Annotated in this window: 50 protein-coding genes and 2 pseudogenes (1 of these 52 running past the window's edge); 26 read left to right on the top strand and 26 right to left on the bottom strand. The window is 44.8% G+C overall.

Going from position 1 to position 57,671, the window contains the following annotated elements:
- From QUB33_RS15865 to QUB33_RS15840, 6 genes are all read right to left on the bottom strand, one after another.
- A protein-coding gene (locus tag QUB33_RS15865; RefSeq protein ID WP_333351543.1) for a restriction endonuclease crosses the window boundary here: on the bottom strand, positions 1–308 show its beginning. Its footprint begins 736 nt before the window's first position; the window shows 308 of its 1,044 coding nt (coding positions 1–308); its start codon is at positions 306–308; the stop codon falls past the left edge of the window.
- Between the two features lie 255 nt (positions 309–563).
- Positions 564–971: a type II toxin-antitoxin system VapC family toxin gene (gene vapC / locus QUB33_RS15860; protein ID WP_333351542.1), complete on the bottom strand. Its 408-nt coding sequence runs from the start codon at positions 969–971 to the stop codon at positions 564–566.
- Positions 958–1,170: a type II toxin-antitoxin system VapB family antitoxin gene (locus tag QUB33_RS15855; RefSeq protein WP_006633402.1), complete on the bottom strand. Its 213-nt coding sequence runs from the start codon at positions 1,168–1,170 to the stop codon at positions 958–960. The genes vapC and QUB33_RS15855 overlap by 14 nt, the downstream gene beginning before the upstream one ends.
- Positions 1,171–1,399: 229 nt before the next feature.
- Positions 1,400–3,187, bottom strand: a complete 1,788-nt coding sequence (gene aspS / locus QUB33_RS15850; RefSeq protein WP_333351541.1) for an aspartate--tRNA ligase — start codon at positions 3,185–3,187, stop codon at positions 1,400–1,402.
- 163 nt (positions 3,188–3,350) lie between these two features.
- Positions 3,351–3,956 (bottom strand): hypothetical protein, encoded by a 606-nt coding sequence (locus QUB33_RS15845; protein ID WP_333351540.1) that lies wholly within the window; start codon positions 3,954–3,956, stop codon positions 3,351–3,353.
- A gap of 381 nt (positions 3,957–4,337) precedes the next feature.
- Positions 4,338–4,967 carry a macro domain-containing protein gene (locus QUB33_RS15840; RefSeq protein ID WP_333351539.1) on the bottom strand — a complete coding sequence of 210 codons (630 nt, stop codon included), beginning with the start codon at positions 4,965–4,967 and terminating at the stop codon, positions 4,338–4,340.
- A gap of 125 nt (positions 4,968–5,092) precedes the next feature.
- Here QUB33_RS15840 and crcB point away from each other — a divergent pair, with 125 nt between their 5' ends.
- Positions 5,093–5,491 carry a fluoride efflux transporter CrcB gene (gene crcB, locus QUB33_RS15835; protein ID WP_333351538.1) on the top strand — a complete coding sequence of 133 codons (399 nt, stop codon included), beginning with the start codon at positions 5,093–5,095 and terminating at the stop codon, positions 5,489–5,491.
- A gap of 335 nt (positions 5,492–5,826) precedes the next feature.
- Here the strand turns inward: crcB and QUB33_RS15830 are convergent, their stop codons facing one another.
- The 3 genes from QUB33_RS15830 to QUB33_RS15820 form a co-directional block, all read right to left on the bottom strand.
- Positions 5,827–6,801, bottom strand: a complete 975-nt coding sequence (locus QUB33_RS15830; protein WP_333351537.1) for a diguanylate cyclase — start codon at positions 6,799–6,801, stop codon at positions 5,827–5,829.
- A 10-nt stretch (positions 6,802–6,811) separates the two neighbouring features.
- Positions 6,812–9,907 (bottom strand): response regulator, encoded by a 3,096-nt coding sequence (locus QUB33_RS15825; RefSeq protein WP_333351536.1) that lies wholly within the window; start codon positions 9,905–9,907, stop codon positions 6,812–6,814.
- A 126-nt stretch (positions 9,908–10,033) separates the two neighbouring features.
- Positions 10,034–15,520, bottom strand: coding sequence for a PAS domain S-box protein (locus QUB33_RS15820; protein WP_333351535.1), 5,487 nt, complete (start codon positions 15,518–15,520; stop codon positions 10,034–10,036).
- A 569-nt stretch (positions 15,521–16,089) separates the two neighbouring features.
- On the opposite strand from QUB33_RS15820, the gene QUB33_RS15815 reads away from it, so the two are divergent.
- From QUB33_RS15815 to QUB33_RS15805, 3 genes are all read left to right on the top strand, one after another.
- Positions 16,090–16,440, top strand: coding sequence for a hypothetical protein (locus QUB33_RS15815; RefSeq protein ID WP_333351534.1), 351 nt, complete (start codon positions 16,090–16,092; stop codon positions 16,438–16,440).
- A 280-nt stretch (positions 16,441–16,720) separates the two neighbouring features.
- The gene (mgtE, locus tag QUB33_RS15810; RefSeq protein ID WP_333351533.1) at positions 16,721–18,121 is read left to right on the top strand and encodes a magnesium transporter; all 1,401 of its coding nucleotides are present in this window, start codon (positions 16,721–16,723) and stop codon (positions 18,119–18,121) included.
- Between the two features lie 239 nt (positions 18,122–18,360).
- On the top strand, positions 18,361–19,284 hold the full coding sequence (locus QUB33_RS15805; protein ID WP_333351532.1) for a hypothetical protein: 924 nt from the start codon (positions 18,361–18,363) through the stop codon (positions 19,282–19,284).
- Between the two features lie 203 nt (positions 19,285–19,487).
- Here QUB33_RS15805 and QUB33_RS15800 read toward each other — a convergent pair whose 3' ends face one another.
- Both QUB33_RS15800 and QUB33_RS15795 read right to left on the bottom strand, forming a co-directional pair.
- On the bottom strand, positions 19,488–20,006 hold the full coding sequence (locus QUB33_RS15800; protein ID WP_333351531.1) for a hypothetical protein: 519 nt from the start codon (positions 20,004–20,006) through the stop codon (positions 19,488–19,490).
- A 20-nt stretch (positions 20,007–20,026) separates the two neighbouring features.
- Positions 20,027–21,109 (bottom strand): ParM/StbA family protein, encoded by a 1,083-nt coding sequence (locus QUB33_RS15795; protein ID WP_333041971.1) that lies wholly within the window; start codon positions 21,107–21,109, stop codon positions 20,027–20,029.
- A 322-nt stretch (positions 21,110–21,431) separates the two neighbouring features.
- On the opposite strand from QUB33_RS15795, the gene ftsH2 reads away from it, so the two are divergent.
- The 5 genes from ftsH2 to QUB33_RS15770 all read left to right on the top strand — a co-directional run bounded on the left by ftsH2 (position 21,432) and on the right by QUB33_RS15770 (position 29,565).
- Positions 21,432–23,318 (top strand): ATP-dependent zinc metalloprotease FtsH2, encoded by a 1,887-nt coding sequence (ftsH2, locus tag QUB33_RS15790; protein ID WP_333078184.1) that lies wholly within the window; start codon positions 21,432–21,434, stop codon positions 23,316–23,318.
- A gap of 133 nt (positions 23,319–23,451) precedes the next feature.
- Positions 23,452–23,853: a hypothetical protein gene (locus QUB33_RS15785; protein ID WP_333351530.1), complete on the top strand. Its 402-nt coding sequence runs from the start codon at positions 23,452–23,454 to the stop codon at positions 23,851–23,853.
- A gap of 147 nt (positions 23,854–24,000) precedes the next feature.
- Positions 24,001–25,290, top strand: a complete 1,290-nt coding sequence (locus QUB33_RS15780; protein ID WP_333351529.1) for an aminopeptidase P N-terminal domain-containing protein — start codon at positions 24,001–24,003, stop codon at positions 25,288–25,290.
- Between the two features lie 111 nt (positions 25,291–25,401).
- A complete protein-coding gene (locus QUB33_RS15775) occupies positions 25,402–28,329 on the top strand; it encodes a PAS domain S-box protein (protein ID WP_333351528.1) in 2,928 nt (975 codons plus the stop codon).
- A gap of 6 nt (positions 28,330–28,335) precedes the next feature.
- Positions 28,336–29,565, top strand: coding sequence for an ATP-binding protein (locus QUB33_RS15770; protein WP_333351527.1), 1,230 nt, complete (start codon positions 28,336–28,338; stop codon positions 29,563–29,565).
- A gap of 15 nt (positions 29,566–29,580) precedes the next feature.
- Here QUB33_RS15770 and QUB33_RS15765 read toward each other — a convergent pair whose 3' ends face one another.
- The 8 genes and pseudogenes from QUB33_RS15765 to QUB33_RS15735 form a co-directional block, all read right to left on the bottom strand.
- Positions 29,581–30,162 (bottom strand): HAD family hydrolase, encoded by a 582-nt coding sequence (locus QUB33_RS15765; protein ID WP_333351526.1) that lies wholly within the window; start codon positions 30,160–30,162, stop codon positions 29,581–29,583.
- 273 nt (positions 30,163–30,435) lie between these two features.
- Complete coding sequence (locus tag QUB33_RS15760; RefSeq protein WP_333351525.1) at positions 30,436–31,029, bottom strand: hypothetical protein; 594 nt, start codon at positions 31,027–31,029, stop codon at positions 30,436–30,438.
- A gap of 73 nt (positions 31,030–31,102) precedes the next feature.
- A pseudogene (locus QUB33_RS15755) lies at positions 31,103–32,182 on the bottom strand (ISKra4 family transposase).
- 36 nt (positions 32,183–32,218) lie between these two features.
- Positions 32,219–32,800: an ATP-binding protein gene (locus QUB33_RS15750; protein ID WP_445299527.1), complete on the bottom strand. Its 582-nt coding sequence runs from the start codon at positions 32,798–32,800 to the stop codon at positions 32,219–32,221.
- Between the two features lie 72 nt (positions 32,801–32,872).
- Positions 32,873–32,989 (bottom strand): annotated as a pseudogene (locus QUB33_RS29680) (WD40 repeat domain-containing protein); the annotation flags it as partial.
- 20 nt (positions 32,990–33,009) lie between these two features.
- Positions 33,010–34,284, bottom strand: coding sequence for an RNA-guided endonuclease TnpB family protein (locus tag QUB33_RS15745; protein WP_333351523.1), 1,275 nt, complete (start codon positions 34,282–34,284; stop codon positions 33,010–33,012).
- A 174-nt stretch (positions 34,285–34,458) separates the two neighbouring features.
- Positions 34,459–35,811: an AAA family ATPase gene (locus QUB33_RS15740; RefSeq protein ID WP_333351522.1), complete on the bottom strand. Its 1,353-nt coding sequence runs from the start codon at positions 35,809–35,811 to the stop codon at positions 34,459–34,461.
- A 61-nt stretch (positions 35,812–35,872) separates the two neighbouring features.
- Positions 35,873–37,339: an ATP-binding protein gene (locus QUB33_RS15735; RefSeq protein WP_333351521.1), complete on the bottom strand. Its 1,467-nt coding sequence runs from the start codon at positions 37,337–37,339 to the stop codon at positions 35,873–35,875.
- 253 nt (positions 37,340–37,592) lie between these two features.
- Here QUB33_RS15735 and QUB33_RS15730 point away from each other — a divergent pair, with 253 nt between their 5' ends.
- Complete coding sequence (locus QUB33_RS15730; RefSeq protein ID WP_333351520.1) at positions 37,593–37,955, top strand: TRADD-N-associated membrane domain-containing protein; 363 nt, start codon at positions 37,593–37,595, stop codon at positions 37,953–37,955.
- 79 nt (positions 37,956–38,034) lie between these two features.
- On the opposite strand, the gene QUB33_RS15725 is transcribed toward QUB33_RS15730, so the two are convergent.
- The gene (locus tag QUB33_RS15725) at positions 38,035–38,997 is read right to left on the bottom strand and encodes a glycosyltransferase family 9 protein (protein WP_333274889.1); all 963 of its coding nucleotides are present in this window, start codon (positions 38,995–38,997) and stop codon (positions 38,035–38,037) included.
- A gap of 172 nt (positions 38,998–39,169) precedes the next feature.
- On the opposite strand from QUB33_RS15725, the gene ispD reads away from it, so the two are divergent.
- The 3 genes from ispD to QUB33_RS15710 all read left to right on the top strand — a co-directional run bounded on the left by ispD (position 39,170) and on the right by QUB33_RS15710 (position 41,111).
- Positions 39,170–39,862, top strand: coding sequence for a 2-C-methyl-D-erythritol 4-phosphate cytidylyltransferase (ispD, locus tag QUB33_RS15720; RefSeq protein WP_333351519.1), 693 nt, complete (start codon positions 39,170–39,172; stop codon positions 39,860–39,862).
- Between the two features lie 251 nt (positions 39,863–40,113).
- Complete coding sequence (locus tag QUB33_RS15715; RefSeq protein WP_333351518.1) at positions 40,114–40,776, top strand: Uma2 family endonuclease; 663 nt, start codon at positions 40,114–40,116, stop codon at positions 40,774–40,776.
- 5 nt (positions 40,777–40,781) lie between these two features.
- On the top strand, positions 40,782–41,111 hold the full coding sequence (locus QUB33_RS15710) for a hypothetical protein (protein WP_333351517.1): 330 nt from the start codon (positions 40,782–40,784) through the stop codon (positions 41,109–41,111).
- A gap of 138 nt (positions 41,112–41,249) precedes the next feature.
- Here the strand turns inward: QUB33_RS15710 and QUB33_RS15705 are convergent, their stop codons facing one another.
- Positions 41,250–42,182: a LysR family transcriptional regulator gene (locus QUB33_RS15705; protein WP_333351516.1), complete on the bottom strand. Its 933-nt coding sequence runs from the start codon at positions 42,180–42,182 to the stop codon at positions 41,250–41,252.
- Between the two features lie 262 nt (positions 42,183–42,444).
- Here QUB33_RS15705 and QUB33_RS15700 point away from each other — a divergent pair, with 262 nt between their 5' ends.
- From QUB33_RS15700 to QUB33_RS15685, 4 genes are all read left to right on the top strand, one after another.
- Complete coding sequence (locus tag QUB33_RS15700) at positions 42,445–42,738, top strand: hypothetical protein (protein WP_333351515.1); 294 nt, start codon at positions 42,445–42,447, stop codon at positions 42,736–42,738.
- Between the two features lie 91 nt (positions 42,739–42,829).
- On the top strand, positions 42,830–43,114 hold the full coding sequence (locus tag QUB33_RS15695; RefSeq protein WP_333351514.1) for a hypothetical protein: 285 nt from the start codon (positions 42,830–42,832) through the stop codon (positions 43,112–43,114).
- Positions 43,115–43,195: 81 nt separating this feature from the next.
- Positions 43,196–44,260 (top strand): tetratricopeptide repeat protein, encoded by a 1,065-nt coding sequence (locus QUB33_RS15690; protein ID WP_333351513.1) that lies wholly within the window; start codon positions 43,196–43,198, stop codon positions 44,258–44,260.
- 38 nt (positions 44,261–44,298) lie between these two features.
- Positions 44,299–44,808 carry an N-acetyltransferase gene (locus QUB33_RS15685; RefSeq protein WP_333351512.1) on the top strand — a complete coding sequence of 170 codons (510 nt, stop codon included), beginning with the start codon at positions 44,299–44,301 and terminating at the stop codon, positions 44,806–44,808.
- Between the two features lie 243 nt (positions 44,809–45,051).
- Here the strand turns inward: QUB33_RS15685 and QUB33_RS15680 are convergent, their stop codons facing one another.
- Complete coding sequence (locus QUB33_RS15680; protein ID WP_333351511.1) at positions 45,052–46,629, bottom strand: adenylate/guanylate cyclase domain-containing protein; 1,578 nt, start codon at positions 46,627–46,629, stop codon at positions 45,052–45,054.
- Positions 46,630–46,717: 88 nt separating this feature from the next.
- Between QUB33_RS15680 and QUB33_RS15675 the strand changes: the two genes are divergently transcribed.
- The 9 genes from QUB33_RS15675 to QUB33_RS15635 all read left to right on the top strand — a co-directional run bounded on the left by QUB33_RS15675 (position 46,718) and on the right by QUB33_RS15635 (position 53,194).
- Complete coding sequence (locus QUB33_RS15675) at positions 46,718–46,978, top strand: hypothetical protein (protein WP_333351510.1); 261 nt, start codon at positions 46,718–46,720, stop codon at positions 46,976–46,978.
- 269 nt (positions 46,979–47,247) lie between these two features.
- Positions 47,248–48,078: a prepilin peptidase gene (locus QUB33_RS15670; protein WP_333351509.1), complete on the top strand. Its 831-nt coding sequence runs from the start codon at positions 47,248–47,250 to the stop codon at positions 48,076–48,078.
- A gap of 61 nt (positions 48,079–48,139) precedes the next feature.
- Positions 48,140–48,355: a hypothetical protein gene (locus QUB33_RS15665; RefSeq protein WP_333102041.1), complete on the top strand. Its 216-nt coding sequence runs from the start codon at positions 48,140–48,142 to the stop codon at positions 48,353–48,355.
- Positions 48,356–48,543: 188 nt separating this feature from the next.
- Complete coding sequence (accD, locus tag QUB33_RS15660) at positions 48,544–49,494, top strand: acetyl-CoA carboxylase, carboxyltransferase subunit beta (RefSeq protein WP_333351508.1); 951 nt, start codon at positions 48,544–48,546, stop codon at positions 49,492–49,494.
- 385 nt (positions 49,495–49,879) lie between these two features.
- The gene (locus tag QUB33_RS15655) at positions 49,880–50,071 is read left to right on the top strand and encodes a hypothetical protein (RefSeq protein WP_006633443.1); all 192 of its coding nucleotides are present in this window, start codon (positions 49,880–49,882) and stop codon (positions 50,069–50,071) included.
- 145 nt (positions 50,072–50,216) lie between these two features.
- Positions 50,217–50,705: a photosystem II cytochrome c-550 gene (gene psbV, locus QUB33_RS15650; RefSeq protein ID WP_333035576.1), complete on the top strand. Its 489-nt coding sequence runs from the start codon at positions 50,217–50,219 to the stop codon at positions 50,703–50,705.
- Between the two features lie 154 nt (positions 50,706–50,859).
- Positions 50,860–51,360, top strand: coding sequence for a photosystem II cytochrome PsbV2 (gene psbV2 / locus QUB33_RS15645; protein ID WP_333351507.1), 501 nt, complete (start codon positions 50,860–50,862; stop codon positions 51,358–51,360).
- Between the two features lie 125 nt (positions 51,361–51,485).
- Positions 51,486–51,824 (top strand): cytochrome c6 PetJ, encoded by a 339-nt coding sequence (gene petJ, locus QUB33_RS15640; RefSeq protein ID WP_190663567.1) that lies wholly within the window; start codon positions 51,486–51,488, stop codon positions 51,822–51,824.
- A gap of 365 nt (positions 51,825–52,189) precedes the next feature.
- Complete coding sequence (locus QUB33_RS15635; protein ID WP_333351545.1) at positions 52,190–53,194, top strand: CHAD domain-containing protein; 1,005 nt, start codon at positions 52,190–52,192, stop codon at positions 53,192–53,194.
- Between the two features lie 140 nt (positions 53,195–53,334).
- Here QUB33_RS15635 and QUB33_RS15630 read toward each other — a convergent pair whose 3' ends face one another.
- From QUB33_RS15630 to QUB33_RS15615, 4 genes are all read right to left on the bottom strand, one after another.
- A complete protein-coding gene (locus QUB33_RS15630; RefSeq protein WP_333351506.1) occupies positions 53,335–53,832 on the bottom strand; it encodes a 2TM domain-containing protein in 498 nt (165 codons plus the stop codon).
- Between the two features lie 169 nt (positions 53,833–54,001).
- Positions 54,002–54,838, bottom strand: coding sequence for a cyanoexosortase A (gene crtA / locus QUB33_RS15625; protein ID WP_333351505.1), 837 nt, complete (start codon positions 54,836–54,838; stop codon positions 54,002–54,004).
- A 1,017-nt stretch (positions 54,839–55,855) separates the two neighbouring features.
- On the bottom strand, positions 55,856–56,539 hold the full coding sequence (locus QUB33_RS15620; protein ID WP_333351504.1) for a PEP-CTERM sorting domain-containing protein: 684 nt from the start codon (positions 56,537–56,539) through the stop codon (positions 55,856–55,858).
- A 368-nt stretch (positions 56,540–56,907) separates the two neighbouring features.
- A complete protein-coding gene (locus QUB33_RS15615; protein WP_333351503.1) occupies positions 56,908–57,108 on the bottom strand; it encodes a hypothetical protein in 201 nt (66 codons plus the stop codon).
- Positions 57,109–57,671: the final 563 nt, after the last annotated feature.

The raw sequence follows: 57,671 nt of genomic DNA, 5'->3' as shown, positions 1-57,671 counted from the left end.
TTTTTAGCCTCATCCCAGTTAATTTGGTCAATATCTTTTGGCTTTGTTAGCTGAATGTTTTTGTAAGCCTGACCTAAAGCTTTTAGAAAATGACCCTCATAGTAGTTATACTCCACTTTACCCGCTCTAGTAATTGGCACGAGTTTGCCCATGAAGTCACCATAGGTGTACTCTGGATGAAATACTGTTTTAATGATATTCTCTGGACTTGTTATTCCCAAGTCATTTGGAATGATTACCTTATCGATTGTGTGGCTTTTACCGGTTCCGGGGCTACCAAAGAGGATTTTCTGAATGGGAGTTTTCACTTTGTTGGTCTACTTAAGTTACAAAATGCTGGTGAAAAGATATCAAGCTACAGATGTAAGTGCCAAGACCTACTCTGAGTCGTGAGCAGCCAGAGGAAAAATAGCTGAGGTAATATGCCTCCTATTGGTATAATGAACTACTTATGGATCTCTGTCAATCTTTTTTCGGTGAGTGAGGAGGCAGTATTACCGCAAAAAAACGCGGTTTTTGACCACCCGAAAACCAAAGAAACCAGGTTTTTAACTTTTTAATTTTTAATTATTGTCAGGCCGGAAGCGCAAACAATTGAGTGATCGCACTCTCTGAATAGTTTCAAAATCGCGATCGTTATGCACTAAAATAAGTTGGTGTTCGATCGCCAGTTGGGCAATGCAACAGTCGATACTACTTCTAACCGTTAACCCCTGTCGCTGCAAATCGTAGTAAATCCGAGCAGCCGCTACCCAAGTATTAGGCGTAGACTCGATGTAGTCTTGTTCTTGGAGATAAGTTTCTAATAGTGTCCACTCCCGTTCATCTCGACAACCTTGCAAAAGTTCCATCTGAGTAAATCGGTTCAGAAAAATACTTTCATCATTGATTATTGCTTCCAGGGATTGGCGTACTACACCTGTCCTGTCGCGGAAAACGCTGATCCAGACTGATGTATCAATCAGAAACATTTCGGTTTTCCCGCAAAGCTTTGTAGTCGTAGTCAGTCGAAAATTGAATTTGTCCGCTTAAATCAAGTAAGTTCCGCTTTTTCCGGGTGCGAATTAATTCTTGCAAAGCAAAGTCAATCAGTTCTTTTTCTGTCTTGAAATTGGTTAAGCGAAAGGCTTCTTTAACCAATTCTTCGTTAAGTTCAACGGTGGTTGTCATGGTTAATGGTGGATTTCATTCTCTCATTTATTATGGCATAGCCACACCCAACCCTTAACCTAGCCCAACTTCCCCCAATCCTGGTTTCCCCAACTCACCGAAACCAACCTCAACCAAACTCTCCAACTCCTCTGCATCAATGACACCAAACTCCAACTACCCAGATTCCCGACTTCTTAAAGAAGTCAGGAATTTACAAATGGTTAAATTGTCAAGGTATTTTACATAATTATGACTTGGGCGTATAAGTCGATCGCACTTGCAACTCCTTCAACTGCTTCTCATCCACCCCAGCCGGCGCATTCGTCAGCAAACAACCCGCCTGCTGCGTCTTCGGAAACGCAATCACATCGCGAATCGATTCCTCACCAGCCAACAGCATCACCAACCGATCCAAACCGTAAGCAATGCCTCCGTGGGGCGGAGTTCCATACTCAAACGCATCCAACAAAAAGCCAAACTTATTGTAAGCTTCCTCAGTCGATAAGCCGATCGCCTCAAACACCTTTTCCTGAACTTCCCGCTGATAAATCCGCAGAGAACCGCCGCCGATTTCTGTACCGTTTAACACCAAATCGTAAGCTTGAGCTCTCGCAGTTTTCAAATCGTTAATATCGTCAGGATGCGGCGCAGTAAACGGGTGGTGCAATGCTTCCAAACGCTTCTCGTCAGCGTTCCATTCAAACATCGGGAAATCTGTCACCCACAGCAGATTCATCTTGTCTTTGTCAATCAATCCCAATTCGTTACCCACGAACAAACGCAATCTATCCAAAGTCTTATTGACAGTTGTCACATCAGCCGCTGCGAATAACAACAAATGACCTGGTTGCGCGCCCGTGCGATCGAGCAATTCCTGTTTTTGCCCTTCCGTCAAATTATCCTTAATTGCGCCGATCGTATCAATGTCGCCATTATCCCGCACCCGAATGTAAGCCAATCCCTTCGCACCCGCTTCGCTGGCTTCCTTAAACAAATCGCCACCCGGTTTAATCCGCACATTAGAAATCGCATCATTCCCGCCCGGAATCGGCAAAACTTTCACAATTCCGCCCGCAGCAACGGCCCCGGAAAATACCTTAAATCCCGAATCTTTCATCAAATCGGAAACATCGACTAATTCCAAACCGAAGCGAGTATCTGGTTTGTCGCTACCGTAGCGATCCATTGCTTCAGCGTAAGTCAAGCGCGGAAAAGGACGAGGCAATTCTACGCCTTTGACACTTTGGAAAATCTGGGAGACTAAACCTTCGTTTAATTCGATAACTTCTTCTAAAGACATGAAACTCATTTCCATGTCTAATTGTGTGAACTCCGGCTGTCTGTCCGCCCGCAAATCTTCATCGCGGAAACAGCGGGCAATCTGATAATATCTGTCCAAACCCGAAACCATTAACAATTGTTTGAACAACTGCGGCGACTGCGGCAAAGCGTACCATTCGCCCAAATTGACGCGGCTGGGTACTAAATAATCTCTCGCACCTTCAGGAGTCGATCGCGTTAAAATCGGTGTTTCAACTTCAATAAAACCTCCCACATCTTCCAGGTGGCGACGCATAGCTTTGACAACTTGGTGGCGAAGCTGCAAATTGCGACTCATACGATCGCGCCGCAAGTCCAAATAGCGATATTTCAGCCGCAAATCTTCCCGCACGCTTTCATTTTCCGCCGTCGCCACCTGAAACGGTAACTGTTTGCGAACCGCATTCAACAACTCAATTTCGTCAGCGTAAATTTCCACCTCACCCGTAGGCAATTTCGGGTTGAGGGAATCTTCGGGGCGGTTGGTGACTCTACCCGTAATTTTAACCACGTATTCGCTGCGTAAAGCCTCAGCCCCGTGATAGGAATCGGGGGTGCGTTCAGGATCGCTGACAATTTGCACAATACCCGATCGATCGCGCACATCCAGAAAAATCACCCCGCCATGATCGCGGCGGCGATCCACCCAGCCGTAAAGGGTGACAGTCTCTCCGATGTGTTCGCTTCGCAGTTCGCCGCAGTAGTAACTTCTCATAATTGGGGGTTGTGGACTAAAAATAAAGCTTTTTAATTATGCAGTATGCCTGAAACTTCTGCTGAATGCAAATGCACGGACGATCGCCATTAGCTTTGGAATTAATTCCAAAGCTAACTAGCCTAACAACCCGCTGGGAGTTCCAAACCCCCGGCTGGCCCTTCTAGGAATCTCCGGGATCGCTGTGAGACTTGTCAAAAAACGCCGTCAGCGCGGTCCATGCAGACTTAGCCGCATCCGTCAAGCGAGTGCCGATCGACTCAATTTGCTTCACAATAACGTGCCAATTCTTTTCAGCTTCCGTTTGAATGTGGTCAACAGCTTGTTCGATGCGATCGCGTTCGATCAATTTATTTTGTTCCACCGCTTCTCGCGCTTGTCGCACTGCTTTCAAATAAGCTTCGCGACTGACTTCGCCGGCATCTTGCACCTGCGCTTGCGCCCGCGTTTTAATCGCATCTACCACCAGCCAATTTTTCTCAGTTTCTTGTTTAATCAGCTTGACTGCTTCTGTGAATCTCTCGTGGGCGAGATCCTTATTTTCTTCGATCGCCCCGGAGGCCTTATTGACAGCTTTTAAATAAGCTTCGCGGGTGAGTTCCCCCGCTGCTTGCACTTCGGCGGTGGCGCGTTTTTTAATGGCTTCAAACAGCGCGGCAGTTTCTGCGATCGCCTCATCAGTCGCGTCGGGCATCTCTTTTTTGACGAGCTGCGTCGTTTCGAGAGTTGCCTCTAAAATTGGTTCTTCGGTTACTTTTGGATCTGTCATATCAATCTTCTCCTGTGGTAGTAAACATTTTCCAAAAATCTCACAGTCCCTGGATGCAGACTTTGTAGGTGTAGCGCCAGAAGGAATTGTGGTCTTTTCTACAAACTTTGTACGTGTAGCGCCAGAAGGAATTCTGGCATTTAATAAGAACTAGGCAATTCTTGTTCCAACTTTATCAACTTTTGTATCCGCGCTTACCTAGTTGGAATGACCTCAGTTCTATTACATTATATATACCAAAGTTGATCTCGTGTGTAGGATACCGCCAACTTGCAGGTACGGTTTAGCGCACTTAAATTTGTGATAAGTCTCTATACCTAAAAAAACACACACCAATAAGCTGGGTTTCTCCACACAATAAAACTGGCAAATTTAATTCTTTCAATTTTCCAACTGTAAATCTTCGCTCTCGTCCTTATATAACAAGTGGTGACATCTTTGAGCGTGCAGTAAAGATTGAGGAAATTCGTACTGAGATAAGAGGATATCTTCCAGCGCAACTTTCATTTGATTGGCGCAGATATGTGGTGGCACTTTGCCCATTCCCGTACCCATGCCGGGAATAGCGATAGTTTCAATGATATGTTTGACTGGCGTTCCATCGGGGACTGAGCCAAATTTCACGAGAGTCAAAATAGCGCGGGTTGCTAGATAGACATTTACTGTCTCTCTTAAAACTGTGGGAACGCGCCTTATTGGGGCAGCTATTAAATAGGGAATTTCATCATGATCGGTGTCTACAACTTCTGCTAGTCCTACTAAGAGTTCCCCGTGATGGCGAGTTTGAATTAGTTTGTGCAGGCGTTCTTGAACGTGACCTCCAAAATATTCCGAAATTTCTAAATCTAAGCCCTCATCCATGAAACCAAAACTATTCCCTGAACTAACAATAGCATCGCATTTCACATCAAATATTGAGCCACGGTGTATCTTTACATTTTCCATATTGCCGCAAGTGCTTTCCCACGCTCTAACTAAATCATCGTCTACAGCGACTAGCACAATTTGCATAAATACTCTCTATATACTTTAATTACGAACAGCCAGAGCGATCGCCAATTTAATCATACAATACTTTACAGGAGCGCAGTAAATCTAAAATTCCTCTCAAGGTCATGCCAATCTAAAATCGCTGTATGCTGCAAGACCCGAATCTCCGCCACCCGATCGCAATTAGTTTAGGTGCCGTTGCTGGCGCTTTGAGCCGCTATTATATCACCTTGTGGTTTGCCAATCGTTTCGGTACGGCTTTTCCCTACGGAACTTTTTTTATTAACATCACGGGTTGCTTGGCTATGGGATTTTTTATCACCCTCGCTTTTGAACGGGTGGCGACTATTCCGTCGGAAGTGCGGTTAATGGTAGCAACGGGCTTTTTGGGAGCTTATACTACTTTTTCAACTTACGGTTTAGAGACAAATGCCTTGTGGCGCGATCGCTTTTACAGCATCGCCGCTTTTTACTGGGCAGGCAGTGCCATACTAGGAGTAATTGCAGTTCAGTTAGGCATCATTTTAGCGCGATCGGGAAAATAGATAAAATCGGTTTGGGCAAATAATACCAGTTTAAAAAAAGAATGCCACTGTAGGCTAATTCTCCACTTATACAGCCTCAGTCAGTTGATTTTAGCTCAGGATTATGGGAAATACCGACGACATCTTTTTATCACACCCTTAACCTAATACAGGCAGAGCTTTTAACGGGGTTGTCACCCTCTCAGGTGTAGGTGTGATGATGTGTACTGCATCGTGTTTTCCGGCTGAGGGGCTAAAGTCTTCAAGCTGTTTCCCTATCTTGTTTTCAGTTTACTCTTTCTCGCTTGAACTCACGTTTAATAAATAATGCTTATGGCGCTTCAATATCGCTGTTCTCAAAAGAACGGTTGAGGATTTAAACAGCATTTGGTGCGTTTATGCTCGTACATTAGTTTGTCAGCCTTTGCTAGCAATTGTTCTAATAAAACTTCATTGTTTAAATCCCCAAACTGCACACCAAGACTTATTGATATATAAGCTCGCTCTGACTGTTGATTAAAGCGATCTATATTTTCTTGCAGCCGAGCATAGAAATTAATAGATGAATCACCCGAAAAGTTAGGAATAAATAAAGCAAATTCATCTCCTCCCAGTCGAGCCACAATATCCGCCTCACGAAAGGTTTGCTTTAATATTTGAGCGGCATCAACGATTACTCTGTCTCCCATTTCGTGTCCTAAAGTGTCGTTAATCTTTTTTAAGCCATCTAAGTCAGCGAACAAAATAAAATAGGATGTTTGCGTGCGTCGAGCAATTTTTAGTTGTTGATTTCCTAGTAAAAAGAAGCCTCGTCGGTTATATAATCCAGTTAATTCATCCGTCACGGATAGCTGCCTTACTTCTGCTTCTGCCCTCAGACGTTCTTGGATTTCGTGTTCTAAACGTTGATTTTGTTCGAGCAGTTGTTGGCGTTGCTGTTGGATGAGTAATTGATTTTTTACTCGCATCAGCACTTCCTGCTCTTGAAAGGGTTTGGTAATATAGTCTACACAACCCAGTTCAAAGGCTCGAACCTTGTTTTCCAGTCGTTCGAGCGCACTGATAAAAATAATCGGGATCTGAGCACTCGCTTCCGATGCTTTTAACTTTTGGCAAACTTCGTACCCATTCATCTCCGGCATACTGATGTCAAGTAAAATCAGACTCGGTGGGTCGCGATGAACACCTTGGAGTGCCATTCTGCCGTTGAGGGCTTTACGGACAATATAGCCCTGTGACTCTAGAATTTTGGCTAACAAGCGCAAATTGTCTGGCGTATCATCCACGATGAGAATATTCGTTTCGGCCGCAAGTTTGAATAGAGTTGTCATCGTCTTATTCCTAAATCTGGGTGAGAGTTGCGATCGCTTCAAGCTGAAAGTTATCGACCAGAGATGTCATCGCCGCGATGAAATCTTGTTTCTCCTTGGGAATTTGAGCGATAAGTTCATAAAGCTTATTATCATTAAGATCGAGTGCTGCTTCATGAACTTCTGCAATCCACTGGGTGGGCATGGTTTTCAAGTCTGGAGTAAATATCTGTGGTGGCGAAGCGGATGAGTCTCGCGAAACTTTTTCTGCGTAGCAGTAGCGCACACCCAAGTGATGAGCTATTTTGTTGAATAGTGTGTCTTCAGTAAACGGCTTGGCAATGTAGTCATCGCAACCGATTTGCAGGCTGGCGATACGATCGTCTTCAAAAGCATAGGCAGTGAGGGCAATGATGCGTGTCATTGGTCTTTTGTCCTGTGACATTTGCCCTGAGTTATCTGCTGATGACTCATGACTAATGACTAATGACTGTTGTGCTCGAATCTGTCTCGTCGCTTCATAACCATCCATGACAGGCATTTGAATGTCCATCAAAATCAGGTCAGGGTGCCATGTTTGCCAATGATCGATCGCCTCTGCCCCATTTTCCACCGCACACACTTCAAAGCCAACTGACTCCAGCAGCGTCACCAGCAGTTGCCGATTTTCTGGAACGTCTTCTACTACTAGAATTCGGTAGATAGGTTGCCCAGGTGCGAGCCCGATAATCCGATCGCTAATTTCAGGTTCCTCTAAATCAACGGACTCTGGTAGTTCCAAAACGACTTGGCAGGTAAAAGTCGAGCCTCGATTCAGGGTGCTTCGCACGGTGATATCGCCTCCCATCAGACGCGCAAACTCACGGCTGATAGACAGTCCTAAACCTGTTCCCCGATCGTGACGACCGCGATTGGTTTGCCTGAAAGCCTCAAAAATTGATTCTAAATCTGAGGGAGAAATGCCAGATCCGGTATCCTCAACTTCGAGACACAGGGTAATAGTTGGTTTAATATCGGGTCGATTAGTGGCGCGATCGCGAATTGTACCGGATGCCATATCATCTGATGAAAAAGCTCGTCCGCGCAGGGCTATGCTTCCTGTTGTTGTAAATTTGAGCGCGTTCCCCAGCAGATTAATCAAGATTTGGCGAAGTTTTGCTTGATCGCCACAGACATAACGGGGGACAGTAGCATCCCACTCGCTGCTCAGATGTAACCCTTTCTCAGGCGCTTTGATGGTGAACATCTCGTTAATAGAACCTAGCAGTCGATGCAGATTAAAACAGCTTGTACTCAGTACCAATTGCCCTGCTTCAATCCTAGACATTTGCAAAACATCGTCGATCAATGTCAGCAGGTGTTCTCCACTACGGGTAATAATCCCTAAATGCTCTTGAAATTCTTCTGGGATATAGGGGCTGCGGTTCATAAGCTGGGTAAATCCCAGAATGGCGTTGAGTGGCGTTCTGAGCTCGTGGCTCATGTTGGCAAGGAACTGGCTTTTGGCACGGTTGGCTATAGCTGCCCTTTCTGCAGCGTGTTCTAGGGCAGTTTGCGAAAATTCTAACACCGCCAGCATGAGGATATGTCTCATTTCGGCGGCAGCTTCTAACTCTGCAATCTGCCACGGATAAGACATCTCCCGCACTGTCTCTTGCCACAGTTCAAAGGATTTGCGGGGACACAGGTGCATTTTTCCAATTTCGTCGATCGACACAGCATCATGTGGATTACCTGCCCAGTTTATAGTTTGAATTTGTTCGGGTCGGAACCAAAGGATATGGTATGACTTTTGTTTGGCGTAGGATAGGAAGATTGAGATTGCTAAAACACCGCTAGCTCGCTCTTTGAATTGCTTGGCTTGGGGATACAACTGAGACAAAGAAGCTGTTGCAAACACTCGTTCTTTGTTCTGTTGCAGCAACCACTGCACGAGTTCGTCAACCTCAGCTTCTGATGGTGTTTTACCCACCAATGTCAGACGACCATCGAGCAGAATTGCAGCTCCCTGAGCATGAACTAAATCTAGCAATTGAGAAGCATTTTCGGTCAATACCTGTTCGATAAAATTAGAATCTCGCCGGAATGCCTGCTGAAGTTGATCCTGAATAGTTTTCGCCTGCGATCGGTAAACGTTCAATTCTCGCTCTTGCTGATGTACCAGTTCGATCGAGGCAAATTGTCCTAAAAATTCACAGGTTTTGCGAGTTTCGTAATCTACCAATCGCGGGCTGTAATGGTGACAGGCAATTAATCCCCAGAGGCGCCGATCGTCAATTAACGAAATCGTCAGTGTCCCAGCAACTCCCATATTCTGCAAATATTCAATGTGGTAGGGAGATACTCCCCTTAACACACAAGCACTTAGATCCTGGGGTGTATCGCTTACGGGATGGTTGGTAGGAATTAGGCGGGCCGGAGTGTAATTGATATTGGGAATTTGGCGTATCCAATTGCGGTAAAACAATTTGCGGGCGGGTACGGGAATATCGATCGCCGGGTAATGCAATCCCAGGTAGCTTTCTAGATAGCTTTCTTTCTCTTCAGCAATCACCACCCCATGCTCATCGGCTTCAAAACGATAGATCATCACGCGATCGAACCCGGTCAGGGCTTTCACTTCTTTAGCAATGGTTTGAGCTAAATCCGAAATATCGATCGCACTGCGAAAGTTGAGGATAACTGTTTGCAGACGCTGATAAAAATCTATTGAATGATTATTTTCAATAGTCAATTGGGGTTCGAGCTCCAGAATCAACTCATCTGGTAGTTGATGCAGTGTGCTTCTAAATGTTTTAATTGTGCCGTCTTTTAGAGGTATTTTTAGATCGAAAGTATTATGAATATTGAGTTCTTCTTGATTTAGATGCCTGACAATTTCTTGTACTTGCTCGTGACCCAATAAACCTGGCAATGGCTGACCTAGCAATTCTTCGGCAGAAATGCCAAAAAACTGTTCTACATTTTCGCTAGCTTGTAAAATATTGAGGCTGTTTCCTTGCATCAATAAAACGATTCCGTGAGGCTGAATCTGACCGGGAGCATACACGGATTCTTCAGTGCATTCCTCCAAACTTGTTAAAGTTAAAGGAGTAATTTGGGAGATTTTGGTAATTTTATGAGGCATTTTAGAGCAGTAATTTTCAATATAAATTAAGGAGGGTTTGTTCAAGGATTACGAATAACTAGATTGTATTCTTGTTGGCTCTTCCTAATTCCTTAGTCCTAATCAAACGTTTAACTGCACAACAGCTTATAAATCCAATGGAGGAATTCCACTTGGGAAATTACCTTGAATTAGATTAATGATTTTCTCAAATTGATACTGGTTGGCGAGTTCCGTCAGATGAGTACCGAATTGAGCGAGGTCTGAGGAAAGTTGAGCTACCAGTTCAACGATCGCAACATCATCCCCACATAAAGCAGCATCTTCCAACTCAACCACCCATACTTTTGGTAATGTCGCCAGAAGCGTTAGATCGAGGGAATCTAAAACCCTAGGGGAAACAGAACAGAGGTAAGAAGGAAAACAATCTGTTCCCCGTTTCCCCTTTTCTGTTCCCTCTTCCTCATATACATATTCTAAACTTAGGTATTCCGCCATCTTAAGAAATAGGGTCTGTTCCCGGAAGGGCTTGCTGATGTAGTCGTTGCAGCCAGCAGCCAAGGCTAGGGCGCGATCGCTCTGGGAAGCCTGGGCCGTAAGTGCAATAATGATACTGTTCTGTCCGTCTTCCATTGCCCGAATTTGCTTCGTAGCCTCGTATCCATCTAACACGGGCATCCGAATGTCCATCCAGGTTAGGTCAGGTTGCCATTCTTGCCAAATCTGCACCGCTTGCTGTCCGTTGGTAGCTTCTTTTACCTCTAATCCTAATTGTGTCAGTAATCTGACCATTAGCAAGCGATTTTCTGGTTGATCGTCAACCACCAAAATGCGATGATCCCCTTGACTGGGAGCCAGCCCTATCACGAGGCGATTATTCTCTTCGGGTGTAACATTTACTGCACTGATCGGACTGACGGGAAGGGTAAAGGTGAAGGTACTCCCCTGTCCCACAGTGCTGCAGACAGAAATTTTTCCGCCCATGAGTTCCAACAATTTGCGGCTAATGGTTAGACCTAGCCCAGTACCGCCGGTCGATCGCTTCCCAGCTTGGGCTTGCACAAACGCATCGAAGATAGTATTGAGTTCGACCGGTGCAATCCCTACACCTGTGTCAGCGACTACAAACTGGAGAATCGGCAGAGTTGTGGTTAATGCCCCTGTACCGTCCGCCTTAATGCTCACTTGCACACTAATGCTTCCCCGATCGGTAAATTTGATGGCATTACTCAGCAGATTGAGCAAAACCTGGCGCAGTTTTTGAGCATCGACCAGCATAAATTGGGGAACTTCTGGCGCAATCTCGAAACAAAGGCCAAGTCCTTTAGAACTTGCTCGTTCCGCCAACATATTTCGGAGGGAATGCAACAGCGCAATTAAGTCCAATCCGCTTTGTTCAACTGTGCAGTGTCCCGATTCAATTTTCGAGAGATCCAGCACATCGTTAATCAAACTCAAGAGGTGATCCCCACTCCGTCGAATTGTTTGCAGATCTTGTTTTTGGTTGGGAGTTAGGGAGGAGTCATGGGCCATCACCTGAGCAAATCCCAGAATCACGTTGAGAGGAGTGCGTAATTCGTGGCTCATATTGGCTAGGAAGATACTTTTTGCCAAGTTCGCTGCTTCTGCTGCTTCCATGGCGTGCTGCAGTGCCAGTTCTTTACGTTTGCGATCGCTGATGTCTTTGTGCGTTCCAATCATCCGTAAAGGCTTACCATCTTCATCGCAGGCAACGACTTTCGCGTAGTTAGCGATCCACTTCCACTCACCTGACTTGCAACGCACGCGATAGTCAAAGGCATATTTGATAGAGCTATCTTGCAAGTGACTATTCACAACATCAAAAACCCAGAATTTATCATCAGGGTGAATCATCTGCTCCCAGACGTTCACATCCATCATCAACTCACCCGGCTTGTAACCCAGCATCTCCTGGTAGTAGGAATTAATGTAAAGTTCTCCTGTTTTAATTTTCCAATCCCATAGTCCATCTCCAGAGGCTTCTAGCGCCAGCATCAAGCGTTCCTCACTCCGTTGTAAAGCGGTTTCCGCTTGATGTTGTCGCGTCACATCGATCGCCACACCACCTACTAGCATTTGCCCAGGTAAGTCGGGGATGAGAAATTTGTAAACCAGAAACTCACCCAGAGTCCCATCTCGACGGGGCGCAATCTCAATCGTTTCAATTAGCTCGTTCGTTTGAGCAACCGTTTGGATATTGTCTAGAAATTGTTGGGCGATGGCGGCGGGGTAAAGTTCAAAAATGGATTTTCCCATCACATCGTCAGTGGGTAACTCCAAGGTATTGAGATAAGTCTGGCTGGCATAGAGCATTACACCATTTTCATCGGTAATCCAGGCAGGGGCAGGGCTGTGATTCATGAAGGCTTGGAAGCGAGTTTCACTCTCTCGGAGTGCCTGTTCTGCTTGTTGGCGTTCCGCTTCGTTCCGTTTGCGATCGCTAATATCCCGGCAAATACAGAAGTGCATCATCTCACCTTCTAATTCCACCCGGCTCCAGCTAATTTCCACGTCATACTCCGAACCATCCTTACGCCGATGTCGCGTCTCAAACAGAGGAAGATTTTTCTCTTTTGTTAACATAACTTGTAGTTCTTCTTTTGTCCATTGAGCATCCCAATCAAAGACATTAAGATTCATGGTTTCTTCCAGGGTGTAGCCCAGCATCCGCGCAAAACTCGGGCTAAAATCGACTATTTTTCCTAGCCGATCCATGACAACAACACCGTCCAGGGAAGTGTTGAAGAAGGCTTTACTCCGCCGAAGTTCCTGTTCGAGCGCAACTTCGGCTTTTTTGCGATCGCTAATATCTTTCATGAAGCAGTAATGCCCCAAAAAATCCTGCTGTTTGTCGTAAGTTGAAATCATTACCATTTGTTTGTAAAAAACAGAACCGTCTTTACGAATTCCTTTCGTTTCAACTTCTACTCTGCCCTCTTTCACCATCTGCCAATAGAGGGTAATCAGTTTTTTCAATTCGTCGGGATGTATCGTATTTTCCCAGGACATCCCGATCATTTCTTCTGGGTGATAGCCTGTCATGTCAGCATAAGCTTTATTCACATAGAGATAACGCCCTTGTACATCCAGTTTGGAAATGCCGGACACCGCATTTTGCATCACGTCACTCATTTCTTTACGCTCTGCTTCTGCGTGTTTGCGATCGGTGATATCTTCTGAAAAACAAAGTAGGTACTGGGGCTGATGTTGCTCGTCGTAAATGGGAATCTTCATTGTATGCAGCCAACGTTGACCCAGACTATGACTGTCAATAACTTCTTCGAGAATATCCTCAGTTTTACCTTTCTCAAATGCTTCTCTATCCTTTTGGTCAAAAAACATAGCCTGTTCTATTGGGAAAAAATCATAACAGCTTTTGCCTATCGCTTGTTCGGCTGAGATGCCAAATAACCGTTCGCTGGTTTTATTCCAAAACTGAAATCTGCCAAATTGTTTAGGCTCTGCGTCTTTAACAAAAACCGCCACCGGTAAATTATCAAGTAGTGCTTGTAAGAAATTGCGAGTGTTTTGGATGTCCTGCTCTACTTTTTTGCGTTTACTAACATCGATAAACGTAACTACAATTTGTATGAGTTGACCGTTTCGATCGAACTCCGGGTAGGCGTTAACTAATACCCAAACACAACTATCAATTTCTTTTTTGATTCCTAAAACATAATTTTTCAGGGAACTTCCAGTGGATAAAACCTGATTCACGGGATATTCCTCTAGGGGCATAACGCTGCCATCTTCCCGCACAAAATGCCAGGCCGGAGATATCGCAGTTTTCCCCAGCATTTGATCCATTGAAAGCCCTAGTAATTCACAAGCCGTTTCATTACATAATTGGATGCTGTTATCTGTCGCATGAATCACAAAACCCGCATTTAAGTTATCGATCAATTGCCGATATCTGGCTTCGCTTACCTGTAAAGCAACTTCAGCTTGCTTGCGCTCCGTAATGTCGCTGTGAGAGCCAGCCATCCGAATTACCTTACCTGCATTATCCCAAAGTGCCTGACCGCGATCCAAAATCCATTTGTAGGAACCATCTTTGCAGCGAACGCGATGTTCTGTGATATAAAAAGGAGTTTTCTGGGCAAAATGGTCTTGAACCGCTTGCATCACGCATCCCAAATCATCGGGATGTACCAGATTAGCCCATTCGTCTCGAATGTTTTGGATTTCATGGTCTTCATAGCCCAGCATTTCCTTCCAGCGACTAGAAAAGAAGACCTCATTGGTTTGAACATTCCAATCCCAAATGCCGTCATTATTCCCGCGTACAGACAGTTCCCAGCGTTCTTCACTTTCACGTAGTGCTGCTTCTGCTTGTTTGCGGTCAGCAATATTCCGGGCAATCTTTGAGACTCCAATTATATTCCCTGCTTCCTCTTTAATGGGGGAGACACTCATCGAGACATCGATTAATGTTCCATCTTTCCTCAGCCTCTTTGTATCGTAGTGTGCGATGCGTTCTCCTCGCTGGATTTTGGTGAGAATTTCGTTTTCCTCATCTCGATAGTCTGCGGGAATCAGTTTTGTCCCTGATTGCCCTACTATTTCGGCCACTGTATAGCCAAAAATAGTTTCTGCTCCTACATTCCAACTTGTAACTACACCCTCTAAATCTTTGCTGATAATGGCGTCTTCCGAAGATTCAACGATCGCAGCTAGTCGAGCGATCGCAATTTCTGCCTGTTGTCGCTGGTGAATTTCCCATTGCAACTGGCGATTAGCTTTTTTGAATTTATCGACTTCGGAATAACTAACTTGTGCGAGATACACGACCAACATAAGCAGCCCAACTAAAATTAAGCCACCTATTAACACAACTATTGGTAAATAAAAGTTTCCTTCTAGTAACTCTAAAGTTGGATAAACATCTATTCGCCAGTCTACACTATAGGCTTTCACTACAACTGTTTTAGGCGGTAAAGAGTGAGATAAAATCTCTTGACCGTAAATCAAATCTGTGCCAGCATAGATAGCCACCTTGTACCCATGTGACACTTTTAAAATACTGTCAAATAAAGTTTGAAACTGAAAAACTCCGACAATAAACCCCTCAAATTGATTGCCTACAAGTAAAGGAAAACTTGCTAGAAACCCTTGACCCCCTTGAACAAGTGAAATATTGCGACTTAAGATAGGTTGACGCAAATCACGAGCTACTTGCAAAGTAATTTTGCGGCGCTGTTCCCGATTAAAATCTAGGTTTTGCGCTGCCTCATTCCCTGCCAGTGGCGCAACCCATCGCACTTTAAATGATGGATCGACTAATTCGATCGCCTGATAACCGTAGAAATCCTTTACATAAGCCTCTGCATCGGCTTCCCAAAGAGCCTTTGGTGTACCGCCATTAGCTTCCCAGCGATTCGCCATTTGCCGAAGTGTCAACACCCGAATTGATAATCCTTCGCTCAGTTGTGACTGAATCGCATTCGCTTCCTGCTGAATTAACTGCTGGATGTGAATTTGTCCGTTGATGGTTAGCTGTTGCCACGTAAATAAAACAGCAAGAGAAGCCACCACACCCAGCAAAAGAGGTAGCAATCGTTTAAGTGGTGTTTGGCCTAAACTTATAATTACGTTGCGTCGAGGGATTACCATAAATTAAGCGATAAATGAATAGAACTGCCTTCAAAATTTGGGGAGATACTTGGGTAATTTAATGATGCAATAAAACTAAGGTTTGACCGGAGAACCAGTTAATGATAAGGCAATATCTAAACTTTATACCCCCTAAGTTTAGCTGTTAAATTGCATCGGTAAAGAATGTTGTTTCTTAACCCCTAGCCCTTTAACTATATTTATATAGGGCGATGAGCTAGATCTGTTCAGATTGTAAATAGGTATTGTTGGCCAACATTGGATACAAAACCAGTAGATTTGATGCTGGCGAACGTGACGCAGCATTTGATTCGAGCAGCAGGGGCAGTCGGTCATAAAGACCTATTTTTATAACTAAGGGTATTTCACTATTGTTGCAAAGTGCTGTAAGCTCGCTTGAAGCAACCATAACAAGACCCTAGAGAAAAAAATAAATTTTTGGTAAATAATATAAAATGGTTAAGGAAAAGATACAAATTTAAACATTCCGTAATAAAATTAAGAGCGCCAAGAATGTTTATCCCACAATACGCACATTGTTTCACACCTTGTAATGTCACATCTGTTTTTTGAGAATTCTACACTATTCGGAGGCAATTTATGAAGGTATCACTGGCCGACAGTTGGGTGTAAAAGATGCGGTATCCGGAATAACCGATGCCTTCGCCAGCGACAGGATGCTGTTAGTCCCAGAAGCGCTGAGACAGGGTGTAACTAAAAGCCAATATTCTCTTATACAGCAGCAGCCTTTAACCTGCATTTCCTACGGCATAATCTTGCCAGTAAGCGACACTGAATGGAAAGAAACAGTCAATAATTTTATTCGCAATCAAAGTTCGACGAACCTGTTGGAAAAAGTGAGCGGGCGCAATTCTCCTTTCCTACTAATGAGTGTCGCCGATCGAGATAAATGTATTTAATACTCCCTCGGCTAAGGTGCTTCGCGCGCACCCGATGGAGAGGGGTAATACTAAATCCGCGTTAAAAACCCTTTGCTCCGACTCGACGATGGAAATCGCTCAAGAGTCAAACTTTCGTCCTCGTTGAGAGCGACTAAGAAACAAAGGGGTATTTAAGCCGGATTTCCTATAAGCTGCGGATATTGTCAGGGCAAGTGTGATGACCACTGCAACCAGTGGCGTCAATAGGCTCTAAACTGGATTCAGGAAGGCGCGCAGCACAGGTTTAGGAGGGTCATCAGTGACAACAGAAAAAAATTATCAATCGTCTTCTCTACCCACCTACGCGCGAAAAGAACTGCGGGAATTAGTTCGATCGCAGTTAAGGGCCCTGTTGGAAGAAGGAGACTTTAAAGGAGCAAAAGCGATTTTGCACCCGGTGCAGGAAGCAGACATAGCTGAAGCTATCGAAGGCCTGCCAGAAACCATGCAAGTAATAGCTTTCCGCTTGCTTTCCAAAGACGAAGCGATCGCAGTTTACGAATATCTCGACTCCAGCGTTCAGCAGTCCCTCTGCGAAAAATTCAAACGCCAAGAAGTCATTGATATTGTAGACAAAATGTCCCCGGACGATCGAGCTAAACTCTTTGACGAACTGCCGGCAATATTAGTCCGTCGCCTGTTGGGTGAATTGAGCCCGACGGAACGGGAAGCTACGGCTCAACTTTTGGGTTACGAAGCCAGTACCGCCGGTCGGATCATGACCCCGGAATATATTTCTCTCAAAGAAAGCTTTACCGTCGCCCAAGCTTTAGACCGAATTCGCTCTTTGGCTAGAACTACCGAAACAATTTATTCTCTTTACGTCACCGACGCCGGACGCAGCTTGACGGGCATTTTATCCCTGCGGGATTTAGTCACTGCGCCCCTCGACAAAACTGTCGGCGAAATTATGACCCGCGAGGTAGTTTCTGTTCAAACTGGTACGGATCAAGAAGAAGTAGCTAGACTGATCCAGCGTTACGATTTTTTAGCTGTGCCCGTTGTAGACCGCGAACAGCGGCTGGTCGGCATCATTACAGTGGACGACGCGATCGACATTTTAGAACAAGAAGCAGCCAAAGATATTTATACCTTGGGCGGCGTCCAGTCCGGCGGCGACAATTATTTTCAGACCGATTTAATCACTGTTGCCCGGAAAAGGGTCGTGTGGCTGTTTGTTCTGCTTTTAACTAATACTGTCACCGGCGCAATTATTAGAGCTCAAGAAGATATTTTGAACCAAGTAGTCGCCCTAGCAGCCTTTATTCCCCTGCTGACTGGCACTGGAGGCAATGTCGGAGCTCAGTCCTCAACTGTTGTAATTCGCGGTTTGAACACTGACGAAATTACAGCAATGGGCCCGTTTCAAGTAATTGTTCGCGAGGGGATGGCGGGAGCGCTGCTAGGAGGTATATTGGGGACTGTAGCGACGGGCTGGGCTTACACTCTGCAAGGGAGTTTAGAAGTGGCAGTCGCGGTGGGAGTGAGTTTGTTTGCGATCGCAATTTTAGCTTCTATTGCCGGTTCAGCTCTGCCGTTTCTATTTCGTTCTTTGGGTTTAGACCCCGCTTTAATGTCTGCTCCTTTTATTACCACCGCAGTTGATGTCCTCGGGGTATTGATTTATTTCACTTTAGCTCGACAAATTTTGCGGCTTTAATATATTTAATTAGATGGCTGTGAATAAAAAAATTAATCTGTTTTTTACCACTGCTAAATTCGGAGTCTACGTGCGATTCCATACCGGATATCTGCACTCGCGCGTACTTTATTTTTATCCGCATACTTGCACCAGTTAAAAAAAAGAATGCAATTATAGGCCCGTGCTCCAAACTCCCAGCTTCATCAGTCATTCCAAATCTAAAATCTAAAATCTAAAATCTAAAATGGTATTAGCCTATGTCATCATCCAATTCACCCACCAAAATCCAAAATCCCAAGTCGAGCAATTGGTTAGAAACTGCTGAAGTTGTTTTTATTGCTGCCTCTGCTGTGGGATTAGCTGTTAGTTTGGTTTGGGGGCAGAGCGTTTATGCTCAAGTGCCTGTAGTGATTTCCTTGGTGTTGAATTTTGTGAATCGGCAGAAGCTGCACGGGCAAGTTAAAGCAAGTACGGCCGCAACGTTCGATCGCGTAAATCAACAAGCGGCTACTACCGATCGCGCGATCGAGCAATTGCAACTTGCTGTAAATGCTTTAGACGAAGCTGTTGCTCAAACATCTCGCGAAAATCTCAATGTTGGGGCTGGAGAAAATGTACACTCTCTAATTTCAGCAATTGAGAACCTGCGCCAGCGACTAATAATTTTAGAAAAAACTATTAAAATGATTCAAAGCGAGATTGAAATCACCAGCCGCCAATTCAAACAGCGACCGGAGTTGCAACAAGTCGAAACTTTGACAACAATAATTCTGGACTTGCAGCAGTTTATCAACGAACTGCCGCAGTGGGGGAGCTTGCAGCAGCGGCAGCTAACAGAACTTCAGCAAAAAGTAGACAATGCTTTGGCTGAGCTCTCAGAAGAAATTGCTGTGATTCCCAACCGCGTGCAAGAGGCGCTAGCTAGTCGCGGTGGAGAAATTAACCCACAGTTTGGTTCTGGTTTGAATGGCGATCAAAAGAATGGTTATCGACCTAAAACTCAGAATGAGAAAATTCGCCAGAAATATCCCAGAGCTTATGTCAAGTGGAGCCAGGATGAAGACGAAAATTTGAAGAAAGAATATGCTAGCGGTCAACAAATTGACGAATTAGCTCAGAGATTTCAGCGACAGCCTAGTGCCATTCGTTCGCGATTACACAAGTTAGGATTAATCGAATAAGGGTAATTGGTAATTTGTAATTTGTAACCATAGAAAACAGACAACAGTCAACAGTCAACAGTCAACTGACAACTGACAAATAACAAAGCGATCGCCCTTTTTTTTCAAAAGAGCGATCGCTTTGTTTCTGATTGAGTACCGGCTGCCAAGAGCGGGCCACTAACATTACATCTCAAGGCTTTTTAGCCTTGGTCTACCTCATTTTAGAAATCTTGGGGTAACAAAGAACTTAAACGCTCCAACAAAGGATCGGAATTCCGAGGAGGAGCAACCTCAGCATCAGGCACTACATTATCATCCGCCACAGACTCAGACTCAATCGGGCCAGGCTCTACTACTTTTGAAACTTGGGCAAAAGAAACTTGAGCAAACTTACTGTTAACACTCCCCTGCAATTGATCCAACTGGGCGCTGAGTTGAGTCAGGTGATGTTCCAGTCCCTCCAAACGGCTTAATTCCTCTGCCGAAACATTGTGCTCAAACTCAGCAAATTTGACCACAAGTTCAGCAATACGCTGTTCCAACCGCTGAAAGCTCTGTGTAGAGCTAGCAGACTCAGATACAGACAAAAACTGCCACAAAGCTTGCTTGCAGAGATTGCTGAAAGTCTGATACTTCGTGAAAGCCAACTCTTTTTCAATAGCGGCCAGCAAAGTTTGATCCGCAGCATCTTCCGTAAACGCCACCGAGAAATTCGCCTTATTTTTTGCCCACAGTGCCATAGGGTTCAAGCCTTAATGCGTTACTTTATCGTGGCTAGCTGAGCCTCAGCATAAATAAACTGTCCCAAAGCATTAGCTTTCCGGGAAGGCTGAGCCAAGTGAGCCTTTAGATTGGCGTCTTTAAGCAAAGGTTGCAACACCTCCCAGAAAAACTCGCCGCCCCCGCCAGTCAGAACCACATCCGTCACACGTTCCGGCAGCCACTGCACCAAACGTTCGGACAGTTCGTTAGCGAAAGCCTCCCGCAAATCCTTAATAATCGGATCTAAATTAGTCGGCTTAGTCGCTCCTCTGGGACGGTAAAAACGCTGGCCCTCGGGTTTATTCACCGCTTCCAGTAAAGACAGAGATTGAGGGTCTGCTCCCGGAATCTTTGAGGCAACTTGTTCGTAGAACTTGTTCATTGCGAAGGAATCGCTCTTAGAAGCGGCCCGGGCGAACCGGAAACGATCGACCATTAACAAATCGGTAGTTTGGTGTCCGATATCAACAACAGCCACCGACAGTTCGGGCAACTCCGGCGTAAACTCCTTGTTATCTTGAGCCTCGCACCAAATCAGGCTGCCGAACCCTTCGGGCATCACCCAAACGTGACTGATATTAATATCCACCCGCTCGCCCCGGTACACCACAACGTGGGGAGAGCGCAGTTGGCTGATAATTTCTTCCTTTTCCTTCTCAAACTGATCCTGCGAATAAAACGGCAAACCCAGCACAACTGCTATTTCGCCCTTCATCTGGAAATATCCAGCACAGGAAAAGACCTTAACCAAAGCATCTACTACTTTCGACTGATCTGCGCCGCCTAGATTAGCGCCAAAATCCGCAGCCAGTTGACCGATCGCGTACCCCTTGCCCTGGTACTCCAGCCACATATCCAACAGAGGGTCTGTTGCTTTGGACTCAAAGCTGCCACCCCGCACCTTTTCCACGGGCATAGTAGCCACGTTGGCAGGGATGAAAACAACGCTACTCGGGTTGCGACTCACGCAAGCTTTAGTTGCCGTCCGACCCAAATCTGCACTAATAATCGATTTGTTAGAAGCGACTTTAGTCTGCTGGGTCAGCATAGCCGAATTAGGAACAAGCTGTCTAGTTGTCATTGAAATGTGTTACCTCACTGAGCCTCACCATTATCATGCCTTATCCCTTGACACTGCCACGCTTAAAGACAGTGGGTTTTGCGGCGATTCTTCTAACTCTACCTAGATCGGTATCGAAATCAGCACCAAACATTATATTCGGGACGATCGCCCTTACCCTAACTAACCTAACTTTTTCTGGAGCGATCGTCCTCGAAGCTCTGTTGCCTGAGAGTGCATTGTTAAGTTAAATTTAGTTAAGATTCTGAGTGTAAACTTTTGTCGCACTTCTCCGACACCGCGATCTTACCCGATCTGTCCCAAATTCAAGGCATCCGCATTTATGAAAATTTCTTGGCGAACTATACTACTTTGGACTTTACCCGCCTTAGTCATCGGCTTTTTCTTGTGGCAGGGGGCCTTTGCCCCATCCCCGGCAGAAATGAGCAAGAACACCGCCAGCACCCGCCTGAGCTACGGTCGATTCTTAGATTACTTAAACGCCGGTCGAGTGACCAGCGTTGACCTTTACGACGGAGGTCGGACGGCTATTGTCCTAGCAGTCGATCCCGAACTGGACAATCACGAGCAGCGGTGGCGGGTAGATTTGCCCTCAAATGCCCCGGAACTGGTTTCTAGGCTCAGAGACTCCAAAATCAGCTTCGACACTCACCCACTACGCAACGACGGTGCTGTCTGGGGACTTTTAGGCAATTTAGTATTTCCCCTCTTGTTAGTAGGAGGCCTGTTTTTCCTCTTCCGCCGCGGTGGCAACGTTCCCGGCGGCCCGGGCCAAGCCATGAATTTTGGCAAATCCAAAGCTCGCTTTCAAATGGAAGCTAAAACAGGCGTACTGTTCGACGACGTAGCAGGCGTTGAGGAAGCCAAAGAAGAACTACAAGAAGTAGTGACATTCCTCAAAAAACCCGAACGCTTCACCGCAGTCGGGGCGAAGATTCCCAAAGGCGTGCTGCTAGTGGGCCCTCCCGGAACCGGTAAAACCTTGCTGGCAAAAGCGATCGCAGGCGAAGCCGGCGTGCCTTTCTTCAGCATCTCCGGTTCGGAATTTGTCGAAATGTTCGTCGGTGTTGGCGCTTCCCGCGTTCGGGACTTGTTCAAGAAAGCTAAAGAAAATGCTCCTTGCATTATCTTCATCGATGAAATCGATGCAGTCGGCCGCCAGCGCGGCGCCGGTATCGGTGGCGGTAACGACGAACGGGAACAAACCCTGAACCAGTTGCTGACGGAAATGGACGGTTTTGAGGGCAATACTGGCATTATCATCATTGCTGCCACCAACCGCCCCGACGTGCTCGACTCAGCGTTGCTGCGTCCGGGACGTTTTGACCGCCAAGTTACCGTAGATACGCCGGATATTAAAGGCCGCTTGGAAATTTTGGAAGTTCACGCGCGCAACAAGAAGCTGTCTGCGGAAATTTCTTTGGACGCCATCGCCCGCCGCACTCCTGGTTTTACCGGCGCTGATTTGGCTAACTTGCTCAACGAAGCGGCTATTTTAACCGCCCGCCGCCGCAAAGAAGCGATTACGATGCTCGAAGTTGACGATGCAGTCGATCGCGTGGTAGCAGGTATGGAAGGCACTCCTTTGGTGGACAGCAAGAGCAAGCGCTTGATTGCTTACCACGAAATCGGCCACGCGATCGTCGGTACAATCATTCAAGCCCACGATCCAGTTCAAAAAGTTACCTTAGTTCCTCGCGGACAGGCCCGCGGCTTGACTTGGTTCATGCCCAGCGAAGACCAAGGTTTGATTTCTCGATCGCAAATTTTAGCCCGGATTAGCGGTGCTTTGGGCGGTCGCGCAGCCGAAGAAGTAGTTTTCGGCGATGCCGAAGTAACCACCGGTGCCGGCAACGACTTGCAGCAAGTCAGCGGCATGGCGCGCCAAATGGTGACTCGCTACGGGATGTCTACCTTGGGCCCGATCGCCCTGGAAGCTCAGCAAAGCGAAATTTTCCTCGGCCGCGACTACACAGCGCGATCGGAATATTCCGAAGAAATTGCCTCTCGGATTGACGGACAAGTTCGATCAATTGTCGATCACTGCTACGACGACGCCCGCCGAATTATTCGCGAAAATCGCACGGTGATCGATCGCTTAGTCGATTTGTTGATCGAAAAAGAAACGATCGACGGCGAAGAGTTGCGCCTAATCGTCTCTGAATACACTTTTGTTCCTGAAAAAGAACAATACGTTCCTCAGCTTTAAGACTTGTTTAAAGATTAGGGACACGGCAATGCCGTGTCTTTAAAAAGTAGGGACGTGGCACTATTGCCACGTCCCTACTTTTTTATTAAACTGTCAATAATATTAAACCCCCCCTAGACGCCAATTAACGCAGATGAATACTACATTTGCCCTACATACTAAAAATTCGTCATTTTTTTTAATAGCAGCTTTTATTTTAGTTGGTGTCAATACTTTGAGCGCCCGCGCCGAAAAATCAAGATGTTTTGTAGATATTTGTCTCGACTCCAGCAGCGTTGAATTAAGCAACTCCGATATTCCCGGTGCTCCCTCTTATCCAGTCAGAACTATTTTAGTAACTCAACAGTTTAGTAACGATAAAGTGTTGGCGCAAATGGAAGTTGACTGCAAGCAACGACAGTTGAGAACTGTTAGAGTTAGCGAAGATGGCGAAAATTGGTCTAATTTCGATCCGAGATGGACTTTAGTCGATCGCAACTCATCTTTGTCTGGCCTGGTTGACTATACTTGTAAATTGGCGATCGCAGAACAATAGAATAAATAAGTATACTCAGAAAAAAAACAGATCGCCTATATCTTCAACCCTGGGCTTGCGGGTGAAAGTCGGACAAGCAGCCATTTCAACCGCCGAGTGTTAATATTACACTCACTCTAAAATCTAAAATCTAAAATCTAAAATCGGATGACAAACCCCACCGAATACCGACAAAGACGCGAACAATTAATGGCAAAAATTGGCAGCGGGACGGCGATATTTCGCAGCGCCCCCGCTGCCGTCATGCACAACGATGTAGAATATGCCTACCGACAAGATAGCGACTTTTTCTACTTAACCGGTTTCAACGAAGCTGCGGCGGTAGCAGTGCTCGCGCCGCACCACGAAGAACACAAATTTGTTTTGTTTGTGCAGCCAAAAGACTTGGAAAAAGAAACTTGGCACGGTTATCGCGCCGGAGTAGAAGGCGCTAAGGAATTGTACGGCGCGGATGAAGCTTTCCCCATTGCCGAACTTGCGGAAAAATTGCCGAAATATTTAGAAAAGGCCGATCGCATATACTATCACTTCGGGCGCGATCGTAGTTTCGACCAAACAGTCCTCAATCACTGGCAGCGCTTGATGGCAACCTACCCGAAACGCGGCACAGGCCCCACAGCAATCGAAGATTCCAACATTATTTTACACCCGATGCGGCTGGTGAAAAGCGAAACAGAATTAGCATTAATGCGAAAAGCCGCTAATATCTCAGTTGCAGCCCACAACCGCGCCCAAGAATTCGCCAAACCGGGCAAATACGAATATGAAATTCAAGCTGAAATAGAACATACTTTTGGCTTAAATGGCTGCACTCCCGCTTACCCTTCAATTGTTGCATCAGGTTACAATGCCTGCGTCCTCCACTACATCGAAAACAACCGGCAAATGCAGGAAAACGATTTGTTGCTAATAGATGCCGGTTGTGCTTGCGGGTACTACAACGCCGATATTACTCGCACCTTTCCTGTTAGCGGCAAATTTACAGCCGAACAACAGATAATTTATGACTTAGTTTTGCAATCACAATTGCAAGCAATTAGTCAAGTATATCCCGGAAATCCTTATAGCAAAATTCACGAAACAGCAGTTCGGGTTTTGGTGGAAGGTTTAATGGATTTAAAACTTTTGGTGGGCGACATTGAAGAGATAATTAAAGAAGAGAAATACAAGCCATTTTATATGCACCGCACTGGTCATTGGCTGGGACTGGACGTGCACGATGTCGGCGTTTATCAGTACGGCGAAAACCCGCAAGTTTTGCAGGCAGGACAAGTGCTGACTGTGGAACCGGGGATTTATATTTCTCCTTATATTAAGCCTGTTGAAGGACAGCCGGAGGTTCCTGAAAAATGGCGCGGTATTGGCGTGAGAATTGAAGATGATGTTTTGGTGACACTGGAGGGCCATGAAGTCTTGACGGCGGGAGTTCCTAAATAAAGGAAGAAGGAAGAAGTTAAGAAAAACTTTGGCTAATGCAGTGAAGGCTTGAGCTTTGTTAGTATGGGCTTGAAAAAGCTCAAGTCCGCAACTGCCAAACCTAGAGCAATTATGTGTATTGATCCTACCAAGATCGATCGACCTCTGGAAACCTGCGAAGCATTAGTAGCAGAGCAAAAAGCAAAAATTCGGCAACTTGAAGAGGATTTGCAGCAGCAGAGAGAATTGTGCCAGAAATTAGAAGCACAACTTAAAGCAGTCGAGAATGCAGACTCTTCGGGTTCCGTAACTGAATTTGATAGCACCGAGGACGATCGCATTCGGTTAATCGCATCTCTGGAAAAAAGCCAGGAAATGTACCGAATTCTCATCAAACATTATCCAAATGGCTCGGTGTTATTGTTCGATCGCGATTTGCGCTATACTCTGGTTGACGGTCAAGGTTTGGCAGCAGTTGGTTTGTCTAAAGAACTGTTGGAAGGCAAAACCTTGTGGGAAGTATCCCCACCTGAAGATTGGCAACTTTTTGAGACTAAATATCGTGCGGCTTTGGCGGGAAAAGAGAATACTTTTGAATATAAATACGGAAATCGCGTTTATTTAATAACAGTTGCTCCCGTCGAAAATGACCGGGAAGAAATTTTTGCAGGAATGCTCGTTACTCAAGATATTACCGAAAAAAAACAGGCAGAAATAGCGCTGGAAGAAATCAAAAATCAGCTAGAAATTAAATATCAAAAGCGCACTGAAGACTTGAAAACAGCAAACGATCAATTGCAGGAAGAAATTCTCTCTCGCTGGCGCGCAGAAAAAGCTCTGCGGGAAAGCCAGGAACAGCTAGAACTGTTTTTTTCTCAATCTTTAGAGGGCTTTTTCTTTGTGATGCTGGACGAACCCGTACACTGGGACGATACAGTTGACAAAGAAAAAGTCTTGGATTACGTGTTTGCTAACGGGCGGGTAACGAAGGCGAATGATGCTTTGATAGCTCAATACGGAGGTATTAGGGAACAGTTTATTGGCCGCACGCTTGACTCTTTATTCTCCCACAACTTTACTGGCTGCAGAGAGATAATGAGGCAATTTTTTGATGAAGGCCGAATTCATATCGAAAATGACAATCGCAAGTTTGACGGAAATATAATTTGGGTGGAAGGCGACTATATTTGCATTTACGATTCCCACGGCCGAATCGTCGGATATTTTGGCGTGCAGCGCGATATTAGCGATCGCAAAAAAGCAGAAGCAACGCTCAGAGATAGCGAAGAACGCTTTCGGGCAACCGTCGAACAAGCGGCAGTCGGCATTACCCACCCTGACCAAACAGGCCGCTATTTGCGAGTTAATCAAAAATTCTGCGAGATAGTCGGATATAGTGCGAGCGAACTGCTGTCGCGAACTTGGATGGACGTTACTTACCCAGAAGATATAGATGCAGATTTAAAACAAAATAATAAATTATTTGCCGGGGAAATTGACAGTTTTAAAATGGAAAAACGCTTGCTGCACAAAGACGGCACTGTAGTTTGGGTAAATATTACAGTATCGCTCATCCAAGAACCACTGAGCGGGGCAATTTACAATGTAGTAGTGACCGAAGATATTAGCGATCGCAAAGAAACCGAAGCAGCGCTGAAAGAAAGCGAAGAAAGGTTCCGACAGCTAGCAGAAAACATTGAAAGCGTGTTTTGGATGGTAAACGTTCAACCCCAGGAAATTATTTATATTAGTCCGGGTTACGAAAAGATTTGGGGCAGAAGCTGCGCTGATTTGTATGCTAATGGGCGCTTTTTTGCAGATTCCCTCCATCCAGAAGATCGCGAGCGCGTTATTGCTAATTTAACTAGAAAAATTGAGTTGGAAGACGAGATAGAATATCGAATTGTTAGGCCGGACGGCAAAACCCGCTGGATTCGAGATCGGGCTTTTCCGATTATAAATCCCTCTGGTAAAGTTTACCGCATCGTGGGCATTGCAGTAGATATTACCGCACACAAACAGGCAGAAAAAACCATCCGTGAAAATGAAGAACGCTTCCGCCAGTTAGCAGAAAATATTCAAGATTCCGTCTGGCTAATGTCTGCAGGATTCACCGATTTATTGTATCTGAGTCCAGCTTACGAACAAATCTGGGGGCGCAGTCGCGAAGAACTCTATGCTGATCCCTTAAAAATGATGGAGTGGGTGCATCCAGAAGATAAACTCCTGTTGGAAGAGGCAATGGGGCGAGTGTTGCAGGGCGATTCCACCAATACCGAATATCGGATTTTTTTGCCAGACGGCACAACTCGCTGGGTGTGCGATCGAGCTTTTCCCATTTACGACGAATCGGGCAAAATTTACCGCATCGCGGGTATTGCTGAAGATATAAGCGATCGCAAATTTACCGAGGCCCGCATCCAAGCAGCACTCCGCGAAAAAGAAGTATTGCTCAAAGAAATTCACCACCGAGTCAAAAATAATATGCAGGTAATTTCCAGCCTGCTGCAACTTCAAGCTCAATATATTGAAGACGAAGCGACGCTAACTTTATTTGAAGAAAGCCAGACCCGCATCCATTCGATGGCTCTGATTCACGAGCAACTTTATCAATCCGAAAATCTCGATCAGATCGCTCTGTCCCCCTATGTCGAAAACTTGGTTGCTAATTTGTATCAATCTTTTGGTTGCGGCAATACTTCAATCCGATTTAATCTCAAAGTTGACCCGATTTATTTAAACATAGAAACAGCTATTCCGTGCGGATTAATTATTAACGAACTGGTTTCTAACTCTCTAAAATATGCCTTTGTTTCAAGTTTAGGTGGTGAAATAGCCATTAATTTTCATGAAATAAATTGCCACCAATTTCATTTAACTATTCAAGATAACGGTCGTGGATTTCCGGCGGATTTTGATGTGGAAAATACTGAAACATTAGGATTGCGATTAGTAAGAATGTTGGCTTACCAATTAGAGGCAAGTATTGCCATTGACAGTCAGCGTGGAACCTGCTACACTCTAATTTTCCAAGAGTTAAATTATCGGCAGCGTATTTAACGACAAATGAACCCTATACAAATTTTGGTTGTAGAAGACGAAGTTATTGTAGCTCAAGACATAGCAGGTCGATTAAAAAAACTGGGATATGCAGTAACAGCTACAGTTTCTTCAGGAGAAGAAGCTATTCAAAAAGCAATAGAAACCCCGCCCGATTTAGTGTTGATGGATATCGTGCTTAAAGGTGACATGGACGGGGTAACAGCGGCAGAGAAAATCCGAATTAATAGGAATGTGCCGACAGTATTTTTAACAGCTTATGCCGACGATAAAACGCTGGAAAGAGCGAAACTTACAGACCCATTCGGTTATATTATCAAACCATTTCAACAAAATGATTTGCGCGTGGCGATCGAGATTGCCCTGCACAGACACGAAATCGAAACCAAGATGCGAGAATCTCTCAAAGCCTCGGAAGCAGTCAGAGAGTCGGTGGAAGAAAAATCGCACCGCCAAAACCAGTATATTTCAATGGCCGCTCACGAATTGCGGAACCCGCTCAACGCGATTTTAATTTCTGCGGAACTGCTAAAGCTCGATCGAACTCGCAGCAGTGACGAAGCCCAAGTGAGAACCTTGCGACTGATGCACTCAGCTACCCAAAAGATGAACCAGCTAATCGACGATATGCTGTTCATGGGTCGAGCAGAAGCAGGCCAACTCAAATGCAATCCATTACCGATAAATTTAGTCGAATTTTGTCAAGACTTGCTCGATCAATTGCAGTTAGGAAATGAAGCCAAACACAAACTAACATTAATCCCGTCCGATGTTACCAGTGCAATATTAGATCAACAATTGCTGCACGGCATTATTTCTAACTTAATAGTCAACGCCATCAAGTATTCCCCCAAGGGGGGGCAAGTCACCTTGGAATTGGAATGCCGTCCAAGAAGCGAAGGAGACAAAGAAGCTATTTTCTGCTTGTCTCCTCACTCTTTCTTTTCCAATTCATACTTTACCAATATTAACTCCCCCTTACTAATTCTGCGTATCCGAGACGAAGGTATCGGCATCCCGGAAACCGAAGTAGGGAAAATATTTGAAATGTTTTACCGATGCAAGAATACTGGAAAGATTAAAGGTAACGGTTTGGGATTAACAATTGTTAAAAAAGCTGTGGAATTGCAAGGAGGTGCGATCGCCTGCGAAAGCAAAATGGGCATCGGCACAACGTTTACAGTCGCGCTTCCTTACGTAGCACTTTCCTGTAATACTCCACGAGAAACAACTTAAATGCCACTACAAATACTAATCAAAGTGTTGCAAAATCCACTCCACCGCCGCGGCTAAATTTGCTGCAATAAAATCCGGTTTAGTATGGTGCTGATACTCCCCACTCAACACACTTTCTCCGTAACCAGTCTGGACCAAAATACCAGTACAGCCGGCATTGTGAGCCATATCAACATCAGTGGCTTTATCCCCCACCATAAAACTATTTCGCAAATCTAAATTCTGTTCCCAAGCGGCCGCTACCAACATCCCCGTATTTGGTTTTCGCCACGTTGTATACCGCGTGAATTCTGGGTTGGTTCCGCCTTCGGCTGCGCTTAAATAAGGACAGTAATAAAGAGCATCTAACTTGGCTCCTGCTTCATTTTCTAATAGCTGACAAAGGCGTTTGTGCAAAGCTTCTACGTGGCTAACTGGATAATAACCTCTCGCCGGGCCCGATTGATTGGAAACCAAACAGCAAAATATTTCTTTGTCATTTAAACGGCGTACAGCTTGGGCGACTCCGGGGATTAAATGCAAATCTTCTACTTTGTGAATGTAACCGGCTTCGATATTGAGGACGCCATCTCTGTCAAGAAATACTGCTCGTTTCATTGTTGTATTGTTGCTTGAAAATTGGGTTTAGGGTGAGGATGCGGCAGTGTTCGTTGGTGTTAACTTAAGCCTAAAAACCTTTGTATCTATCGTTTATAGTCGAGTCTAGATCCCCCTAAATCCCCCTTAAGAAGGGGGACTTTGAGTGTTCCCGTCCTCCTCTTTTTCCGCTTGGGACTTTGACTACTCTTGTCCCCCCCTTATTAAGGGGGGATCGGGAAGACTGGACAAGGAAGACTATAGGCTGGCACAGCGAAAATTTAGGTACGAGCGTCATTCTAAAATAGAATGTTTTCCTAGCCATTCGCGGAAACTATTATGATACAAACTATAGCAAATTTCTCCTCCAATTTCTTGTTTATTTAAGAACTCGATCCAATTGTCTAACACTTTTTCAACATCGTATTCATCCCGATCAATTATATTGGATATCGCACTTACAGACAAACCTGTTGTTGATTGTACCAAAACATTCAGCACAGACAAGTCGATCGCCGATAAGCCATCACCTGTCATCCGCAGCCAGTGGTTTTGATAATACGCTGCTAAACCGGGAGGAAGTTCAGAGGGAAGTGAGGACTCTCCCAGATTAGCATCGGGGTGTGAATTCTCGGCGATCGCCCTTAACATTTGACTCAGATACATGAAATTGTTTTCGCTGACAGTGGCGAGTTGTTGGCCGAATTCGGGTTGAGTTAAATCCGGTGCGGTTGATAGGTATTGCTGAATGTAGTTCAGGGCATCCTCCCGATTTTGGGCGGGATAATCTCTTAAATCGAGAGTTTGAGAGGGCGTTTCAATTAACAAACCGGATTTCTCTCTCAAAAACGGGCGGCGGGCGAGGATAAAATAAGTACGATCGCCCAAATATCTCGGCAGATAAAACAGATTTGTGCGGGAGCATAACAGTTATGCGCTCAGTATAAATACTGATGATAATTTAAGCTGCGGCTTTGAGATTGACACCAATCATTCCATTTAAGTAAGCTACTCGATGAGCCAAGACTTGCGGGACATTTTGCTCATTCCATTGTGCGCCAGAAATTTTGATACGACGACCAATTTGTTTGATTGCTGATTCCACAGCACCCGAGCCAATCGAACAAATCTTATTTGACTGATAATAGTGGTAATTAACGATGCGTGTTCGGTGTTTGTTGAGATATACGCAGAAATTATGTGCGGCTTTTTTTGTCAGATTTGCAAAAAGTTGTTTCGCTTTTTCTACCTGTCCCATCCATAAATAAGCTTTGGCTTCATTGATTCTTCGTTGTGAACCGCCAACCTTATTCAGATTTTCAATCAGATGATACCAGTCAAGGATTTCTCGGCGTTGTCGATTTGGGGCAACTAAAGCGATAATATTCCAAATTCCATCATGTCCATCTCAAGCGACAGGTTACAATTGACGCGATGGGTTGACTGTTGACCCAATTAATCAGCCCAATGTTATCTTGATAAACCGCGATTAATCCCCTGTTAGTGTGCATTGCTTTATAGTCTTTGTAGATACATTCTAGTCCCTGTGCAGTTCTTAATCTAACTTTTCCTCCATCTACACATAATTCTTCAATTAGTTCTGTGACTATCGGCAACTGAAACTCTTGCCGATGGACTAATCTCTGTTGTGACATGGCATTGGTTTGGACACCGGTGATGTATTCTAAATCTACTGCCGTTTGCTCGTATGACATATTGGCACTTAATCTCAGACAACATTGTTCCAAATGTGGACTAATTCTTGTGCAGGGCTTAACTCCGAGTATTTTAGCTTGTTTTTCACTGATTTTTAGTATCCCTAATGTACTGGTAAGTTTTCTGGTTCTGCCAGAAGTTGTTCCTGTTGATTGCTTAAAAAAAAAGCGGCAATTTCGGGACTAACATACTGCTGAAGCTGTGTCTGAATAGTTTTTTCTATACTTTCCAGCGTCAACTGTTGTTCAGATTCAGCTTCTGTATATAAAATCTCAGCAATTGCTCTGGTGTATTCTTGGAGCTTTCTTTGTTTCTCTGGATTCATAATTTTGCGAGAGTGGTAAACATATTTAATTATGGACTAATGAGGGGTAAGGTATTCCTGAGTATTTGTACTTATGGCATAAGTGTTATGCTCCCGATTTGTGCTGGGGGGCTGACTGGTGCGGGCGATCGCGTCTACAGAATCAATGACTATTATCAACTTTTGGCGATCGTTTAATTTATCGCTAATTTGCTGAAGCAACAAAGACAGAAACCAACTCCCATCATCGGATTCGAGATTTTGAAGTTGAGATCGGAGATTGAGGATTTCGGATGTTTCCCCATTGGCGGCAAGGTATTTGTCAATCAGTTGAGTGCAGACTGAAGCGAGAAAATCTTCAGCTCGATTTTTGCCCTCAACTGCAGCGTTGTAATAGATACTGCGAGGATGGGCCCTGACATATTGGGCGAGGATGGAACTTTTGCCGCAGCCGGGAGTGCCGACAATTGTGAAATAACCGCGGCTGTGGGAGTCCAGAAAGTCGGAAATGGCAGAAAAAACAAACTTGCGCCCTGCAAAATTCTCGTTTTTTTCTCGCAGGAGTTGCTGAAATTCTTTTGGGTAAGAATCGGTAGAGATGGGAGTTGACAGAGGTGAGGAATTCGTTAGTTCCTCCATCTCTTCTAGCCGCAGGAAATATACGCGGCCGGATGCGTCGCCTGCGACAATTGTGACTCCATCGGGTGCAATAATAGCGCAAGAGGCGATCGAGCTTTCACCCGTGAAACTGGCAATCACATTTCCACTCAACAAATCCCAGACTTTGAGGGTATTGTCATCTGAACCAGAAATCGCCCGCTTGCCATCCGCAGTGACGGCGACTGCTTTTACCGACTTGCTGTGACCTTTGAGAGTGAACTACCTACACGCCCGCTGACGCTACAGTGTAGGCTTCCCAATTCATCAGGGATTGCCTCGACTATCAGAGATTTTTTACCTCCTGATAGTTTTGGTCTTACATCCCCTCCAAGGGCAGTAGCGCTAGTTCCTAACGCCAATAATCGCAAACCTTCATTTCTGATATTTATTGCCGCATTAATATCGCGGTCATGTTGTTTTAAGCAGTGGGGACAATCTACAAACCTGACACCCAAAGAATCACATCCTTTTTGTAATGCGGGTATCGGCAACAAAGTTTCACTACATAATTGAGAAGAAGGAAAAAAACGTCCTATTTCTTGATATGTATGTCCGAATTGCTCGGCTTTATATTTAAGCATTGTCAGGAACATTCCCCAACCTTGGTCACTAATAACTTTAGCAAGCTTGTGATTCTTGACCAGGTTTTTTACTGCTAAATCTTCTACACAAATCACTTGGTTTTCGTAGGCTATCTTGCGAGATAGCTTATGTAGAAAATCCTGTCTCACTCTAGCAATCTTACTAGATACGTTGGCCACTAAACCTTTAGCTTTTTGACGCTTTTGTGAAGCTTTATTTTTCTTTCTTGCTAATTTCTGTTGCTTGCGTTTTCGGTTTTTTTCTAGTTTTGCTAACTGTTTTTTAGGCAAGTCATATTTTGACCCATCTGAAGTTATGGCAAAGTTTTTTAAGCCAAGATCAATACCAATTGCTTCTACGATCGCAGTTACAGGTCTATCTTCTTGGTTGAAAAGAATGGAGGCATAGTATTTGCCCTCGGTATTTTTAGACACCGAAACAGTCGTGAATTTTACGAATGGTAGGTCTCTATGAAATACGGCTTTGACGATACCCAAACTGCCAGGAAATTTAATAGTAGAATTCTCTACCATCAATTTCACATTTTGAGGATATTGAATTGATTGCTTACCATACTTGGATTTGAAAGTTGGATATTTTGCCCGGAATTCAAAGAAATTGACGAAGGCCCTAGACAAATTAAATGTTACCCGTTGTAGAACTTGGCTATAAGCCAGCCCTAACCACTCGTATTCTTTTTTCAATCCAGGTAGAAGTTTGTCCATTGCAGCCTTAGATAGACCTTTCCCTGTTTCTTTATAGGTAGTAGTTGTGGCATTAAGCATATAATTCCACAACCATCTAGTATTACCAAAACATTGAGCTAGATAGGATTCTTGCTCCGCCGTGGGATAGATTCTAACTTTGATTGCTCTGTACATGGCTTCGAGCTTACCGTGTTTCTGTGTTTATGGTAGCTGACTTTAATCAAGGTTGTGTTAGGCTTTAACATAAATTAATGTGGATTCGCGATCGCGATCGTCCGAAAGCTGTCCAGATAAATAAGTTGCTCGGAAGTTTTTTATGTCGCCAACTTGTCCGCAAATTTTCCCATTTTATGTCATTGCCTGTTCTAAATAGTCAGCAATCCGTTGATTTATTTCCTTAAAAATCTTTCGCTTTGAATCCATCTTCTGTTTGGATTTCAGAAACTCAAGAAAACTACCATGATAAATACTGTAGCAGATTTGTCCGTCTACATTCTGCTTTCTCAAATACTCAACAAATTCATCTTCTAAAACCTGTTTCACATCGCATTCATCCACCTCGGCAATTCCAGCAATCATCTCGCAGGTGATCGGAGTACCAAACTCTAGTAAAATATACAAGATAATCTCCATCAATTGCCCTGGCTTAGCTTCCATTCCCATCCGCACCCAGTGGTTTTGATAATACTCTTGCAGCCCGTCTGGCAATTGCTTTAAACTTAAGTCATTGTAATCGCCCTTAGCAATTGCTGGCAAAACATAGCGCAAATACATAAAATTATTTTCGCTTTTGTCTGCCATTTGCTCGACAAAAGTTGTATCGGGAATGCTGCGGGTTTGAATCCAGTTTCTCAGTCCATTGTTATCGTCAGAATCGGTATTAAGAGCAAAGCGAATATATTCTTTGATATCGCCTTCTCTTAAATATAAGTCTTTTACAGGAACTCCAGGAGATACAGACAACCGCTTATGGCTGAGGTTATAGGGTCGCCTCGTTAGCAAGAAATAAACCCGATTTGGCAGAGTTGTGGGTAAGTGTAAAAGATTTTGTCCTGCTTCTTGTTCAACTTCATCGAGTGCATCAATCGCAATTACCAAACGTTCGCCAGTAGTGAGTTTGTCCACCACGTTTACCAGTAAAGTTGGTAAATCTGCATCTGCTAAATTTTGCAATTGATAGCGGTCAATTAATTGCTGACGAATGCTCTTCAAAAACAATTCTGGTCTGTTACGACCTTCGACAAGAATATTAAAGTAGCAGGGAGATTGATGTTCAGAGACGTACTTGGCAACGATCGAAGTTTTGCCCATTCCCGCATCGCCGATGATTGTAAAATAACCGCAAGGATTTTCATTGATAAATTGCTGAAAAGCATCAAAAACAAATTGGCGGCCGCAAAAGGATTGATTTTTTTCTGCTATAAGTGATTCAAACTCTGGCGGCAGCGAATTTTTGGCATACCAATCTTTGGGGTCAACAATATCTGTTGGTTCTATTCCTAAAACTTCCGCTATTTTGGTAACTTGCCATCTGTTTACGCCATTAATATTTTGTTTTGTGCCGAGTAATCTTTTAATTGTGTCAGGGGAAACATGAGCTTGAATCGCTAGTTTTTCTATGGTAAAATCAGCTTTTTGGTATGATTCTCTGAGCTTTATTTTTCCAGTTTGACTGGATTGAACTTTATCGGATTGGTGCATAGGATTTTTTTAGGTATGGTTGTTAGCTTTTTTAAGTTTAATCAAATACTTTAGTTTTGCTTTAAGGTGATCTTAGATACTCCTTTATTCTCTGGTTTATTGTTTGAAAGATAGGTCGGTTTGATTCCATTGTATTTTGAGATTGTATAAATTCAATGAAATTACTATGGTAGATAGTATAATAGTTTTTACCGAATTTTGTTTCTTGTCTCAAATACTTAAGCCAATCACGCAAAACATCTTCAATATCACATTTCTCTTCACCAGCAATTACATCGAGTTGATCAATAGGAATCTGACAGCCCTTCTTATAAACTAATATATATAACAGAACTTGCCTTCTTAATTTATGTTCATGTTCCTGTATTTCCATACCCTCCCAATGGGTTTGATAATACCTACTCAGTGCAGGCGTTAACTTATTGAAAATTGGCTCCTGATAAAAATCATCCAGAATATCTTGTATTAAATAGTTGAGACATCTAAAGTTGTTTTCACTTTTTTTAGCTATCCTTTCAATAATTGTTTCTCTGCTGATATTGTGATTCTTCATCCAATGATTGATTTTGCTATTCAATTGATTCTGTTGAGCATTAGGATATGACAGGTAATCAGTCATATCTTTATAGTGAAGTTCAATATGACGTTGATCAGTCAAATTAAATTGATATACTGGAGTACCTAAGTCGGTATTTAAATAATCTTTATTAAGATTATAATAATCTGTCTTAAGATTAGAAGGTTGTCTTGTTAGGAAAAAATAAACTCCATCAGGTAAAGTTTTAGGTAAATATAAAATATTTCTTCCCCCTACTTTGCCTTGGTCAACTTCATCAAGATCGTCAACAACAATGACTAATCGTCCACTAAATTTCGTGTTGTTTGTAATTTTAGACAACAAGGCAGGTAGATTATCTTCTTCTGAGTTATCCAAATCATAACGGTCAATAAGTTGTCGGCGAATACAGTTTAAAAATTGCTCTGGTTTATTTTGATAATCCCTGGTAAAAAAGTAAGAAATTACCTCTGGATGATCATAAACATACTTGGCAACAAGAGAGGTTTTGCCCATTCCTGCATACCCGACTAAGACAAAGTAACCTTTTTCATTGGTGCTGATAAATTGCTCAAAAGCTTCAAAAACAAATCGGCGGCCACAAAAAGTCTTATTGTTGTTTTTTATTAACGATATAAATTCTTCTGGATAGGGAGATGAGTTAGAAGGTTGAGGAGTAACTACTGGTTGGGATATTTGACTATAGTTCTCTCTTAATTTTTTATACAAAAGCCTCAACTTACCTGCGCCTTTTTGTTTACCAAGTTCAGGAAAGGTTCTTTCAAATCCCTTGTAAACCTCTCCCATCCGTTGTTTTACAGTAGGTACTGATATATTGAATTTATCGGCAATTTTTTGCTGACTTGTGTGTGCATCTGTAGAAGAGCATAATGTTTCTAATAATGTTTCCATTTGTTCCTTAGATAACCCATGTCTCCAAGATTCACCTTCAATAAATTCCTTCCAATCCATCTAAGTTAACCCAAGTTTTAAGTTTTAATTGTAAATTAAGTAAACAAATCTGTCAATCAAATTATCAAATTCAAACCTTCTACCAAATCTGGGAATGCTTTTTCTACTTTGATTAGACCTTGACTATACTTTGATTAAACCGACCTCTCATATACCTAATTATATACCTGTGATAAACCGCAGTAAATGAAATTGATGTCATGATTTTGTCAGGACACAAAACAATTATTGATAAACCAAAGAGGTCTGTTAAATGAAATCTAACTTATCCAGCAAATCGCACCCTGATGAAGATTATAGCGACATTGCAGAAGAAATACTGGAAGAATTGCTGCGACAAGTTCGCCAAAGCTACAATGTCGCCCTTACCGTCATCGGTACATCGGCAATTCTTGCTTTCGTAGGTGTGGGACTTGTTTATTCTAATAAAGTTCAGGAAGGTGCTATCACTACTACCGCGGGAGGAGTAACAACTGTTGCCGCCACTCGGTTTGCCAACCAAAAGAAGAAGGAATTACAGCAGATGATGGAGCTTGTGGAAAAACGAAGAACGAAAGAGGAATTACGGAAAATGATTCCTCGTCCCCAGGCTCTGCCTCCTGTGAAGCCCCCATAAGCGAGGCAGAGCCTCTAGATATGGGTTCCCAGGGAGAGCCTGGGAACCAGCTAAAAGTCCTTACTGCGAACTTTTGTTCTTAGCCGCCCCAAACCTTCTTCAAAACATCTTGAGGAGAGATGTCTGCCATTTTGCCAGTAGGAGATTTAATGCCCAAAAATCGATCGCTCTTTGGCAACAATTTCGCCGGTTCAGTCGGGCCGAACAAAGCTATAGTATAAGTTTGAACCGCCACAGCTAAGTGCATCGGCGCACTGTCAGTACATATCATCAAATTAGCAGCAGCAATAGTCGCCGCCAACTTGCCAACATCATCCGGCGAGATAACTTTTACATTGGGACATAACTCGACTAACTTTGTCACGAACTCTGCATCTTCGGGGCCTTTCACAACAACAACGGGCAAATTCGGCTGCCGCTGCTGACAGTCTTCGATGATTTGCTTCCAGTTGTCTGTAGGGTAAATTTTGTCAATACCTTTAGACACAGCTAATTGACTCGAACCGCCGTGAATCAAAATGTAACCGCTTTCTTTTACGCCCAACCGCTGTTGTTCGGCTTCCGCCCACTGAATGTCCTGTTTTGGTACATTAATTGCGATCGCCGGACAAGGATTTGTAATGTTAAATCCTTGCAGCAAATCGTGGTACATTGAAGCGGCGTACTGTTCAGTTTTCAGCGGTACAGCAGCAGTGAGAAATCGAGCACCGTTGGTTCCCGAATAGCCAACTCTCTGCGGAATCCCGGTCAGCCACAGCAGCAGCCCTACAGTCCACCGCTGGCCGAGGGAAATCACTGCTTCGTATTCGCGATCGCGAATTACGCCCAGTAAATTGCCCAAATCTGCCATAGCGTTGCGGTCTTTGAAATTGTACGTCAAGACTTCTTTGACGGATTTGCAGACTCGGTAAGCACCCTTTGCCCTCGGTTCGACAATGACATCAATTTGCGCGTCGGGATAAGACTGCTTGAGGTCATCAAGAGTGGGGAAAAATAAAATTTGGTCGCCAATCCCGCCAGGGACAAGTGCTAGTATTCGCATCATAAACGATCGGGCTATTATTGATCGAGGTAGCTCTCAGAGATCGGCTCTCAACTATCAGCTTATAGTATTTCTAGACCTTAAAAGCTACTGGCTGACAGCTAAACAACTGACTCAAAAGTACAGGACGCTCTTATTATATATATCTAGTTGGGTTAAAAACGGTTAGTAAATGCACTTATTAATTCCTGCAGCAGGTTCGGGGCGACGGATGGGGAGTCAGCGGAACAAACTGCTGCTGACTTTGCTGAGAAAACCTTTGCTGAGTTGGACTTTGGCTGCTGCTGAAGCTTCGCAGCACATTAGCTGGATTGGCATCATGGGCCAGCCAGACGATTTTCCTGATTTTAAGGCAATTCTGAGCGATTTATCTTTGGTTAAGCCCGTGGAACTCATTCAAGGAGGCGCCACCCGCCAAGAGTCAGTTTACAACGGTTTGCAGGCTTTGCCACCCAATGCCGATCGAGTGTTGATTCACGACGGCGCCAGGTGTTTGGCAACTGCTGAATTGTTCGATCGATCCGCCGAGGCCCTCTTGAGCTGTCCGGGCTTGATTGTCGCCGTCCCGGTCAAGGATACGATTAAGGTCGTAGATGAGCGTCGGATCGTGCGAGACACCCCAGACAGAAGCAATTTGTGGGCAGCCCAGACTCCCCAAGGATTTGAAGTTAAATTGTTAAAGCAGTGTCACGAAGAAGGGCGAGAGAAAGGTTGGGAAGTTACCGACGATGCGGCTTTGTTTGAAAAATGCGGTTTACCAGTGCGAATTGTGGAGGGAGAAGAGACGAATTTGAAAGTCACAACCCCCGTAGATTTAGCACTAGCTGAATTTATTTTGCGGCAGAGAACCGATCAGAGTAAATAGAAGTTGTTGACTATTTTTAAGAACGGGCATCTTGCCCGTTCCACAATCCATAATTTTATTAATTGTGGAAGAGGCATCTTGCCTGTTCCTTTGCACGGGTTCTGGGGCCTATTCCACAATCAATAATTGGTTAGTTGTGAAACAGGCATCTTGCCTGTTCGTTCCACAATCAATAATTGGTTAGTTGTGGAACAGGCAATATGCCTGTTCCTTATGTTATCTTAGAAATCTCATAGCTGGAAGTAAAAAATATGATTTCTCTTGCGCCGATCGCACCACCGTTACCCATAGGCGAACAGCGAGTGGTGTTTAGAAATATTACTTGGCAGGGTTATCAACAACTGCTACAGATTTTGGGCGATAAACGAGCAGCTACATTGATATTCGACCGAGGGATTTTAGAAATTACCATGCCTTTAGAAGAACACGAATTTTCAGCACGCTTAATCGAACTTTTGATTCGGATTTTGGTAGTAGAGCTAGGTTTAAAAATCAAAACAATGGGTTCGACAACCTTAGAGCGATCGGACTTAGAGCGCGGTGCAGAACCAGACAATGCCTATTACATCCAAAATCAGCCCCTCGTAGTCGGTCGTACAGTAGATTTAGCCACTGATCCGCCACCCGATTTAGTAGTAGAAATAGATATCACCCATACTGATATTAACAAGCCTGCTCTCTATGCCAGTATGGGAGTACCGGAATTTTGGCGTTACAATGGTAGAGAATGGCGAATTTATAAGCTAGAGAACGATGAGTATTCGGAAGTATCGGTCAGCCCCACTTTTACGATACTTCCCAAGTCCAAGCTATACGAATTTTTGGCAGCAGCGCAGCTAGATGAGGTAGAAGCCGAGGTGAATTTCCGCAACTGGGTGAGAGAGATGACGAATATTAATACAAGTGGAGGATGAAAGGAATGCAATATAGCGGTAAATGGCGGATCACAGAGATGGGAATGTGGGATAGTGATTACTTGGACATGGAGGTTGAAGCGTATATCGAGATTGATCAAACAGGTTCAGGAGAATTTCAATTCGGTTTAGTCTCAGGTGAAATTGACGGCGAAGTCGTAAAAGATGGAAAGGATCAGCGATTTGAGTTTACATGGGACGGTAATGATGAGAACGATCCTGCATTTGGTAGCGGTTGGCTCAAATTAAAGGATAAAAATTCGGTAGACGGTCGAATCAAATTCCACCAAGGCGATAGTTCTAGTCTTGTGGCTAAGCGCATTAGCAGTAAATAAGCGATCGCACTATTGGTTATGCGATTTTTTTCAACAGCAGATAAACGCAGATACAATCCCATCCGCGTTCATCTGCTGATATCTGCGGTAACAAAATCCAAATCTAACCAATAACCAATAACAACTGACTTAGGTTTCTCATGAAGGATTAATCGCAAACTCGCCCTCACTATCAACCTCTATCGCACTTTTAACTACATCCAAAAATGCAAACACTGCCGGAACTAACAGCGCATCCCTCAAAACAGCTACCCCAATTACCCTCTCAAAATCCGCAGGCAAACTGCAAACTTTCACCGAAGCAGGTATCGGTTCTGCGGCCAAACGGGGAAGAATTGCTGTACCCAAACCTTGCATCACCATACTGACAATAGTTGAATCTTCGCTGAGTTCGTAAGCGATATTTAAGGGAAACCCCGAAGTAGTCAAATATTTTCGCAGCGGTACAGAACAAGCATTTTCTACCGGCTGCAAAATCAACGGATAAGCCGCTAATTCTTTCCAGGTAATCTTAGCACTTGACAATTGGGCAGTTGGCGGCAGCAATACAACATATTTATCCCGCAAAATTTCTCTAGTTTCAAATTCATCCGAGATGGGAAGAGAGACAAAGCCGATGTCTGCTTTGCCCGATCGCAAAGCCTCTTCCACAGCTTGGGTATAATAAACTTCGGTAATGCTGACGGCAATCTTGGGAAAGCAACTGCGAAATTTAGCAATAATACCCGGTAGGATATGAGTTGCGACACTCCGAAAAGTAACTATCCGTACCTGGCCTCCCTGCAAACCTTTTTCTAAATCCGCTTCTTTCACCATCATTTCTAAGGCGCAGGCTATTTGACGCCCGTGAAGCAGCACCCTTTCCCCGACTGGCGTCAGTTGAGCACCGTGTCGCCCTCGGTGGAACAATTGCACTCCCAATTCTGTTTCTAAAGAGGCGATGGCGTGGCTGACGGCGGATTGGGACAGTTCCAATTGCAAGGCCGCCTCGCTAAAGTTTTCACAGTCTGCTACAGCTATCAAAGCTTGAATCTGAGAGAGTTTCATCCGCCGCGTATTGATTTCGTTCATATCATTTGTGCCAGTAGTACCCAAATTGTCACAAGGGCTTCGATATATCGATTTTATTCATACAACCTATGCAAGCAATGCTTTGATTGTCAATGGTCGCAGAGTTAAGGTTAATTTATCAGGTAACAGATAGACTTTTACAGGAATTGCACGACAACAATATTGTGCTGTAATTGCGATGGAAATATTGCATTCTTAAGCTGTTGTGTGTCATTTTATTGGTGCAATTTTTGTAGCAAACTATAGCTTGAAGGTGTTGGCTATGTCTACTTACAGAAATCGCATCGATACCCCAAAAAAGAAAGTTGTTTCGATAGCCGCTCGACCTAAACCATCCGAAAAACAGAAAGGGCTACCGCTCTTTTGGGCGATTAATCAAATTAGGCAGTTTTGGCTCTACCTCATTTCTGGTGAGGACGAACTGAGAATTTGGCAGGCGTGCGATCGCTATGGTAACACTTGGTGGCACGGTTGCGATCGGGCGACTGGTCGTTCTACCTGCGTGGCGACGGATGATGAAATGCGCGCTTGGATCGATCGGCGTTATTGCCAATAGTAGTGTGTGGGTTGCGTAGAAATGAAGTGAAATACAGTCCTCGATCAGCAATTACCAATTAGCAATTACCAATAACCAAGTAGGAGATGCTATGCTTCAAATATCTTCCGAATGTGCAGCGCCCGTTAGCGGAGCCCTCGAAGAGGATCGCATTATTCTGATGGAAAACGAGGTATACAGATTGCCTCAAACTCATCGAGAAATTCAAGTTTTGTCAGGAACTGCTTGGATTACGCTTGACCAACAGGACATCATCTTGCAAAGCCAAGAAAAAGCATCGCTTCCACCCAGCAAAAACTTTGCTGTCATATCCGCTCTCAACAATATGCCGCTGATTATGGCAGTCTGGCAAGACAAAAACCCAGTCAGAACCTAGGGATTGAGAAAAAATTCGGCAGGAACACCCCAAAAAGTTCTATCTTAATAGTTATCACTTGGCTATTGGAGGACTCGATCGGTGCACAGCCGCTCTTACCACTTCAGCTATATCACAGCTATCAGTATTGTCTTATCGCCCGCACTCAGCTTGCTGGCAATTTCAGACGCTCGGGCTTATGCCCCCATTATAAATGCGAGGCGCGCCCAAGCGAGCGAGCGCGCCCAAGCAACTGACCCCAAAATGCAAGCAGACAAACTTTTTGAAACAGGAGTAAAACAGCACCGTGAGGGTTTGTTTCGAGAAGCAATTCAGACTTTTGAGCAAGTTTTGGCCACTCGCAAGCAACTAGGCGACAAACCGGGAATCGGAGAAACCCTCAATAATATTGGGGAAGTTTACGCCGAAATGGGTTCGCAGCCCAAAGCTTTGGAAGTTTTGCGGCAAGCTTTAGTCATTCACCGAGAAATCGGCGAAGGGCCTCGTATCGCGCGCACTCTCAATCTCATTGGTTTCGTCAACCGGGTTGCGGACAATTTTTCCGAAGCGATGAAACTGCACCAAGAAGCTTTGGAACTTGCCAAAACTGCCAACGACCAAATTGGAATTGCAGAATCTCTCCACAACATCGCGGCCGTGTACGCAGAACAGGTCAATTACGCCAAGGCGATCGAATTTTACCAGCAAGCGCGCACGATTCGTACGGCCTCCGGCGAACCGCGCGATTTAGGCCGTACCCTCAATAACATGGGCGGCGTCTACTACAACATCGGCGACTTTAATAGAGCGATGGAATTTTACCACCAAGCTTTAGCAATTCGCCGGGAAATCGGAGATAGGGCTGGCGTCGGCCGCCTCCTCAACAACATGGCACTTACCTCTCGCAAACTCGGTAAAGATACTCAAGCGCTGATCTATTTTCAGCAAGCAATACCGATGTTAGAAGCCATCGGCGACAAGACAAGTATCGGACGCTTGCTCAACAATATGGGCGCAATTTATGAAAGTCTCCGTCAATATCCTCAAGCTCTAGAATCCTACGAGCGAGCTTTGAAAATTGCCCGCGAAGGCGGTGACAAAGCGGGAGAAACTACAGCGATGGAGGGCATTAAGCGATTGTCTTCCGGTCAGCTTGTACCGCAATAACGGCTGTTAGTCAGCACAACAATCAATCAATGTAAGCTATGGATATTCGTAGTGAAAAGCCAGAAGATGTAGAAGCTGTTCGCAACATTAATATTGCGGCATTCGGGCGAGAAAATGAGGCTAACTTAGTCGATAGATTGCGGGGAATTGCATCTACATTTTCCTTCGTTGCCTTACCATCCGATCGCCTTGTCGGACACATTTTCTTCAGTCCGGTTGTCGTCGAAGGTAAATGTTCTAGCAATTTGTCGATTCTGGGGTTGGCACCAGTCGCAGTTCTTCCGGAATATCAGCGCCAAGGTATAGGAACGCTGCTGATCCAGCACGGTTTAGAAGAGTGCAGGCGATCGGGATTTCAGGCAGTGGTTGTGCTTGGTCATCCAGATTTCTATTCGCGTTTTGGGTTCATTCCTGCTAGCAGAAAGAGCTTGAAATGTGAATATGATGTGCCCGATGAAGCTTTTATGGTTTTGGAGTTAGAAAGTGGAGTTTTGGAGGATTGCAGCGGAACGGTGAAGTATCGATCGGAGTTTAGTCTATGCGAGTGATATTAATTCCGCCCTTCATGGGAATTATTCATCTCTCTGCGATTTCCCTCTGCGTTCTTTGCGTTCTCTGCTGTTAAATCATTCCGAGGCAACCGGAACCGATCTGACGAAGTGGCGGTTTTGATTGTGATGTATCCTAAAAAATTAGAAAAATAACATTTAGTAGTCACAGTGGAAAGCGGTTGTGCTGTACTTGCCTTTGTGAACCATAAAACCTGTACAACTATTGCCCAGCAAAGTTATTTAAACGCCCCCTTTTCCCTTCTCCCCTTTTGCACTGTGCAAAGCAAAAATCGGAGTTTGAGCAGATTTCCCCTTCAGAGCAACAGCTCCCAAAGCCTCGCAAATGAAGTTTAGCTCGATCGACTCACACACCCTTTCACCAATCAAAATTTGGTTTTCCCCCGCCTTGCTCATCAACCGAGCCGCCGTATTCACCGTATCGCCGAGGATATTAAACTCCCTGCGCCCTCGCGGTTCCCCAACCTCAGCAGCAAACACCGACCCCCGGGACAGCCCAATTTGACAGCTTACTTTTACTTCTTCACCCGCGATAATTACCAGAGGCAAACCTGCAATAATATCTCGGATCGCAATCGCCGCACTAGCCGCGCGGCTGGCGTCATCCGTGTGAGCGTCGGGCACGCCAAAATAAATCAGCATATCCGAACCGTCTAAGTGCGCCGTTACTTTTTGCAACACGCCCCCTTTAGCTGACACTACAGCATCGATCGACGCAAACACCCGAGAATAACTCACTACCAGATTGACTTCTTCCTCCGGCGAAGCTTTCTCCACAGACTCCGGTAAACCGATCAAGTTGACAAACATCACCGTCGGTTCAGGAAAATCCGGCGGTATTTTGCGCCGATCGGCATTTTCAACCAGCAGTCTCAGGATCGTTTTGGGAATATAACTAGCAAGGGGTTCAAGCCGCTTCACAGCTTCCCCGATTTCGCTTACCAAACCCGGAACGCTGCGATCGAGCAATACCGAACTCGGCATCCGCCGCCCAGTCAAAGTGATATCATACTCTCCGAGTCGATCGTCCGTGAAATCGTCCGCCACCAAAAAATAACCCTGTTTCCCGGGTTCAAAACGAAATTGCTCTCCCAAAGACTCTCTAGCAGTTTCAGTCACACACACCCGCCCCACAGTTCCAGAACCCTCAGCTTGCTTGGCTTGCTGGACTGAATGCCCCAGCAGTACGTGAGCCATCCGCAGCGGCGTACCGATGTCAGCACTAATATAGCGGCCGCAGTGAATGCCCACCCGCATTCTCAAAGACAAAACACCCCGCGCCGTTTCAATATTGGCAAATTCCGCCATCGCCCGCTGCATCCGCAAACCCGCCCGCACCGCCCTCGCTGTATCCTCTTGGTGAATTCCTGACAGAAACTGCACCAGCATCGCATCTCCGGTAAACTCCAGCAAATCCCCGCCCGATTTGCTGACAATTTCAATCATTGAGGCAAAATAGTCGTTAATCACGCCCAGCAGGCTTTCAGCTCCCTTGCGCCCCTGGGTCGCATTTGCTTCCAACAGCGACGTAAATCCTGCCAAATCCGTGAACAGCAAGGTGCCTGTTTGCCACTGGTAGCGCACCTCGCCCGGGTTGGGCGGAGATTCGGACACGGGCCGGGGCACGTAGTCGTGGAGGATGTAGCGCAGAGTTCGCAGGTGATCGAAAACCCCCATTAGCGTTGCGGGGGACGGATCTACCCACGCAGCAGCGTAAAGTTGAGCGGAAAGGAGCGATCGCAGCTGCAGTTCGAGCGCAGCTAAGGGAGGATTGTAGGTTAATCTATTAATAATTTCCACCTAAGTTTATTCTTAAAAAATAGGGTAAGTTCTATTGATCGAGAGGCCACACCAGTAACTCGACCTATACCATTATGATAAGTTTCCCGTGACTCTATACCAGCCCAACCCAGAACCCACGATAGAAACTTCTGAAAGTCACAGCTTGCTAGCTCCCGATTTGATCCGAGCTGCTAGATCGGCCTATGGTATGTATCTGAAAGTGCATTCCGAGCAGATGCAGCGTCCGGCGGGTGTAGTTGTCAGTCAAGGAAGCGATCGAGGTCAGGTAATTTTTGCTTCGCAGCCCGTTTTGTTGCCCGGTGAACGTTTTGTTACTTTTGACGAAATTGAATCTCAAATGTATTAATTGGTAATTGGGCATTGGGCATTGGGCATTGGGCATTGGGCATTGGGCATTGCGAGTTGGAAAGTGACAACTAATATTTATGTTAGCTTGAACGATTGTCAAAAAAGAGGTTTGTAGTGAGGACTAAAGTCCTCAGAATTTGACTCTTGACTAAAGTCAATACTACAAACATATGGGTAATTGACCGAACAAAATCTAACAATTAATAAATAACGACAGTCAAAAGACAACAGACAACAGTCAACTTTCAACAGACAACAGACAAATTAATGGAAATTATCTTTAATTGCCTTGTCACGGCGATCGTCTTTATTTTGGGATCGGCTATTGGCAGTTTTCTAAATGTGGTAGTCTATCGGTTGCCTGCGGGTTTGTCGGTGATCCACCCTCCTTCTCGCTGTCCCAAATGTTTAAATCAACTCAGAAATTACGAAAATATACCCGTGTTCGGTTGGCTGTGGCTGCGGGGACGCTGCAATCACTGCCGCAGTCGGATTTCTGCCCGCTATCCACTGGTGGAAGCAGCTACGGGTTTGCTGTTTTTGTTAATCTTCTGGCGGTTTGGCGTAACAGTGCAAACTCTTGGTTTTTGGGCTTTGTTTAGCTGGCTGTTGGCTTTGTCTTTGATTGATTGCGATACAATGACTTTGCCTAATTCTTTAACTCGATCGGGTTTGGTGGTCGGATTGGTTTTCCAAATTGCGAAAGGTTGGTGGCCGACATTTAGTCCGATCGACTCGGTACACTATCTGGTACTCGATGGGATCGCGGGAGCAGTTGTCGGGTTGTGGCTGTTTGACGCGATTGGACTCGCCGGCACGATCGGCCTCGGGCAGAATGCTATGGGCGCCGGAGATACCAAATTGGCCGCCTTGATGGGAGCTTGGCTGGGCTGGAAATACTTGCTGCTAGCGGGATTCATCGCCTGTTTAGCCGGGGCTTTTGCCGGTGGCGGGGCGATCGCCCTCGGCTTGCTCGATCGGCGTCAACCCATGCCTTTCGGCCCGTTTCTGGCTCTCGGTGCAGCAATTACTGCTCTGTGGGGGGAAGCGATCTTATCTACTTACTTGCAGTTGTTTTTCCCGAATTTTAGTTTCTGATCGGCAGGCAGTCAGGCGCGATAGAACATAATATTGTCTCAAAAATTGGTAAAATTGTTCCGTGTCTTGGATTACACTTACAACTACTAGCTTTCGTTGGGAAGCGGAATTAATGCAGCAGCTCCTAGCTGCTCATGAAATCCCAGCCCGGATTGTAGACTTGGGCATAGCATCTTATTTCGGGGCTGGAAGTGCTACAGCCCTGCAAGTTCTTCCACAACACCAGCGAACAGCATGGCTCCTCATCAGTCCAGTTGAAGAGGACAATAGTCAGTAGTCAAGTCTGTTGTTTATTGTCTGTTGTTATTGGTTATTGGTTATTAGTTATTAGTTATTAGTTATTGGTAGCAGCTAACAACTCACAAATAACAACAGCCAACAGCCAACAGTCAACAGTCAACAGTCAACAGTCAACAGTCAACAGTCAACAGTCAACAGTCAACAGTTAACAATTACCAAGTTTTAATGTCTCTATTTGATTGGTTTGCAAATCGACGAAAATCAGTACCGAACTCCCAAGAACGGCCGGAACGAGAAATTGCGGACGGACTTTGGAATAAATGCGAAGCTTGCGGTGCCCTCAGTTATACCAAAGACCTGCGAGCAAATCAAATGGTTTGCTTGGAATGCGGGCATCATATCAGAGTTTACAGTGACGATCGCATCGAGCAGTTGATCGATCCCAATACCTGGGTACCCCTTAACGAAGGACTGCACGCCACCGATCCCCTGAAATTTCGCGATCGAAAAAAATATAGCGATCGACTCCGAGAATTTCAAGAAAAAACAGGCCACCTAGACGCCGTAGAAACAGGCATCGGCAAACTAGAAAATTTGCCAGTCGCCCTCGGAGTCATGGAATTTCAGTTCATCGGCGGCAGCATGGGCTCAGTTGTCGGAGAAAAGCTAACTCGCCTCATCGAACACGCCACCCGGGAACGCTTGTCCGTGATCGTGGTGTGCGCTTCCGGTGGTGCAAGAATGCAAGAAGGAATGCTCAGCTTGATGCAAATGGCTAAAATTTCCGGGGCTCTGGAACGCCACCGGGAAGCGAGACTGCTTTACATCCCAATTTTGACCCACCCGACCACAGGCGGCGTCACCGCCAGTTTTGCCATGCTGGGAGACATTATAATTGCAGAGCCAAAAGCTACTGTGGCCTTTACGGGCGGCCGGGTTATCGAGCAAACTCTGCGGGAAAAGCTGCCGGAAAATTATCAAACTTCCGAATACTCCTTCGCCCACGGTTTTGTAGACTTGATTGTACCCCGGACTCAATTAAAGAAAACTCTCGCTCAGCTCATCAGCCTCCACCAGCCCCAGCCTTTCTTGGCCGGCTCGGAATTCTCCGCCCTCGATGGCAGCGACGGCCACGCTGTGCCCCCGCAGACTCACGCTTTCAAACTTTCTCCCTAAGCTGCAGCGCCGGATGATTGTCTGTTGGTGAGTCCGGTGGAGAGACGAAACATTTCTCAGGAATTGCTCAAAACCCGACTTCTACCAAAAATATTGAGTTTGGTAACGAGACGTTCACGCAGACACCGGGTTTTGAACCCCGCCCGCGCAAGTCCTATTGGTAATAACGACGCAGCAGTGGGATGATATTGATCGGAAGTTGATTGGCCCTGGAGTTTGGCTGGGCAAAAATGCCTAGTAGCAGTTAGCGGTTAGTTAGCTTGCGATAGATCAAACAAAATCTCAGAACAAACTAACAGAACAAGCTAACAGCGCTTTCTAAAATTGTCCGGCTTTCAGTTAATAGCCGTCAACTCAATTTTGACCTGTCAGCGACCTAAAAATTATGGGTTTTGCAGACCTGTCCATCGCAGAAATAGCAGAGGACTTCAACGTCCCTGTTGAAGACGTGATCCGCTTGTGCGATGAGTTGGAAATTGCCTACAAGCACCCTCAAACCCGTTTGGCTTTGGAGGATGTTAAGGCAATTATGTCCACTCTCGAAAAAAGGCGCGACTCAAAACTTCTTGCAGATTAGCTCGCAAAATTCCTCTACCTTTAAAGGTATGGCTGCACAAACTTTCGCCAGTTGTTGCAGCATCAGGGAATTTTGAACACACATCTGTTTGCCAGGTACGATCTCTTAGCGTTCAATAATTTGCCGGATTTTTTTAAGGAGAACCATGCTTAAAAGATATTTCATTGCTCTGACCGCTGTATTCTTGAGCTTTCAGTTATTTGTCAGCAGTGCGATGGCTGTCGAACTGAGTCCTGAACTTCGCACTGTGACTTTGAATGACAAGGGTGCTCCGGTGGTGCTGAGCCTCAAACAAGTTCAGCAAGGCAAACGCCTGTTCAATTCGGCTTGCGCTCAATGTCACGCTGCCGGCATGACAAAAACTGACCCGAACGTGAATTTGAGCCCGGAAACTCTGGCTTTGGCCAACCCGCCCCGGAATAATATTGAGTCGCTGGTGGACTTTATGAAAAATCCCACCACTTATGACGGGTTTGAGGAAATTTCGGAACTGCATCCGAGCATGAAGAGTGCGGATATTTTCGCTGAGATGAGAAATCTCTCGGATGACGATTTGTACGCGATTGCCGGTCACATTCTGTTGCAGCCGAAAATTGTCTCCAAGCAGTGGGCTGGTGGCAAAGGCGCTCGCTAATCGATTTTAGATTTTAGATTTTAGATTTTGGATTTTGGATTGGGAGAGGGCTGAAGTTTGGCAAGAATTGCTGGCTGGTCGTTTTTCGCTCTAAAATCTGAAATCTAAAATTTACCTCCTGCTCATTGATTATCGCAAAAGGTTGTAGTCCCTCATGCTGCGTCGTGGTGCTTTTGTCTGCTTTCTGTTGGGGATGTTAATTATTTTGCCACTCGTGCTGTGGGCTCCTCAACCTGTTTTGGCTGCTGCCGATTCTTACGTGAATAGGTATTTACAAGCCAGCGAACCTGTGGCTCTGGAGTTGGACTCTGAGGGACATACTCGCTTGTTTTCGGCTCAGGATTTGTCTGCGGGCAAGGTATTGTTCGAGCAAAATTGCCTGAATTGTCACGTCGGAGGAGCTAATTTGCCCGATCCGACGATATCTCTGTCTTTGGCTGACCTCAAAGGGGCAACGCCTCCCCGCAACAACATCAATAGTCTGGTGGCGTATCTGAGAGAACCGATGACTTATGACGGTACTGAGGAGACTTTTTGGTGCCGCCAAGTGCCGGAAAGCTGGATGCCACAGGCTGAGATTGAAAATTTAGCGGCTTTTGTGATCCGGGCTGCTCAGAAAGCTCCGGGCTGGGGCGTGGAGAATTTTGAGAGTTGAACTGCCACTGCCAAAAAGTGGTAAATTACTCGGAAGAAGGCGATACGACTGCGCGATCGCGCCTGTTTTAACAGGTAAAATATCTAAAGAATCACCCTTTGCGTGTCCATTAGAGGAGAACTGCGTTGAAAAGACTCTTATCGATCGCCCTGTTAGCGATCGCAATTTTTACCGTCGGCTTTGGCCGCCCTGCTTTGGCAGGAGATGCCGCTAACGGAGCTAAAATCTTTAGCTCGAACTGTGCTGCTTGTCACATCGGTGGCGGCAACGTGGTTATGGCCATGAAAACCTTGAAAAAGGAAGCTCTTGAGAAGTACGGTATGAATTCTCTGGAAGCTATTACCACTCAGGTAACTAAGGGCAAAAATGCTATGCCTGCTTTCGGCGCTAAGTTGAAGCCCCAACAAATCGAGGATGTAGCAACCTACGTGCTCCAACAATCTGAGAAAGACTGGAAAGGCTAAAGTGCCTCTTTGAAGTCGGGCAGCCTGGGCGGGGTTGATTTAATTTAAAACTTGTCCTCCCGATCGCACCCTCTCTCACCCTTTGGCGAATAAATATCGGTTTGCAGCGATCTTAACCTATTTGGGAAAGCGCGCCAGAAATCTGATTTTTATGAGCTCAAGGGTGAGGGAGGGTAATTTTATTTTAGATTTTAGATTGAAGATGGCTAAATGCTGATTGGGTAGAAATTGTCAAGCCCTTTATATTAAGATTTATTCGGGTTGCGCTTCGTAAATTAAAAGTGTGTGCTAGGATATAACCCCTTATTAGCAAAGCTTTGAAATCGAGATTAAAGTCGATCGGCAAAGTGGAATCTACACCTGTTATGAACGTAAAAACATCAGCCAAAGTTAAAACTCAAGTTAAAACTCTCGGAGACGCTGCATCTGGGGCGATTGAGAAATATTTCCGCAAAAGTGTAGCCCACGAGGCTGAAGTTATCAAGGACAAAGACGCGGAAGAACTTCATCAAATGCGCGTGGGATTGAGACGTTTGCGATCGGCTGTGACTGGTTTTGCTCCGGTTTTAGATTGGCCAAAAGAGGCTTCGGAACGTAAAATTGGTAAGGTGGGGCGGATTCTGGGAACGCTCAGGGATTTGGATGTGATGCTCGAAAGTCTGCAAAACCGCTATTACCAGAATTTGCCGACTGAAGAACAGGAAGTTTTAGATAAAGCTTTGTTGAATTTGCTCAAACAGCGCCAGCGGGCTTTGAAAGGGGTGCGGGCGATTTTAGAGCACAAAAGCTACGAATCGCTGAAGCAGTCGATCGAGGATTGGTTGGAAGAACCGCAGTTTCAGGCGATCGAACATTTGCCAATTGCTGAGGTTTTGCCAGATTTACTGTTACCTCAAGTCAGTGAGTTTTTCCTGCATCCGGCTTGGCTGTTGGGCACAGAATATGAGGATGGCAAAGTTAAAGTTGCTGATGATTTGAATGCTGAGGCTGTCGAAGAGAAGTTAGCAGCCGAGGGAACTATTCTGCACGATTTGCGGAAGCAAGCTAAGCGAGTTCGCTATTTGATGAATCTGTTTGGGGATTTTTACAGCGAGACTTACGAAGTTTATGTCGAAGATGTAAAAGCTATTCAGGAATGTTTGGGCGATATTCAAGACAGTGAAGTTTTAGGCGAGTTTCTGACAGAGTTTGTCGATCGCGATCTGAAAAAAGAGTTGCCGAAGTTAGCTGGTTTGTTGGCAGAAAACCGCTATGCAGCTTGGCAAAAATGGCAGATTTTGCAGCGCCGGTATTTGAGTTCGGAAATTCGGCAAGGTTTTCGATCTGCTTTAATTCATCCTGTGGTTGAAGATGCTGCTAAGCTCGATTAGCCGTAACTATAACGCGCCAATCCGCGATTTATAAAAGGAGTCGCGGATTTAAAGTGCGATCGCGCCTTGGGAAGGAAAAGGGCGAGCGCTTTTGAGTATGACGTAAAATAAAGGGCGATCGCGTTTTTTACCATAGTAACTCACGACTGCAACCACTTCATAAACTTATTCGTCGCAGTACCAATAGACTCTCCGACTTGTTTCTTCAACCGCCACCGCTGAAACGCTTTTTCGTAATCTTCCCCTTCAGTTTGATAAACATTCCAAGCATTCAGCGACAATCCCAATCCCCAAGTTAGTAAAATGAAAAGCGACCAAGAAAGCTCGTGCGATGCTGCTAGATTAAACAAAACTAAAAAAGTATTGATAATGCCGTACTTTGTCACATTTTCCTGCAATTTTCGACGACGGTAAGAGTTAAAAACCAGCTTTTCTTGAAATTCTCCTCTAGTTGCTAACCATTGCTGTTCCGCCGCTACAATATCCTGTTCGGAAATGCCCAATTCCGCTGCAATCTCGAAAAGCTGCACTCTGGATAATTCCCCTTCATCCTGTCGCCGCGCGATCGCAAGCTGTAAAATACCCTGAGCATCCTCTGAACCGTAAATTTGATTTATTTGACTTTCATTTGTCGCCATAACAACTTTCCTATAATTCCTGACATCCTTTCTATGATAGATATAGACGCAGTTAAACGGCAGGTAGTGACAGTGGCGGATTTCAACACCCGGACATTTGAGTGATTGAGACTCCTGACTATTGGAGGGGAAATCGAAGAACCGATATATTACCTCAAATTGCAACTAATTAATTTCCCGAACTTTGACTAAGTTGGCTATCTCGTTTCAACATATATTGATAAAATATCCCAAACAAAATCACCGCAATCATGCCCACTACTAAAGAACCTTCACCCTCATGCCAATATTTAAACAAATCTAGGCGATTAGATGCAACCAACAATGCCATTCCCGCCACTCGAAAAACATTAATAATAAAACCAAAAATGACAGCGACACCTATTACCAAAGCCTTATTTTGTTTAGTAGGAAACATCACCAAACAAATTACCGCTAAACCTAATAAGTAATTCATGGCCTCTATACCCGAACATCCCCCATTTACCAACACCCTTCCTGTCGGCAAAGCAACATAATTACCGTCACGTGTTACATTAAAACCGACATACCACAAAGAATAATAAGCAAATTTAGCAGTAAGGGAGGTAATAAAATCCACTAACGGTAACGTAATGACACTGGGGGTGCCATGAAAAAATAGTATTACCAATTCACGCCAATATAGTTTTAAGTTGTGAAAACCTACCGCAAGTAGGCTCAAACCTAAACCAGACAAAAAAGGTGCAAGTCTTAAAAAAGGATCGAATTTACTGGAAACCCCAGCACTTTTAAATAAAATAAAAGCTATTAATAGCGTCCCTGCTACTCTCGACAATAGGTCACTTTTTATGTCACTCTGTTTGAGAATATCCTGGTTATCCCAAAGCAGGGAACCCACAGCGCACCAAAAAACTATACTCATCCAAAAATGAGCAATATCGTCCATTTTCCACAGGAGTGTCATATTCAGAGTTACTAAAGCTGTGGCGATAATGATGAGCCAAAAAAGTTTTCTCTTGAACATTTTAGATATTAGTTATTAGTTGATTGATTAGAGCCATACTTGGGACAGTTTTTGATGGCCAACCGTAGAATAAGGGTTTCCAGGCGATTCGGCAATCAGAGTACCAACGGAAAATCGACGGTTTGAGACTACGAACTAAAAACAGTGCAGACTATTGTTAGATCATATCATAAAAATAGTACGGGATGTGGACAACTCAGTAGCTTGAAACCCTCCTACGGAAAGGAGTCGGGGGATTTTAAAGGCCGTAAATCTTGGAGATGATGTTAGTAGACACTCTGGAATTTGATGGATGGTGAGACTCAGATGCAACGCATAGCTCAGCATTAGGACACCTAGTGAAAAGACGGCTACTCAAAATCATTGGTTGGGTACCTAGCACTTGCTTAATCAGCCCCTGTAAGCAAAGACTAAAAAGCGAGTGAATCAACAAAAATTAAAAATAAGTAGCCTCAATGAGGCTGGGATTTCTTGAGAGTAGACGCAATTGGCACCGCGCAGAGTGTGACTCTGAGGTTCGAGTAAATACGGCTGAGCGAGTTAGAGTTTGAGCAACGATCAATGGTGATTATCTCCTTTTAACGAATCTCAGTGTCTTTAGAGCGGAAATTATTAAGAAACAGCCTTACGGTAGTTCTTAAATGCGCTGTCTAGGGGCGCCTTGACGTTCAATACCACTACCCTGGGGTGCTGTAATTACGCCACCCATCCAGCGATTATTCGCCCTTTAACAGTTCCGCATCCATTCTGATTAGTCCGTTGTAGGGATTGCTCGCCCTCTAAGATGTTTCAATGCCTAGTTGATACACTCGATTCCCAGGACTCAATTATAAATCTTAATAACAGCGGTAATGCTACAACTGCGTTTCATCTCGGCTTCCAAGTCTGGGGTTTTCAGGGTGGCGCGCTATCAGATACTAAGAAACCTGGTTTCTTGGTGAAACCAGGTTTTTAGCTCGAACATAAAATAATCAGTTTGGCATCAAGCCAGAATCGAAAACGAGTTCAAACGATCGCCTATTCAGCTTTTTGAGCCCGAGCGCGTTGCTTTTTGAACATAGTACCAAACCCAACAGCAGCTCCAGCAGCAAGCATAGTTAAAGGTTCAGGAGTAGCTTCAGTATTGCTAGTGCTGATGGTGCTGACGAAAGTATCGCTATACTCAGCATTACGACCAATACCCTGGACGTGCAACCCTAATCTTAGGGTACCAGCATTCAACGCGGAAACAACGTTATTATAATTTCCAGTAAAACTCAACGCCAAACTTTCGCCACGGTGAACACCGTTAGACGCAGCACCTGTTTTCGTAGCTGAAAAATCAGTAGACCAAGCACTAAGGTTCCCACTTTGTGCCATATTAGCAGTTCCACTATCTTCAAAATTAACTCTGCCAGTATTACCAACATCAACGCCAAAGGCGCTCAATAAATTGCTATTAGAACCTGTGTCAAAGTAAACTGCACCAATAAACATGTCGGCTACGGATGCCGTGTTGGTAATGTTGAAGAGAACTTTATCTAAGCCATCCTGTACAACACTAAAGCTAAAATTATCAGCATAAACGTCTCCAGACTTATTATCCGAACTATCGATATTACCAAAGCTGAAGGCAGAGGCAGGTGCTGCGGATACTGCACTAACAGCGGCGATACCGGCAACAGCTAAAATAGATTTGACTAAGTTTAATTGGAATTTCATGGTTGACACCTTTATTTTTAAGTTGAGTGGAAGCTGGTTTTTTTCCTTCACATATTCAATCTAAACGGAAGCACAAGTTAATGCAAGTAGTTTTGATAAAGATTCGATGAAGATTGGGAATAAGCTGATTGGATTTAGGCAAAATGCCTAAATTGATGAGTTCTAGCTACCTATTTGCTATGGCGTACATCAAAAAACAGGAGTGCTGCCACCCGAATTTTAGTCCTGACTTTTCTCTCTTTAAAAAAGCTATCACCCACCTTCCTAAACTGGGTTTTTACACTGCATAATTACTGATAAAACTCTTTTTCAGCTCTGATTTATGCCCTTAATTTTTTTTTTTATCCGTTAATGTACGGTAGAAAAGTTTAAGTGATAGCTTGATTGCTGGCTAAAAATAGGTAAAAACCGATGGTGACAGTTGAAGCTGCGGAATCTGGACTATAACTCAGGACAAAATCTTGCCTCATATTCGGTGCGTCGATTCTCGCTTTCGGATTCAGCAACAAGCGCCATTTAGACTTATATGTTGCACCATTACCCAGAACCGGCTCTCGGGCCCGTTCCACAAAGAATGAGTTTTCTTGTGGTGAGTAGGGGTTGGGCCGGAGAACCCGCCCAAAACAGGCTTATCGATCGTGGTGCAACATCTCAGTTTAGAGACCAATGGTTTCGGGGGTCGTTATTATCTGTGACGCCGGAACTTTGGCCGACTAAAGGCACGACTCGACTTTCTGGGACATAGTTTTCGGAACAGGTCTACCGTCAGGGCTGTTTCATTCTCAGGAAAACCAGCTTTTTGTACGGGTCGTGCCAAGAATGCCGACCCGACCCATCCAGGATTTGTTAGGCATTTGGTGGGATTGGGGCAGCCACGGGGGGCTGCCCCTACAAGAGAATGAAACAGCCCTGCGTCTACCGTAGAAGGCGCGGTGGTCGTTATCTAAAAATGTTGGGACTAATAATTCTATTTGTGGGTCTGCTTTCGCTAAAAATTGGTTAATATTATTTTTCCGAAAAAGCTCGATTCCAAGATTTAACGGGTGAGAAGCAAGTCTGGGGGGGTGACAAAGAGGTCTAGGAGATAGACCGAATAAGGGTTGCAGCCCGCATACCTTGTTGATAAAAGCGA

The sequence above is a fragment of the Microcoleus sp. B3-A4 genome, assembly GCF_036705385.1.
Lineage (GTDB): Bacteria > Cyanobacteriota > Cyanobacteriia > Cyanobacteriales > Microcoleaceae > Microcoleus.
Note: the sequence above shows the minus strand (reverse complement) of the source record. Positions and strands in the feature narration are given on the sequence as shown.

Coding starts and splice junctions, on each gene's coding strand:
- aspS (WP_333351541.1), bottom strand. CDS start 3,187: ATGAGAAGTTACTACTGCGGCGAACTGCGAAGCGAACACATCGGAGAG.
- vapC (WP_333351542.1), bottom strand. CDS start 971: ATGTTTCTGATTGATACATCAGTCTGGATCAGCGTTTTCCGCGACAGG.
- QUB33_RS15825 (WP_333351536.1), bottom strand. CDS start 9,907: ATGCCTCATAAAATTACCAAAATCTCCCAAATTACTCCTTTAACTTTA.
- QUB33_RS15685 (WP_333351512.1), top strand. CDS start 44,299: ATGGATATTCGTAGTGAAAAGCCAGAAGATGTAGAAGCTGTTCGCAAC.
- QUB33_RS15800 (WP_333351531.1), bottom strand. CDS start 20,006: ATGGCACTGTGGGCAAAAAATAAGGCGAATTTCTCGGTGGCGTTTACG.
- QUB33_RS15715 (WP_333351518.1), top strand. CDS start 40,114: ATGATTTCTCTTGCGCCGATCGCACCACCGTTACCCATAGGCGAACAG.
- QUB33_RS15805 (WP_333351532.1), top strand. CDS start 18,361: ATGTCATCATCCAATTCACCCACCAAAATCCAAAATCCCAAGTCGAGC.
- accD (WP_333351508.1), top strand. CDS start 48,544: ATGTCTCTATTTGATTGGTTTGCAAATCGACGAAAATCAGTACCGAAC.
- QUB33_RS15730 (WP_333351520.1), top strand. CDS start 37,593: ATGAAATCTAACTTATCCAGCAAATCGCACCCTGATGAAGATTATAGC.
- QUB33_RS15655 (WP_006633443.1), top strand. CDS start 49,880: ATGGGTTTTGCAGACCTGTCCATCGCAGAAATAGCAGAGGACTTCAAC.
- ispD (WP_333351519.1), top strand. CDS start 39,170: ATGCACTTATTAATTCCTGCAGCAGGTTCGGGGCGACGGATGGGGAGT.
- QUB33_RS15750 (WP_445299527.1), bottom strand. CDS start 32,800: ATGGAGGAACTAACGAATTCCTCACCTCTGTCAACTCCCATCTCTACC.
- QUB33_RS15630 (WP_333351506.1), bottom strand. CDS start 53,832: ATGGCGACAAATGAAAGTCAAATAAATCAAATTTACGGTTCAGAGGAT.
- QUB33_RS15695 (WP_333351514.1), top strand. CDS start 42,830: ATGCTTCAAATATCTTCCGAATGTGCAGCGCCCGTTAGCGGAGCCCTC.
- QUB33_RS15725 (WP_333274889.1), bottom strand. CDS start 38,997: ATGCGAATACTAGCACTTGTCCCTGGCGGGATTGGCGACCAAATTTTA.
- QUB33_RS15740 (WP_333351522.1), bottom strand. CDS start 35,811: ATGCACCAATCCGATAAAGTTCAATCCAGTCAAACTGGAAAAATAAAG.
- crcB (WP_333351538.1), top strand. CDS start 5,093: ATGCTGCAAGACCCGAATCTCCGCCACCCGATCGCAATTAGTTTAGGT.
- QUB33_RS15775 (WP_333351528.1), top strand. CDS start 25,402: ATGTGTATTGATCCTACCAAGATCGATCGACCTCTGGAAACCTGCGAA.
- QUB33_RS15710 (WP_333351517.1), top strand. CDS start 40,782: ATGCAATATAGCGGTAAATGGCGGATCACAGAGATGGGAATGTGGGAT.
- QUB33_RS15840 (WP_333351539.1), bottom strand. CDS start 4,967: ATGCAAATTGTGCTAGTCGCTGTAGACGATGATTTAGTTAGAGCGTGG.
- QUB33_RS15700 (WP_333351515.1), top strand. CDS start 42,445: ATGTCTACTTACAGAAATCGCATCGATACCCCAAAAAAGAAAGTTGTT.
- QUB33_RS15795 (WP_333041971.1), bottom strand. CDS start 21,109: ATGACAACTAGACAGCTTGTTCCTAATTCGGCTATGCTGACCCAGCAG.
- QUB33_RS15735 (WP_333351521.1), bottom strand. CDS start 37,339: ATGGATTGGAAGGAATTTATTGAAGGTGAATCTTGGAGACATGGGTTA.
- QUB33_RS15845 (WP_333351540.1), bottom strand. CDS start 3,956: ATGACAGATCCAAAAGTAACCGAAGAACCAATTTTAGAGGCAACTCTC.
- QUB33_RS15820 (WP_333351535.1), bottom strand. CDS start 15,520: ATGGTAATCCCTCGACGCAACGTAATTATAAGTTTAGGCCAAACACCA.
- QUB33_RS15705 (WP_333351516.1), bottom strand. CDS start 42,182: ATGAACGAAATCAATACGCGGCGGATGAAACTCTCTCAGATTCAAGCT.
- ftsH2 (WP_333078184.1), top strand. CDS start 21,432: ATGAAAATTTCTTGGCGAACTATACTACTTTGGACTTTACCCGCCTTA.
- psbV (WP_333035576.1), top strand. CDS start 50,217: ATGCTTAAAAGATATTTCATTGCTCTGACCGCTGTATTCTTGAGCTTT.
- QUB33_RS15670 (WP_333351509.1), top strand. CDS start 47,248: ATGGAAATTATCTTTAATTGCCTTGTCACGGCGATCGTCTTTATTTTG.
- QUB33_RS15785 (WP_333351530.1), top strand. CDS start 23,452: ATGAATACTACATTTGCCCTACATACTAAAAATTCGTCATTTTTTTTA.
- QUB33_RS15765 (WP_333351526.1), bottom strand. CDS start 30,162: ATGAAACGAGCAGTATTTCTTGACAGAGATGGCGTCCTCAATATCGAA.
- QUB33_RS15780 (WP_333351529.1), top strand. CDS start 24,001: ATGACAAACCCCACCGAATACCGACAAAGACGCGAACAATTAATGGCA.
- QUB33_RS15745 (WP_333351523.1), bottom strand. CDS start 34,284: ATGTACAGAGCAATCAAAGTTAGAATCTATCCCACGGCGGAGCAAGAA.
- QUB33_RS15620 (WP_333351504.1), bottom strand. CDS start 56,539: ATGAAATTCCAATTAAACTTAGTCAAATCTATTTTAGCTGTTGCCGGT.
- QUB33_RS15855 (WP_006633402.1), bottom strand. CDS start 1,170: ATGACAACCACCGTTGAACTTAACGAAGAATTGGTTAAAGAAGCCTTT.
- QUB33_RS15635 (WP_333351545.1), top strand. CDS start 52,190: ATGAACGTAAAAACATCAGCCAAAGTTAAAACTCAAGTTAAAACTCTC.
- crtA (WP_333351505.1), bottom strand. CDS start 54,838: ATGTTCAAGAGAAAACTTTTTTGGCTCATCATTATCGCCACAGCTTTA.
- QUB33_RS15770 (WP_333351527.1), top strand. CDS start 28,336: ATGAACCCTATACAAATTTTGGTTGTAGAAGACGAAGTTATTGTAGCT.
- psbV2 (WP_333351507.1), top strand. CDS start 50,860: ATGCTGCGTCGTGGTGCTTTTGTCTGCTTTCTGTTGGGGATGTTAATT.
- QUB33_RS15830 (WP_333351537.1), bottom strand. CDS start 6,801: ATGACAACTCTATTCAAACTTGCGGCCGAAACGAATATTCTCATCGTG.